This is a genomic window from Flavobacterium sp. IMCC34518, assembly GCF_027111095.2.
GTDB lineage: Bacteria > Bacteroidota > Bacteroidia > Flavobacteriales > Flavobacteriaceae > Flavobacterium > Flavobacterium praedii.
The window spans coordinates 3,073,789-3,131,459 of the sequence record NZ_CP114284.2 but is presented as its reverse complement, the minus strand read 5'-3'; the positions used below and the strand labels follow the sequence as shown (position 1 = coordinate 3,131,459).

Annotated in this window: 43 protein-coding genes (2 of these 43 only partly in view); 15 read left to right on the top strand and 28 right to left on the bottom strand. The window is 32.5% G+C overall.

All coding sequences use genetic code 11. The features are described 5' to 3' along the window. Nucleotides 1-624, top strand: partial view of a TonB-dependent receptor gene (locus OZP06_RS13395; protein WP_269222305.1) — the final stretch only. It extends 2,241 nt beyond the left edge of the window; only the last 624 of its 2,865 coding nucleotides appear in the window; the start codon falls outside the window, past its left edge; the stop codon is at nt 622-624. A 92-nt stretch (nt 625-716) separates the two neighbouring features. After that, the gene (locus OZP06_RS13390) at nt 717-1,463 is read left to right on the top strand and encodes a class I SAM-dependent methyltransferase (RefSeq protein WP_269222304.1); all 747 of its coding nucleotides are present in this window, start codon (nt 717-719) and stop codon (nt 1,461-1,463) included. A 55-nt stretch (nt 1,464-1,518) separates the two neighbouring features. On the opposite strand, the gene OZP06_RS13385 is transcribed toward OZP06_RS13390, so the two are convergent. After that, nucleotides 1,519-1,869 (bottom strand): 4Fe-4S dicluster domain-containing protein, encoded by a 351-nt coding sequence (locus tag OZP06_RS13385; protein ID WP_269222303.1) that lies wholly within the window; start codon nt 1,867-1,869, stop codon nt 1,519-1,521. A gap of 129 nt (nt 1,870-1,998) precedes the next feature. Here OZP06_RS13385 and OZP06_RS13380 point away from each other — a divergent pair, with 129 nt between their 5' ends. The 7 genes from OZP06_RS13380 to bcp all read left to right on the top strand — a co-directional run bounded on the left by OZP06_RS13380 (nt 1,999) and on the right by bcp (nt 7,917). Continuing rightward, nucleotides 1,999-3,057: an acyl-CoA reductase gene (locus OZP06_RS13380; protein ID WP_269222302.1), complete on the top strand. Its 1,059-nt coding sequence runs from the start codon at nt 1,999-2,001 to the stop codon at nt 3,055-3,057. A 193-nt stretch (nt 3,058-3,250) separates the two neighbouring features. Next, entirely contained in the window at nt 3,251-4,321 is a 1,071-nt protein-coding gene (gene serC / locus OZP06_RS13375) for a 3-phosphoserine/phosphohydroxythreonine transaminase (protein ID WP_269222301.1), read from the top strand. A gap of 107 nt (nt 4,322-4,428) precedes the next feature. Beyond that, the gene (locus OZP06_RS13370) at nt 4,429-5,394 is read left to right on the top strand and encodes a D-2-hydroxyacid dehydrogenase (protein WP_269222300.1); all 966 of its coding nucleotides are present in this window, start codon (nt 4,429-4,431) and stop codon (nt 5,392-5,394) included. Nucleotides 5,395-5,501: 107 nt separating this feature from the next. Further along, the gene (locus OZP06_RS13365) at nt 5,502-6,059 is read left to right on the top strand and encodes a DUF937 domain-containing protein (protein WP_269222299.1); all 558 of its coding nucleotides are present in this window, start codon (nt 5,502-5,504) and stop codon (nt 6,057-6,059) included. Nucleotides 6,060-6,218: 159 nt separating this feature from the next. Beyond that, complete coding sequence (locus OZP06_RS13360; RefSeq protein WP_269222298.1) at nt 6,219-6,650, top strand: DUF6146 family protein; 432 nt, start codon at nt 6,219-6,221, stop codon at nt 6,648-6,650. A gap of 394 nt (nt 6,651-7,044) precedes the next feature. Continuing rightward, nucleotides 7,045-7,350 carry a DUF6787 family protein gene (locus tag OZP06_RS13355; RefSeq protein ID WP_281240190.1) on the top strand — a complete coding sequence of 102 codons (306 nt, stop codon included), beginning with the start codon at nt 7,045-7,047 and terminating at the stop codon, nt 7,348-7,350. 114 nt (nt 7,351-7,464) lie between these two features. Beyond that, nucleotides 7,465-7,917 carry a thioredoxin-dependent thiol peroxidase gene (gene bcp / locus OZP06_RS13350; protein ID WP_269222297.1) on the top strand — a complete coding sequence of 151 codons (453 nt, stop codon included), beginning with the start codon at nt 7,465-7,467 and terminating at the stop codon, nt 7,915-7,917. 100 nt (nt 7,918-8,017) lie between these two features. On the opposite strand, the gene OZP06_RS13345 is transcribed toward bcp, so the two are convergent. Further along, nucleotides 8,018-9,478 (bottom strand): TonB-dependent receptor, encoded by a 1,461-nt coding sequence (locus tag OZP06_RS13345; RefSeq protein WP_281240192.1) that lies wholly within the window; start codon nt 9,476-9,478, stop codon nt 8,018-8,020. Nucleotides 9,479-9,577: 99 nt separating this feature from the next. On the opposite strand from OZP06_RS13345, the gene OZP06_RS13340 reads away from it, so the two are divergent. After that, a complete protein-coding gene (locus OZP06_RS13340; protein ID WP_269222296.1) occupies nt 9,578-10,342 on the top strand; it encodes an MBL fold metallo-hydrolase in 765 nt (254 codons plus the stop codon). 10 nt (nt 10,343-10,352) lie between these two features. Beyond that, the gene (locus tag OZP06_RS13335) at nt 10,353-10,856 is read left to right on the top strand and encodes a hypothetical protein (RefSeq protein ID WP_269222295.1); all 504 of its coding nucleotides are present in this window, start codon (nt 10,353-10,355) and stop codon (nt 10,854-10,856) included. A 38-nt stretch (nt 10,857-10,894) separates the two neighbouring features. On the opposite strand, the gene OZP06_RS13330 is transcribed toward OZP06_RS13335, so the two are convergent. The 4 genes from OZP06_RS13330 to OZP06_RS13315 all read right to left on the bottom strand — a co-directional run bounded on the left by OZP06_RS13330 (nt 10,895) and on the right by OZP06_RS13315 (nt 15,179). Beyond that, on the bottom strand, nt 10,895-11,569 hold the full coding sequence (locus OZP06_RS13330) for an alpha/beta hydrolase-fold protein (RefSeq protein ID WP_281323827.1): 675 nt from the start codon (nt 11,567-11,569) through the stop codon (nt 10,895-10,897). 64 nt (nt 11,570-11,633) lie between these two features. Further along, entirely contained in the window at nt 11,634-11,960 is a 327-nt protein-coding gene (locus OZP06_RS13325) for a hypothetical protein (RefSeq protein WP_269222293.1), read from the bottom strand. 6 nt (nt 11,961-11,966) lie between these two features. Beyond that, nucleotides 11,967-13,220, bottom strand: coding sequence for a dihydroorotase (locus tag OZP06_RS13320; RefSeq protein WP_269222292.1), 1,254 nt, complete (start codon nt 13,218-13,220; stop codon nt 11,967-11,969). Between the two features lie 30 nt (nt 13,221-13,250). After that, nucleotides 13,251-15,179, bottom strand: a complete 1,929-nt coding sequence (locus OZP06_RS13315) for a BatA domain-containing protein (RefSeq protein WP_281323826.1) — start codon at nt 15,177-15,179, stop codon at nt 13,251-13,253. A gap of 312 nt (nt 15,180-15,491) precedes the next feature. Here OZP06_RS13315 and OZP06_RS13310 point away from each other — a divergent pair, with 312 nt between their 5' ends. Next, the gene (locus tag OZP06_RS13310) at nt 15,492-16,616 is read left to right on the top strand and encodes a lactonase family protein (protein WP_269222291.1); all 1,125 of its coding nucleotides are present in this window, start codon (nt 15,492-15,494) and stop codon (nt 16,614-16,616) included. Between the two features lie 145 nt (nt 16,617-16,761). Here the strand turns inward: OZP06_RS13310 and OZP06_RS13305 are convergent, their stop codons facing one another. The 8 genes from OZP06_RS13305 to OZP06_RS13270 form a co-directional block, all read right to left on the bottom strand. Further along, a complete protein-coding gene (locus OZP06_RS13305) occupies nt 16,762-18,114 on the bottom strand; it encodes a DEAD/DEAH box helicase (protein WP_269222290.1) in 1,353 nt (450 codons plus the stop codon). 442 nt (nt 18,115-18,556) lie between these two features. Then, the gene (locus OZP06_RS13300; RefSeq protein WP_269222289.1) at nt 18,557-19,000 is read right to left on the bottom strand and encodes a response regulator; all 444 of its coding nucleotides are present in this window, start codon (nt 18,998-19,000) and stop codon (nt 18,557-18,559) included. A gap of 407 nt (nt 19,001-19,407) precedes the next feature. Next, a complete protein-coding gene (locus OZP06_RS13295) occupies nt 19,408-21,627 on the bottom strand; it encodes a DUF4838 domain-containing protein (RefSeq protein WP_269222288.1) in 2,220 nt (739 codons plus the stop codon). A 238-nt stretch (nt 21,628-21,865) separates the two neighbouring features. Continuing rightward, nucleotides 21,866-23,083: a YaiO family outer membrane beta-barrel protein gene (locus OZP06_RS13290; RefSeq protein WP_269222287.1), complete on the bottom strand. Its 1,218-nt coding sequence runs from the start codon at nt 23,081-23,083 to the stop codon at nt 21,866-21,868. A gap of 96 nt (nt 23,084-23,179) precedes the next feature. Continuing rightward, complete coding sequence (locus OZP06_RS13285) at nt 23,180-24,601, bottom strand: glycosyltransferase family 2 protein (protein ID WP_281323825.1); 1,422 nt, start codon at nt 24,599-24,601, stop codon at nt 23,180-23,182. Then, on the bottom strand, nt 24,601-25,662 hold the full coding sequence (locus OZP06_RS13280; protein ID WP_281240203.1) for a HEAT repeat domain-containing protein: 1,062 nt from the start codon (nt 25,660-25,662) through the stop codon (nt 24,601-24,603). Before OZP06_RS13280 ends, OZP06_RS13285 begins: the two co-directional genes overlap by 1 nt. Nucleotides 25,663-26,095: 433 nt before the next feature. After that, complete coding sequence (locus tag OZP06_RS13275; protein WP_281324518.1) at nt 26,096-26,860, bottom strand: TIGR02757 family protein; 765 nt, start codon at nt 26,858-26,860, stop codon at nt 26,096-26,098. Nucleotides 26,861-26,925: 65 nt separating this feature from the next. Beyond that, nucleotides 26,926-27,624, bottom strand: coding sequence for an ABC transporter ATP-binding protein (locus OZP06_RS13270; RefSeq protein ID WP_281323824.1), 699 nt, complete (start codon nt 27,622-27,624; stop codon nt 26,926-26,928). A gap of 150 nt (nt 27,625-27,774) precedes the next feature. On the opposite strand from OZP06_RS13270, the gene folE reads away from it, so the two are divergent. From folE to nth, 3 genes are all read left to right on the top strand, one after another. Continuing rightward, a complete protein-coding gene (gene folE / locus OZP06_RS13265) occupies nt 27,775-28,446 on the top strand; it encodes a GTP cyclohydrolase I FolE (protein ID WP_269222284.1) in 672 nt (223 codons plus the stop codon). A 40-nt stretch (nt 28,447-28,486) separates the two neighbouring features. Further along, on the top strand, nt 28,487-28,807 hold the full coding sequence (locus OZP06_RS13260; protein ID WP_269222283.1) for a hypothetical protein: 321 nt from the start codon (nt 28,487-28,489) through the stop codon (nt 28,805-28,807). 100 nt (nt 28,808-28,907) lie between these two features. Next, complete coding sequence (gene nth / locus OZP06_RS13255; protein ID WP_269222282.1) at nt 28,908-29,558, top strand: endonuclease III; 651 nt, start codon at nt 28,908-28,910, stop codon at nt 29,556-29,558. A gap of 84 nt (nt 29,559-29,642) precedes the next feature. On the opposite strand, the gene OZP06_RS13250 is transcribed toward nth, so the two are convergent. The 14 genes from OZP06_RS13250 to OZP06_RS13185 form a co-directional block, all read right to left on the bottom strand. Beyond that, on the bottom strand, nt 29,643-29,786 hold the full coding sequence (locus tag OZP06_RS13250) for a hypothetical protein (protein WP_269222281.1): 144 nt from the start codon (nt 29,784-29,786) through the stop codon (nt 29,643-29,645). A gap of 51 nt (nt 29,787-29,837) precedes the next feature. Next, nucleotides 29,838-30,422 carry a sigma-70 family RNA polymerase sigma factor gene (locus OZP06_RS13245; protein ID WP_269222280.1) on the bottom strand — a complete coding sequence of 195 codons (585 nt, stop codon included), beginning with the start codon at nt 30,420-30,422 and terminating at the stop codon, nt 29,838-29,840. A 570-nt stretch (nt 30,423-30,992) separates the two neighbouring features. After that, the gene (locus OZP06_RS13240; RefSeq protein WP_281323823.1) at nt 30,993-32,555 is read right to left on the bottom strand and encodes a sugar porter family MFS transporter; all 1,563 of its coding nucleotides are present in this window, start codon (nt 32,553-32,555) and stop codon (nt 30,993-30,995) included. Nucleotides 32,556-32,826: 271 nt separating this feature from the next. Then, nucleotides 32,827-34,254 (bottom strand): MFS transporter, encoded by a 1,428-nt coding sequence (locus OZP06_RS13235; protein ID WP_281323822.1) that lies wholly within the window; start codon nt 34,252-34,254, stop codon nt 32,827-32,829. Nucleotides 34,255-34,588: 334 nt separating this feature from the next. Further along, nucleotides 34,589-35,863, bottom strand: a complete 1,275-nt coding sequence (locus tag OZP06_RS13230) for a glycosyl hydrolase family 17 (RefSeq protein WP_269222278.1) — start codon at nt 35,861-35,863, stop codon at nt 34,589-34,591. A gap of 1 nt (nt 35,864) precedes the next feature. Then, on the bottom strand, nt 35,865-39,266 hold the full coding sequence (locus tag OZP06_RS13225; RefSeq protein WP_269222277.1) for a hypothetical protein: 3,402 nt from the start codon (nt 39,264-39,266) through the stop codon (nt 35,865-35,867). Between the two features lie 44 nt (nt 39,267-39,310). Then, nucleotides 39,311-40,579 carry a hypothetical protein gene (locus OZP06_RS13220; protein WP_269222276.1) on the bottom strand — a complete coding sequence of 423 codons (1,269 nt, stop codon included), beginning with the start codon at nt 40,577-40,579 and terminating at the stop codon, nt 39,311-39,313. 267 nt (nt 40,580-40,846) lie between these two features. After that, nucleotides 40,847-42,499 carry a family 16 glycosylhydrolase gene (locus OZP06_RS13215; protein ID WP_269222275.1) on the bottom strand — a complete coding sequence of 551 codons (1,653 nt, stop codon included), beginning with the start codon at nt 42,497-42,499 and terminating at the stop codon, nt 40,847-40,849. A gap of 12 nt (nt 42,500-42,511) precedes the next feature. Further along, on the bottom strand, nt 42,512-44,134 hold the full coding sequence (locus OZP06_RS13210; protein ID WP_269222274.1) for a hypothetical protein: 1,623 nt from the start codon (nt 44,132-44,134) through the stop codon (nt 42,512-42,514). 12 nt (nt 44,135-44,146) lie between these two features. After that, entirely contained in the window at nt 44,147-45,643 is a 1,497-nt protein-coding gene (locus tag OZP06_RS13205) for a RagB/SusD family nutrient uptake outer membrane protein (protein ID WP_281323821.1), read from the bottom strand. 11 nt (nt 45,644-45,654) lie between these two features. After that, nucleotides 45,655-48,699, bottom strand: coding sequence for a TonB-dependent receptor (locus OZP06_RS13200; protein WP_269222273.1), 3,045 nt, complete (start codon nt 48,697-48,699; stop codon nt 45,655-45,657). 243 nt (nt 48,700-48,942) lie between these two features. After that, the gene (locus OZP06_RS13195; protein ID WP_348651433.1) at nt 48,943-51,744 is read right to left on the bottom strand and encodes a triple tyrosine motif-containing protein; all 2,802 of its coding nucleotides are present in this window, start codon (nt 51,742-51,744) and stop codon (nt 48,943-48,945) included. Nucleotides 51,745-52,164: 420 nt separating this feature from the next. Next, a complete protein-coding gene (locus OZP06_RS13190) occupies nt 52,165-52,851 on the bottom strand; it encodes a hypothetical protein (RefSeq protein WP_269222268.1) in 687 nt (228 codons plus the stop codon). A gap of 2 nt (nt 52,852-52,853) precedes the next feature. Then, nucleotides 52,854-57,671: the 3' portion of a putative Ig domain-containing protein gene (locus OZP06_RS13185; protein WP_281323820.1), read on the bottom strand. The gene runs 1,395 nt beyond the window's last position; only the last 4,818 of its 6,213 coding nucleotides appear in the window; its start codon lies beyond the right edge, outside the window; the stop codon is at nt 52,854-52,856.

The following is a 57,671-nucleotide window of genomic DNA, read 5'->3' as shown; positions in this document are numbered from 1 at the left end:
AAACAAAATACAAAATTTGGAACTGTTGCATGGTTTTCAAACTCATTCGACTCAAGAACTTCAGGATTAGATGTCGTAATGAATTATAATAATTTAGGTATCGGATCAGGTAAATTAGGACTGGCATTATCTGGCAATGTAACATTTCAAAATGAAAGAATTTCCGGCATACGACCTGGAGATAGCTTCAGTCCAACTTTAGACGCTTTAATGTTTACCTCAAGACCAGAAACTAAATGGATTTTGGGAGCTAATTACGAAATAGGGAAATTTGGTTTTTCTCTTAACAATACTTATTTTGGAAAAACTACTTTCCATCAAGATGGTTTAAGTGATGGTTTGAATACTCAATTTATCCCTAAAATTGTTACTGATTTAGGAATTAACTTTTCAGCAACAGATAAGTTGACTATAGCATTTAATGTAAATAACATTTTTAATGTCTTACCAGAGTGGGAATTCATTACTGCCGATGGAAAAACTTTTTCAAAAAATGATCCTAGTTTAAAAACTGCTAACAACTTAATTACTTTCAACGGTCGTTATGATACAACCACTTATGATGGATCTCATTTCAGTCAATTGGGAACCATGCTTAATCTATCATTAAACTATAAATTCTAATTTGAATTCCTATTTTCAAAAGAGCTATCTTCGGGTAGCTCTTTTTTTATTGCATTTAATTATCTAAATTTATACTCATCAATTCTACAATTATGGCAAATTTATTTACTGGTAAAATGGCCGCAATATTTGATGCCATGTACCAAACGTTTATCGATTATGACGAAGAATATGAGTTCTACAATACCTTAATACAGGAAGAAAACTGTAAATCAATTCTTGAAATTGGCAGTGGAACCGGTAATTTGGCCAAACGTTTTCAAGAAAACAATCAAGATTATACAGGACTCGATTTTAGTCAAAGCATGATAGCTATTGCGCAAGAGAGAAACAAAAACAGCCTATTTATTCATGGAGATATGCGTAAATTTGACCTCAAAAACCCTGTAGATGCTATTATAATCACCGGAAGATCTACGAGTTACTTGATCAATAATGACGATATCAATAGAACTTTCGAATCGGTTTTTAAAAATTTAAACCCAAATGGTGTTTTGATTTTTGATTTTATTGATGCCAATCGTTTCATACCATTTTTAAAAAAGAATGAAATTATTCTTCATGAAGCTTCCTATGAAGGAATCAATTATATTCGAGAAAGTCACTGGGAAATAACACCAATGGAAAATTTTTTATTGGAATGGAGTGCACAATATTTTAAAATCACAGATAATGAAAGGGAAATTCTCTTAGATGATTTCTCAACTGTTCGCGTTTTTACGTTAAACGAAATAGAACTTTTTCTGTATCTTAATAATTTCGAAATCATAAAAACCATTGATAGAAAAACATACGCCTATGACACCTATGTTATTATGGCTCGAAAAATAATTTCATAAAAAAATCCCAAGTGTAGTACTCAGGATTTTGATATCAATTATTTTGTCAAAAAGACTATTCGTTGTGTAGAAATGCTTGTCTATTTAATAAAGTTTCTTCAGTCTCAACGTGATTATCATCTGGAATACAACAGTCTACTGGACAAACAGCAGCACATTGAGGTTCATCATGAAAGCCTTTACATTCTGTACATTTACCGGGTACAATGTAATACACTTCATCAGAGATTGGTGTTTGTGCAGCATCCGAATCTACTTCAGTGCCATCAGGCAAAATAACTTTACCCACAAGTTTTGTACCATCTTTATATCTCCAATCATCAGCTCCTTCGTATATTGCAGTATTTGGGCATTCTGGTTCGCATGCCCCACAATTGATACATTCATCAGTTATTATTATTGCCATCTTTTTAGATTAGAATTTTGAAGTTTGAAATCAGAAGTAAGTTGTTTTGCAAATTCACTTTTGACTTATAACTAATTAAAGCTTATTTTTGCGCAAAATTACAATCAAAACTTTTCATAAACAAACATTATGACATTAGAAACAAAAAAAAGTGTTTTTGTTGAATTAGGCAAATTTTTAAGTCAATTCAATGAAGGAAATTGTGCAAAACGCGAAAATGTATTCGGTAATGATTTATTTTTTGAAAAATTCATTGATTTAATTCAACTTTCTCAATCGCATAATGGCTGGTATACTCCTGAGCAAGTTTATTTCTCCATACAATCTTGGGCCGAAGCATTAACAGTTGATAATTTAGAAAAATGGCTTTCTAATTATGACTTACAAGACGTAAAAACCAAAAAAGTGGCACTTATTTTGGCAGGCAATATACCACTAGTTGGATTTCATGATTTTCTATCAGTTTTAATTACAGGGCATGAAGTTTTAGTAAAAACATCTTCAAATGATCAGCATCTTTTACCGTTTTTGGCAAATTATCTAATAGCAATTGAATCCGATTTTAAAAATAAAATAAAATTTGCAGATGGAAAACTAGAAGGATTTGATGCTGTAATTGCCACAGGAAGCAATAATACGGCACGTTATTTTGAATATTACTTTAAAGATAAACCTTCAATTATAAGAAAAAACAGAAATTCAATTGCTGTACTAAATGGTAAAGAAACCAAAGAGCAGATGACTGCATTGGGCGAAGATATATTCAGGTATTTCGGATTAGGATGCCGCAATGTTTCCAAACTTTTTGTCCCGAAAGACTACTCTTTTGAACCTTTTTTTGAAGCTATTTTTGAATACCAAGATGTGATACATTATGAAAAATACGCCAATAATTACGATTACAACAAAGCTGTTTTCTTGATGAGTAATTTTAAATTACTAGACAATGGATTCTTGACAATAAAAGAAGATCCGAGTTATAGCTCGCCAATTACTAGTGTGTTTTACGAATATTATGAGAATTTAAAAGATTTAGAAAACCGTTTAGAAAACGAAAAAAATCAAATTCAGTGTATCGTGAGTAGCAATCTTGTAAAAAACAGCATTGAATTTGGAACCACACAAAAACCAAATTTATGGGATTATGCAGATAATATTGACACTATCTCGTTTTTGTCAACAATATAGTGCAATGCATTTATATTATTACGAATAATTTAATACTTTTTCAGCACTTATTCCCGAAATTTGCACTTTGTGATTTTAAAGACAAATTACAATATGAAATCGTTATGGGTCCTAATTCCAAAATAACATGTAGACCAGCGATTTCGTCCAAAAATGAATTGGAACAAATAAAAAAACAAATAGTAACTACACCATGAAAAAACACAACTACAGCGCAGGACCTTGCATTTTACCACAAGAAGTTTTCGAAAAATCAGCTCAAGCCATTCTAAATTTTAACGATTCTGGCTTATCACTTTTAGAAATTTCCCATCGTAGTAAAGATTTTGTAGCCGTTATGGAAGAAGCTAGAGAACTTGTTTTAGAACTTTTGGATCTAAAAGGAAAAGGATATCAGACGATATTTCTTGGCGGAGGAGCAAGTTTAGAATTCTTAATGGTTCCGTATAACTTAATGAAAGAAAATGGAAAAGCTGCCTATTTAGACACTGGAACTTGGGCATCTGCTGCCATAAAAGAAGCCAAAATCTTTGGAGACACTACTATTGTTGCCTCTTCAAAAGAACAAAATTACAACCATATCCCAAAAGGATACACTATACCCGCTGACGCAGAATATTTCCACTGCACTAGTAACAATACCATTTTTGGAACTCAAATAAAAGAATTTCCTTCAACAAACATACCTGTTGTATGCGATATGAGTTCTGATATTTTTTCAAGAAAATTAGATTTTTCAAAATTTGATATTATTTATGCTGGAGCACAAAAAAATATGGGACCTGCAGGTACCACTTTGGTAGTTATCAAAGAAGAAATTCTAGGTAAAACAGGACGTACTATTCCGAGTATGTTGGATTATGCCAAACACATCAAAGCTGACAGCATGTACAATACTCCTCCGGTTTTTCCAGTTTACGCCTCTTTATTAACCTTACAATGGTTAAAAAAATTAGGCGGAATTGAGGCTATCGAAAAAATAAATGATGCAAAAGCCGCTTTACTTTATGCCGAAATTGATAGAAACCCACTTTTTAGAGGCACCGCAGCAATTGAAGATCGATCAAAAATGAATGCAACCTTTTTATTGAACGATGAATCACATGCAGCTAAATTTGACGAAATGTGGAAAGCTGCAGGAATTTCTGGTTTACCAGGACATCGATCTGTTGGAGGCTATAGAGCTTCGATGTACAATGCACTTCCATTAGAAAGTGTACAGGTACTTGTCGACGTAATGAAAGAACTAGAAAGTAAAATATAATCAATTAATCGTTATCGAAAATAATCAATATAACGAATTGATTTTAAAGTAATAATTTATGTTAACCATCATTTAAATAATTAAATGGTTGACCAAATAAACTCAAAATGAAAATATTAGCAAACGACGGCATTTCAAAAAGTGGTATTACTACTTTAGAAAAAGCCGGTTTTGAAGTTATTACAACAAAAGTAGCACAAGAGCAAGTAGCTAATTTTGTAAACAAAAATAACATAAGCGTTCTATTAGTTCGTAGTGCCACAAAAGTTCGCAAAGACATTATAGATGCCTGCCCCAATCTTAAAATAATTGGTCGTGGTGGTGTCGGAATGGACAATATTGATGTTGACTATGCCAAAAGCCAAGGAATTCATGTTATAAATACTCCAGCCTCATCATCAGAATCCGTTGCTGAATTAGTCATTGCCCATTTATTTACAGGAGTACGGTTCTTACACGATTCCAATAGAAATATGCCACTTGAAGGTGATACCAATTTCGACGGTTTGAAAAAAGCGTATGCAAATGGTATCGAATTAAGAGGGAAAACACTCGGAATTATCGGTATGGGGCGCATTGGTAAAGCAACTGCAAAAATAGCCATTGGTCTTGGAATGAAAGTAATTTATAGTGATACTCATATTCCTAAAAAAGATCTCAAAATTTCATTTTTTAACGGTCAATCTATAACACTATCTCTTGCTTCTGAACCTCTAGAAAATGTATTCGCAGACTCAGACTTCATATCCTTACATGTACCCGCACAAGATGGCTACGTCATAGGTGAAAAAGAGATAAAAATGATGAAAGATGGAGTTGGAATTGTCAACTGTGCAAGAGGTGGTGCAATTGATGAAGTGGCATTAGTAAAAGCCCTAGATGAAAACAAAGTTCTATTTGCAGGATTGGATGTTTATGAAAATGAACCTAATCCGGAAATTACCATTTTAATGAATCCTAAGATATCTTTAACTCCTCATATAGGTGCTGCTACAGAAGAAGCACAAGACAGAATAGGTAATGAACTGGCGCAACAAATCATTAGCTTTTTCAATAAGTCACTAGTACACTGATATAAATCATTGATTTTTAACAATATAACGGTATTTTATTAATTAAAATTAATAGAATACCGTTATTTTTTTATTAAATTTGAAATCTAATTTTAACTTTTAAACCTATGTTTGAACAATTGACACAATTAGTACAGCAGTATGGACAAGAAGTAGTTGTAAATAACAATGCAGTCCCAAATGAACATAACGAAGGAGTTATGAATGAAGCAGGAAATTCAATTTTTTCGAGCTTACAAAAAATGGCTTCCGAAGGAGGTATAGAACAACTAGCAGGATTATTACAAGGAAACAATGCCCAAAATCCAGAAAACCCAGCTGTTCAACAAATTACTCAACAACTTACAAGTAGCTTGGGAGAAAAATTTGGTTTAAGCAGTAATGTGTCCCAAGAAGTAGCAGGAAGTATGATTCCGCAAATTCTTGGTGGATTAGTAAACAAAGTAAATGATCCAAAAGACAGCTTTCAAATAACCGATTTAATTGGAGCAATTACTGGAAGTGGTACAGAAACCTCTGGAATTATGGATACTATTTCAAAATATGGAACACAATTTGGTTTAGACCAAAATGCCGATGGAAAACTAGACCTGAATGACGCTATTGCAGTAACAAAAAGCAGTGGTGGCATTAGTGGATTTCTAGGGAAACTTTTTGGAAAATAAAAAAATCTCAATTTTAAAATAAAAAAGGCATTTACAAATCAGTGAGTGTCTTTTTTTTTAATACAAAAAACATAAACACCACATTATCATCACAAAACATTTTTTTTTATATAACTTTATGATTATTATTTTTTTTAAATTATTCAAACATCCATTATTATGAAAAATATAATTTACATAGTAATCATTCTTTTGACAATTATTGGATGTAACACTTCCAAACCAAAATTTTCAAATGATGAAAAACAAAAAACAGGAAGCAATGACACCATAAAAATTGCCAATGAAGAATTGAATTATGAAATAATTATCATAGAACCTGGTTTTGATTTTTGGCTACATTCAACAGCATATCCACGAGGATATAATTCCCAAACTTATTTAGAAAACAAAAATAATATCTTTGTTATGGAATGGAATAATCGAGTTAGACAACCCCAACTCTACCCTCCTAATTTATATGAAATGATAATAGATTATTCCCCTAATGTTAATTATGGTTATGAAGTTAATTATCTGCTTTATAATTATATGATATATTTTCAAAACAAATACAATCAAAAATTAAATGGATATGTCCCACTACGATAATGTATATAAAACTGATTACCATAACATTATAGCCTCATGAAATAGAATTTTATTTATACTTAAATCCATCTTACGCACAATTAGTCAATTTACCTAAGCATAGCGTTTAATGAAATCAATAAATTAAAAGAGCATCGCATTATACAATATCAGTCTATAAAATAAGATTAGGGCGTGCCCCATTGCCTCGTCCAAAAAGACGAAACAATGGGTCGTGCTGTTCGCTCCCGCTTTTTTTTGATTCCGTAAAAAAACGAAATCAAAAAAAGAGCTCCACTTCCATCACTCACGCAAAAAAGAAGTAACAAATCAAATTTATCCAAATAAAAAAAAGAAATTAGAATAAATTCAACCATTAAAACCTGTTATATTTGCAAAAAGGAATTAATTAAAAATGAAGCGATTAAAACAACGTTGGGGATTAACATCCAATTGGCAATTAGCCATAATATTTGTTGTTTTTGCCATTACAGGATCAGCTTCTGCATATTTGTCTCGACCTTTTTGTATATGGTTGGGAATTGGAAAAGAGGAACTAGGCCATTGGTATACTCCCATTCGATTATTGTTGATTTTTCCTATTTATCAAGTTCTATTGGTTTCTATAGGTTTCCTTTTTGGTCAATTTAAATTCTTTTGGGGATTCGAAAAAAAAATGCTAAAAAGTATGGGATTTGGTTTTCTTTTCAATGATAAATAAGGACATTTGAATTATCGGTTATCAGACAATTTTGAATACTCCGATAAATAATTCAACTTACTATTTTAAAACTTTTTTCGTATTCAATTTTCTACATTCAAAAAAACATAAAATATGACCACATTAAAAAAAGGAGATAAAGCACCAAAATTTTCAGGTACAGATCAAGACGGAAAAACACATGAACTTGCTGATTATACAGGCAAAAAATTAGTTATTTTCTTTTACCCAAAAGCTTCAACACCCGGTTGTACAGCAGAAGCTTGTGATTTAAGAGATAATTTTGAGCGTTTTCAAGCCAATAATTACGAATTGCTCGGCGTAAGTGCAGACAGCGCCAAAGCGCAAGCTAAGTTCAAGGATAAATATGAATTTCCTTTTCCTTTATTGGCCGATGAAGATAAAACGGTTATCAATGCATTTGGGGTTTGGGGTCCCAAAAAATTTATGGGAAAAGAATACGATGGCATCCATAGAACTACATTTGTTATTGACGAAAACGGAATTATAACCGATGTGATTACAGATGTAAAAACCAAAGTGCACGCAAATCAGATATTGAAATAAGAACAAATGATTCTCAAAATAAAAAAAACTCCAATAAAAAACAATTTGTTCTTTTTGGAGTTTTTTTTTATATAAATAAATCTACTTTATATCTATTTGCTTATTTAGCTTCTATAATTGAATTAGGTTGATATCCAAAAAGGCGTTTTTCTTTAATAATTTCAGGTACTCCATCAGGTAACATCGATTCCCAACCTGGTTTACCAGCACTAATCATTTTTAGTACTTCACGTGAGAATACCTCTAGTATTTCAGGATTGTAATCCTCTATATCCACAACTTTTCCATTGAATTTAAAGAATTTGTAAAGTTCTTTCATTCTAGGATGCACTTTTAAATTTTCGGAAGTAATGATTTCTCCTTCTTCCCCCAACATTGGATATAAAAATACTTTCATATCACGATAAAATAATTTACCAAAAGCCTCCAAAATTCCTCCACTTAAATGGCGGTAATATTTTTCGTCGAATATATCCACTAAATTATTAACCCCCATGGCAAGACCCATTCTGGCTTTAGTATAATTCGAGAAATATTCAACAACTTTGTAATATTCTTGAAAATTAGAAATCATTACGGTTTGCCCAAGAGAACAGAGTAATTCGGCACGATCCATAAAATCTCTTTCATCGATTTCTCCGTCGGAACGAAGATTAGACAATGTAATTTCAAAAATGACCAAAGTATTTTCTTTTTCTACTTTATTCTCTTCCAAAAACATTTTAAGAGATTGTTTGTACATGTCCATATTCACTTTGGTAACAGGACGAAAACTACCTCTAAACGCAAGTATGTTTTTTTTATAAAGAATAGATGCCGGCAATATATTTTTGCCTTGTGGATTAAACATTACCGCATCAGTCATTCCGTTTTTCACCAATTGCAGACTCATTAATCTATTGTCTACATCTGCAAAACGAGGACCTGAAAAATTGATAGTATCTATTTCAAGTTGATCTTTATCTAAATGATCGTAGAGGTATCGAAGTAATTTCTTGGGATCATTGTATTTGTAGAATGCACCATATATCAGATTCACTCCCAAAATACCTAAAGTTTCTTGTTGCAATCGTGAATCCGTTTCTTTGAAACGAATATGGATGATGATTTCGTTATAAGCTTCACTTGGGTCTAGTTGGTATCGAATGCCAACCCATCCGTGACCTTTGAATTGTTTAGCAAAATCGATAGTTGCAACAGTATTGGCATAACTAAAAAATAATTTATTAGGATGTTTAGTTCTGCTAAGTCGTTCTTCTATTAATTCTCCTTCAAAGGTTAGCATTTTTTTAAGTCTGCTTTCTGTTACATAACGACCGTCTTCTTCTATACCATAAACAGCATCACTAAAATCTTTATCATAGGCAGACATTGCTTTTGCGATGGTTCCAGAAGAACCTCCTGATCTAAAAAAATGTCTGACTGTTTCTTGACCAGCTCCAATTTCAGCAAAAGTACCGTATATATTTTCATTCAAATTAATACGAAGTGCTTTATCCTTTAAAGAAGGAATTTGCTCAATAACTTTGTCCCCTTTTAGTTTTATCTTTTTGGCTTCCATTTTTTTTCGTTTAAATTCGGCGATTATGTTACAAAGTTAATTAATTAGGCTTCTAATGAAAGAGAATTAATTCTATTTTTGTAAAAAAAAGAAACACAATTGAAAGTATATTTTTTAGGTACTGGAACATCTCAAGGTATTCCAATTATAGGTAGTGATCATGAAGTATGCAAAAGTACTGATCCTAAGGACAAAAGGCTCCGCGTTTCGGTATGGATTTCATGGAATGACTACTCCTACGTAATCGATTGCGGTCCTGATTTCAGGCAACAAATGTTAGCTTCGAATTGTAAAAAAGTTGATGGAATTTTATTTACTCATGAACATGCTGATCATACGGCTGGATTAGATGATATTCGGCCATTTAATTTCAAACAAGGAGCTATTCCAATTTATGCTCACAAAAGAGTATTGACTAATATTGAAAAACGTTTTGACTATATTTTTGAAACCGTTAATAGATATCCTGGCGCTCCTTCTGTAGAAAAACATGAAATAAAAAACAATACACCTATTTCTATTGGAAATAAAACAGCTATTCCAATAAATGTTATGCACGGTGACCTTCAGGTTTTTGGTTTTAGAATAGATGATTTTGCGTATTTAACTGATGTAAAAACAGTAGAGGAAGTAGAAATCTCCAAACTAAAAAACCTCAAAGTACTAGTGGTAAACGCATTACGAATTGAGCCTCATAAAACACATTTTAATTTGCAAGAAGCACTCGATTTTATAGCTTTGCTGAAACCGGAGAAAGCATATTTAACCCATATTAGTCATATGCTAGGCTTTCACGAAGTGGTTCAAAAACAACTTCCTTCAAATGTTTTCTTGGCTTATGATAATTTAGAAATTACAATTTAATAGCATTTTTATGAAACAATCATTTTTCCTTTACGCCTTAATTTTGTCTTTGGTATTTAACATTTACACTTATATGTATTTGAGCAAAGAAGTGACCTTTGAACAAGAAAAATACAAAAAAACAACAACTAAATTAAAAGATAGTTTAGTATCTGTTACCAATAAATTATCTGATGTAGATTATTTTTCATTAGAAAAAAATGAAAATGCCCAAAACTACTTTGAAACGGCTAAATCTGAAAAAATACGAAATTACACAACATTAATTCCGTATGTTACGGCACAATTATTAGACTTGAATGCCAATCCAAAAGGGAATCCATATACAGGACAAGTACAATTGGGAGCTACTAAATTTTCGATAAACAAAATAAAGGTACTAAATAACCGCTGGATAATTGCTGATTACAGTGACGGAGAATATTGGGGAGAAGTATTGTTGAAATACTTTATCAACGAAGATGAAAGTGTTTCATTCGAAGTTAATCAAACATTTTTATACCAAGCCCCCTAATTCCAAAAGGGGGATTGTTGTACGAAAACACATTTAGGTTATTCGGTTTTTGTTTCCCCTTCGGGGGTTAGGGGGCTAAGCCAGTTTTTTAAATCATAAAAATTTTGAGGAGCTACTCCATGGCCCACTGGATATTCTTTGTATGTGATTGCAATTCCAAGTTTCTCTAAAATACCCGGTGTTTTCCTAGCCCATTCAATCGGGATAACCTGATCAACTGTTCCATGAGATGCAAATACTTTAAGTTTGCTAAGGTTGTTTTTTAAGTAATCATCGGTTATGATATCCAAATTGACATATCCGCTCATTGCTATCACCTTATTGATTTTTTCTGGATACGAAAGTGCCACAGCATAACTCAAAATTGAACCTTGACTGAAACCTAATAGATTGACATCATTGGCATCTATTGGATAATTAGCCACCAATTCATCAATGAAATTTGAAATTAAATCTCTTGAAATTCGAGCTTGATCATTATCTGAGAATTTGTTTTGGTCAGCGTCAAAATTGATAGCATACCAAGCATAACTTCCATATTGAAGGTCATAAGGAGCTCGTGCTGAAATAATATAATATTCGTCCGGTAATTCTGGTGCAAACGAAAACAAGTCAGCTTCATTACTACCGTATCCATGAAGCAATAGCAACAATGGATTTTTGTCAAGAATCACTTTAGGTTCTCGTATTTTATATTCTAAGGATAGTTTCATTTTGTGTATTTTAGTCCCTTAATTTATGGGGCAAAATTTAGAATTCAGATTTTGAAATGTATTTTTAAGAAATGCTTTTAAGCCATTTCTGAAAGTATTCTCCAAGTAATGGAACAGGTTTTGTTTCCCCCTTGATGGCGCTAAAGACTCCGTAGGACCATAATACCGAAATGAAAATCCACATTGGTGCAGAAATCATCAAACTATCAAAATTGCTTATTATTAATCCCAAAGAAATAAAAGTAAGCGTTAGTCCTAATCCTTGACGAATATGAAAGGAAGCAAATTCATTTTTGTCTTCACTATTCATGGACATTGCAATTAATACGCCAATTCCTAAAATATAACTGGTAATTGCTGCTGTTTTTCCAGCTTCGATTGTGTTGCTCATTATATTTTATCCTAAAATTAATTTCCCTTGATTCAAAATTCCGTATGCTTTTCCTTTTAGATTAGTACCTAGAAATGCAGAATTTTTTGATTTAGAAAGTATGTTTTCTTTAGTGAATACACTGTTCCCTTCGGGATTAAATAAAGTAATATTAGCTATTTCACCTTCGGCTAGGCTATTATTAGGAATACTGAAAATTGATTTTCCAAGAGTCAATTTCTCGATTATAGTTTCTAATGGGAGTACGGTCATCAATGCACCAAATGCACTCTCTAATCCGATAGTCCCGTTTTTAGCCAAATCAAATTCCATTTTTTTGTGTTCAATATCTATCGGATTATGGTCGGAAGTAATTAAATCAATCGTTCCGTCAAGAACTCCATTGATTAAGGCTTGTCTATCAATTTCGGTTCTTAATGGTGGTGTAACTTTATACCTTGAATCAAAACTTTCTAATTTATCATCTGTTAATACCAAATGATGTACCGTAGCGCTACAAGTTACATTTAAACCTTTTGCTTTCGCTTCTTTAATCAGTTGCACTGATTTTGCAGTAGAAATTGTTGGTATATGCATTTTACCACCAGTATATTCTAATAAAAATAAGTTTCTGACTATTTGTATTTCTTCGGCTAAATCTGGAATGCCTTTCAGCCCCAAACGAGTAGCAACAACACCTTCATTTGCAACTCCACTACCTTTTATCTTATCATCTTGTGCAAAAGCAATAACCAATCCATCAAAATCTTGCACATATTGCAAAGCTATTTTTAATAAATTGGCATTGTCCAAACTTTTAGCATAATCTCCAAAAGCAACAGCACCAGAATTTTTCATATCAAATAATTCAGCCATATCTTTTCCTTCACTTTCTTTCGTTAAGGCCCCTATCGGAAAAAGCTGTGTAGCAAAACCATTGGCTTTATTTTTTACAAAATTAACTTGCGATTGATTATCTATTACAGGCAAAGAGTTGGGCTGTAAAGCAATGGCAGCAAAACCACTTTTGGCAGCAACATCTAAGCCATTTGCAATAGTTTCTCTATCTTCAAAGCCAGGTTCCCCAAGTGAAACACTACTATCAAACCAACCTTGTGAAATATGTAGATTTTCTAATTTTAATTCTTCAGAATTATCTGTATTTAAAAGTGATGTTCCGATTTTTTTCACAAAACCATCTGCAACTAAAACATCAACAGTCTGATTGTGAAAAGAACTATTTGAATCGATTATTTTGGCGTTTCGGATGATTATTTTCATGTGTTTTGTTTTTTTTTTATAACTAAAAGGTTATTTCAAAAATTTGATAATTGCTATTTCTATTACCAAAAATAACAGTGCAAAGATAATAAACCATTTCCAAATTTGATTGTCACTTCGGCTGGTTTGTAGCGTATCAAAAATAGTTGAAATGGAATCACTTGTTTTATAATCGGATAGAATATTAAGATCGACTTGATCAAGATTACTTTCGGTTCTTGGATAGTTAAAACTGATGTTTTCGATTGCTTTTTTAGCATCATAAATGACATAATTCCCCGCTTTATCCGGAGAATCATCAAAGAACAACTGTACCTTATTGCTCAATAATTGTTGTACTGGAATAAAACTGTTTTCTTGGTTTTTTACTGTCAGGATTTCATCTTTAGATAATAAAACTGGAACAAAATATGAAGACTTATTTCCTATCGTAAAGGCATTAATTCCGTTATTTTGCTTGCTTAAAGCCATTTTATAAAATACAGGAACAATTAAAGGTGATTGCTGAAAATTTGAATTTGAAATATTTAACGGCGCTGAAAACACATAAACTGATGAAGTTTTAATTCGGTCAGCCATTAAAAAAGGAGATTGATCCTCATAGTTCAAAACAGCTGAACTGTTAGTTGTTATTGTAAAATCTTTTTTGGTTTTAGGATATTGAAAATTATTGGTCTTACTTTCAAAAACTCCTGAAAATAAAGGATGACTAAAATTGATTTTGGTAATCTGTTTTTCATTTTCCTCTAATGAATGCAATTGTGTAGCGCCAAATTGTTTCAAAAATGAGTTAAGATTTACAACTGAGCTCTTTTCAGATGGAATTACAATTAAATTTCCACCTTTATTAACAAAGGATTTCAAAGTGGTTTGCAAAGCTTGGGGAATTTCGTCCAACTCATTCAAAACAATAGCATCTTGCTTGTCAATACTGTTATAATCCAAAGTACTTAATGAACAAGAAGTGTAATTGAATTCATCTTGAGTATAAATTCGACTTAAGAAATTATTTTTTTCAGGTACACCAATAGTGATGATATTTGTTTTTTTTATGTTTGAAATACTAAAAAACAATCTATTATCATATGTCAAATCGTTGTCTTCTATTGATACAAAACCGTGAAAAGATTCTTTTGGTATGGTAAAATTGACTGTTTCTTTTTTGTTTTTAAAATTTAAAATAGTTTTAGCGATCAATTTGTTTTGATTGTATAAAGCTACTGGAACAGGTTTAAAATCACTACTAAAATTAGTGGTATTAATACTGACCTCATAAAAATCATCCAATGTTTGACGAATAAAGACACTATCTATTGAAACATTGTTTCTTTGTTCAGCCTTTGGAACAATAAAATACGGAATAATATCAGTCCCTATATTTTTTAATTGGTTTGATGTCAAACCAACAGCATCAGTAATAATTACAATGTCTTTTTTGAAAGCGGATTTATGTGCTTTTATTTTTGCAATACTATTATCGATTTGAAAAGGAGTTGCACTGTATTTAAGGTTTTGCAATTCACTGCGAATGGTTTTTATATCCGTATTCCAATAATTATCAGTATTGGTCAATAAAGAAAAATTAGTGCTTTCTGGGGTTTCTTCAAGTAATTCCTGAATGGCTCGTTTTAAAAGTTCACCTTTTTTTCCTTTGACTTGCATACTAAAGGAATTGTCAAGAATAATATACATTTCATTACTTGCATTTTTACTGTCTTTTGATTCAAAAAATGGTTGAGCAAAAGCTAGAATAATAGCAGTAAGCAATGCTATTCGAGTAGCCAGAAGCAACCATTTCTTGATTTCGGAGCTTTTTCTGGTTTGTATCGAAAGGGCCTTTAAGAATCGTACATTCGTAAAATATTCTTTTTTGAATCGTCTTAATTGGAATAAATGCACCAAAATTGGAACAATCAGCAGGAATAGAAAGTAAAGAATTTCGGGTTGTTTAAAATGCATTCTAAAGGTTTGTTTGCTTCAAAGATTTATTATGAAAGTATTCAAGGAATTCCTCCGTTCAAAAATACAAATTTGTAAACAGTTTTATAGGAAGTTGTAATTATTTTTCAAAACAAATAACAAAACATCACTTTATTAAATTAATTACGTAATTTTACTTTTGTAGCAATACCACTACAGTCAAATACATATTTTTTTTAATCTAAAATTGATTCAATATAGTAATATTCGATATCAACTTTTGAAATGGATATATACCAAAATTAATTTCAACATGAATAGCAGTACAAATATCAAATTCAATTAAAGCTTATGAAGCACACCTACCTTATTATTCTGTTGATTGTATCCTTTTTTACAATGCAGGCTCAGAAAAACAAACTTAATCTTGTCGTAGGAACCTATACTAAAACTTGTGAGAGTAGAGGCATATATGTGTATGAGTTTGATAGCAATAATGCCAATATTAGATTAAAAAAATCTTCAGACAGCATAATAAATCCTAGTTATTTATCGCTTTCCAAGGGAAGCAAGTTCATATATGCGGTTAAAGAAAATGGAAATGAAAGTGAAGTAAGTTCTTTTGGATTTGATCCACAAAGCGGTAGAATGAATTTGATTAATAGTGTAAATTCTAAAGGAGCTGATCCTTGTTACCTAATTAATGATGATACAAATGTAATTGTTGCCAATTATTCAGGAGGAAATATTGCTGTGCTTGGCAAAAATGCCGATGGTAGTTTAACCGAAGCCAAACAAGTAATTCAGCATTTTGGGAAAAGTGTCAATAGCGAGAGACAAGAGAAACCCCATGTACATATGGTTTATTTTTCGCCAGATAAAAAATATGTATTGAGTAATGATTTAGGAACAGACAAGGTATTTTTGTATGCTTATGAACCTAATGCAAGTACTGAAATTTTAACTTTAAAAGACAGTGTTTCTGTAAAAGCAGGAAGTGGACCAAGACACTTAATATTTAGTAAAAAAGGTAAATTTGTATATATATTGCAAGAATTAGATGGTTCTTTGACAACATTCAAATATAAAAATGGTACGCTAACGCAAATCCATGAAACAACAATTTTACCAAATGATTTCAATGGAACCACTAGTGCTGCGGATATCCACATTACACCAAATGGACGTTTTTTATACGCTACAAATAGAGGAGATGCCAATACAATTTCAATTTTTAAAGTTTTGAAAAATGGAAAATTAAAATCCAAAGGACAAACGAGTACTTTAGGAAAAGGTCCTAGAAATTTTGTAATAGATCCAACGGGTAAGTTTCTATTGATAGCACATCAATACTCAAATGATATTGTGATTTTTAAAATCAATAAAAGGAAAGGTACATTAAAAGACTCTGGGCAAAAAATAGAATTATGTTCGCCCGTTTGTTTGGTTTTTAGTGATGAGAAAAAGGAAAAATAAGAAGTAGCATTGCGTGCTCTTTTTCGATTTTCTACAAAAACACTAAGGAACACACTACTTTAAAAAAGTAGATTAACAACTCATTTACTACCAAAAAAAATAGCCTAGAGTAAACTTTAGGCTATTTTTTTTTACAAATTGAAAACTATTTATTTTTGTCTTTTCGTTTTTTATCTCTGGTTTTCAACATATTTCTATTTACAGAACCATGTGTTTTTTTCTTGGTAACTCCAGGCCCTCCAAGATTTACTTTTTTGTTCTTTTTACTTTTCTCTTGAAAAGCACCATCGCCTTCCAATTTTTGTTTTTTCATCAAAAACTTAATTGGCTGTCTGTCTTTTTCGGGTTCGATTAGTTTAGCTGATACTTCCACTTCTAGAGGAAAAGTTTCAATGGGCAATTCGGTATTCATTAATATTTCGATCGCTACTTTGGATTCCTCTTCCCTAGGCGTAATAAAACTTATAGCGGTTCCTGTGGCATCTGCACGTCCTGTTCGGCCAATACGGTGCATGTATAATTCGGGTAATTCAGGCATCTCGAAATTGATTACATGCGTAATATTCGAAATATCCAAACCTCTGGCCATAATATCCGTAGTGATCAAACCACGAAGATTTCCTTCTTGGAAAGATGCCATAGTACTCAAACGATAATTTTGCGATTTATTGGAGTGAATCACACCAAACTGATCCTCAAAATCTTCTTCGATACGTTCGTGAACCATATCCGAAATCTTTTTATTATTTACAAAAACCAATACACGACTCATGTCTTCATTGTTTTGCAATAAATGTTTTAAAAGATTGATTTTGGTATTAAAATTTGGAACAAGATAACTTGATTGTGAGATATTTTCTAAAGGTGTTCCTGATGCAGAAAGTGTAACTTCTTCGGGATAATCGAAATAATCATTCAAAATCGCATCGACCTCATCCGTCATTGTTGCTGAGAATAATATGTTTTGACGTTTTTTTGGCATCATAGCCAAAATTGCGGTTAATTGAGTACGGAAACCTAAATTCAGCATTTCATCAAACTCATCGATAACTAGTTTTTGCATTTCCTCAAAACGAATCACATTATCCAATGTTAAATCCATGATTCTACCTGGAGTTCCTACAAGAATATCGCAACCTTGATAAACAGTTGTCTTTTGGGTGTTGATATTTACTCCACCAAAAATTCCAATTGTTCGAACCGACATGTATTTGGTCAATTTTTCAACTTCTTCTACAACCTGAACTACCAATTCTCTTGTAGGTACAAGAACCACAATTTTTGGAGTATGTCCAGGAGTAAATTTATATAATTTTAATAAAGGTAATAAATAGGCAAATGTTTTACCTGTACCTGTTTGTGCAATTCCCATCATATCACGACCAGACATTATCACAGAAAAAGTTTTTTCCTGAATTGGAGTTGGAGTCGTAAAACCTAAATCATCTATTGCTTTTTGGACAGATTTAGGGAGATTGAATTGTTCGAAAGTGCTCATTGTATGTAAATTTTGTGCAAAGATAGGTTTTTTGAAACTAAGGATAGAAAGGTCTTGCTAACTTTGATCGTAATTGATTTTGAATTAACAAAGAACATCGTTATACTTTGTCTGAACTAAATTATATAAAAATGAAAAAAAGCAAAAATAAACAAACCCCTATTGACTACTTTTACAAAAAGCATATAGAGGTTTTATAGTATTGAAAAGGAACATTAAAAAGACTTATGAAATATTACAACTCAGATTCGCATTAAAAATTTGCTACATCTGGTTTCTTCAGTAAAACCAAATACTTACACCTATTTTTTAAAATCAAAAACACAAAAATATTAGATACTTGATTACTATTTATTTTTGGCATTCACAGAACTTCATTTCCTTCTTGAAAAATAGTCTGTTCACATTGTTATTATCGAATAATCGAGCTTCGTAACGAAGCTTAAGCACTAATACTTACGGGCATTTCTTTTTGTTTTAAAATGTGATTATTTAAGGTAAACAAACGTTTTACTCTAAGCAATAACTCATTAGGATTAAAGGGTTTTGAAACAAAATCATCAGCACCTAAACGAAAAGCTTCAACCACTGTCCCTTCTTCTTCTCCTAGTGAAGAAACTACGATAACAGGTATATTTTCAAAAGTCTCTTTGGAGTACCCTATTATTTCTAATCCAGATCGAAAAGGAAGCAATATATCAGTAATTATCAAGTCAGGAATAAGTTCAGGAATTTTTTCTATGGCGCTCAAACCATCCTTGCAAGAAGTAACTTGATAGCCTTCTTTTTTTAGAATGAATTCAAGGATTTTAACCATCAACTCATCATCCTCTGCAATTAGTATTTTTAAATCTGAATTCTTTATGTTGTTATTTTTATTCATCATCTTTTAGATAGACTCGTTTTATTGAAATTTTTTTTTCACTGAAAAATGAATGTGTGATAAATCATTTTACTCACCTTTACAACAATCGTGCCAAAACACCTAACTATATTTTTAAAAAGAACAAAACCTTCGATAAAGTCAACAAAAACGGCATAAAAAAATCGACCGTGGGTTAAAATTATTTTTTAACTTAGGAGAAACAAAGACTTTATAATGTGTAAAAAAGTAGCATAGACCTTTTACTTTTCAAACAGCTACGCTATGTGAACAATAGTGCCGTTTTCTATTCATTCTGTACTGAATTAGATTAAACCCAACGAAAAAATAGAATATGACAATTAAAAAAAGAAAATTGTTTTAAAGTAAATAGAATTACTTATTCAGTTAACAGGATTTAGCAGAAATGATTATTTGTTATAAAGCTCAATTTCATCAAGCATTACCATTGGTTTTTTGTTTTTTCGCTTTCTCCAATACGGCAATTCTTTTACGTTTTCGACTTCAATTTTCAGAGAACTGCATTGGTTAAACGTATCTGATTTGAATTCCCATTCTTTAATAGTTACTTCGCTAATTTCGGTGAGTTCATCACTTTTTAATCGAACAATAAGTTCCCACTTGTCTTTTTTGAATCCGTAGATGCTAATTTTTTGGGGAGTAAAAATCCAATGCCTTTGATCATTTAAAGTATTAATTCTAATGGTATTAAAATTCATTTTATGGGTGCTCAGTTGAACTTTGGGATTTGTACCATACCACCCAATCCAGTTTATAGCGTAGTTTTTGTATCCACGAACCCCGTCTACCAATCCATAAGTTCCTTTGCCTTTGTTTCCATCGGCTGGAGGAGTCAAAAATTGAATTTCCATATTTTCTCCTAAATGATTGCAAGCATTTTTTTCTATCGCCAGCCATTCTTCATAATATTGGTCGGGTGAAAGTCCTCCTTCACTGAGTTCGTATATACCAAATTCATTACACGTTTTTGTAAAATTCAAAACCCGTTCTCTTAATTTCTTACCTTGATCTTCCTTGTTTTTTCCAGCAAACATTCCGTGCTTGTCTTTGCCATAAAATTTGGATTGCTCAAAATAAACATACTCCAAAGCGAGCCTCAATTTTAAAACTTTTTTTGCCAATACAGCATCATCATGAACGGCATTTTCGGCTTGACTTATGATTTGATCGTATTGATCCATAGCTTCGGGCGTAAGAAAGGTGCTCCTACTTTGAATTGGATCTGAATAAATATCCAAATAACGATCCATATTCTCCTGATTTTGAGTAAGTAAATCAATATATTTTTTAACAAAAGGAGCTGCATTCCCATAAAAACCTTTTAGAAAATCATTGGTAACTGCTTCAACATCCATTTTTGTGTTCCAAATTATTTTAGCCAAAAGATACTGCCTTAACTCATATAAATCCCCTGGAACATCAGCATATCCTTGTACAAAAAGTCCTTTTACCTTATTTTGTTCATACAGTTTAAAATTTTTTGAAAAGGTATGCAAATTGGGAAACGGAGAAAGGTAATTGGTGAATTCTACCGTATAATCCCACAAATACAAATGTGGTGCCGTTGCACTCCAATTGTTTAGGATATTTAGAAAGTTTTTGTTGTTTGGGGATTCAACAATGGCTTTACCCCTATTCATTTCAATCGGGCAAAAAAGGGTATAAATATTGGACTCGATTTTTAGGTTTTCGGGAGCACGGTACGTATGCAGGTAAGCTAATGTAGTAATTTTGGTTTTAGGAAATTGCTTTGCTATTTTGTTCAGGAAATAATAAAAAGAACCTTGTGGACCTCCGTGTTTATCATTAAAAGCTTTGCAATTGCTACATTCGCAATAAACTACATCATCATTTTGGCTGATGGAGAAAAAGCTAGCATTGGGATTTTTGGCAATAATTTCGCCCATTTTTTTGGCAACAATAGCGACAACCGTATCATTTGTCATACATAGCGACTCGCTATTTCTTTGTCCTTCGTAAAGTGCAAAAAACGATGGATTGGATTTGAAATAAGTTTTGGCACTCAATAATTGATAGAACGAATGTCCCCAAATTCCGAAATCATTGATATGCCAATCCAGTTTGTGCCAATCTCTAAAAGCTTCATCATAACAATCTGGGTAAAACAATGCTCTATATTCAAAAGAAGGTTTGTAGGTTTGACTCGTATTTTTGGGAAATGTGATATATTTTAGTTTGGGTATAAAGCTATCTTTTGCAGTATATTTTCGAAATCCCCATGTTTCTAAAACAGTATAAATAGCATATCGTACCGTTTTTTCATTAGAACCAATTAAAGTGATATTTTTTTCATCGCTTTTGATTATAAAAGAATTTTCGTCAACTGTATTATCTGCAATTTCAAGAATTATTTTGGCGTTTTGATTCCTTATTTCTTTCCCAAATTCAATACGAAATGGATTTTCAAATGCTTGATCTAAAAAGGTTTTTAAAAGCGTTGCAGCATTATTGGTTCTATCACTTGTGGAAAGGATAATCACTTCCTGTCCTTTTGAATTTGCTAAAGTTAGAGCGTTTTGTGCCATCATATTGCCGTTAAAAAAGAATAAAAAAAGAATAATTGCTGGATAGATTAGTTTAGTTTGCAATTTATGTATGTATTAGTTCACTGAAATTATATTGGCCTTTAAAGTGTTTTAAAGCACTTATTTTCTTGTTTGCAGTCGCTCGCGTGAGGGATTGCAGTGGAGCTCTTTTTTATTTTTAATTGTTACAGGTCTAAACCTGTGGCAATTGAAAATAAAAAAAGCGGGAACGGAAAGCCCGACCCTCAGTCTCGACTTTTGGGACGAGACTGAGGGTCACGCCATCATTAAAGTGTTGTTTTTAAAATTGATATTGAAGCAGCAATGCAATTTCGGTTTCTATTTGTTTTACCCCAGGGGCATATTCTTGGTTGTTAAATGACACTTGTATTCCTGTTACATAATGGTCATTTATCAATCGATAATAACCACCTCCAAGCCGAAAGGAATCGAGCGAAAGTCTATTTTGTATTTGTCCGATGGTGGTTCTTTCGTCTGGCGAAGTTCCGTATCCTGCAATTAGGGTTAGGTAATCAAATCGGGTGTTGAAATAATACCTGCTTGTGAATGTAAATGCTGGATAAACCGAACTGTTATCAAATTGAAAATAAGACCTTAAATTGAGCCAATAGGAGCCTAAATATTTACCAATTCCGAAAACTGCAGTGGTAAAATTCGTCGCTTCGGTGTTAATATATCGAATTCCTAAATCGCCTTCCCACCCTTTTTTAAAATCATGAAAGAAAGAATAACCGAGTCTTACTTTTGGGAATATTGGGTCACTACTATAGCCTGCGCTGATGTAGGAGTAGCTACTTTTGCTTGTAAAAAGGTACGTTTCGGCTTCATATTGAATACCGTCGATTACACTTTTACCATTTGCATTGCGATTGGAATAATTGATTCTAGCAATGGCTGAGCCCCAATTTCGTTGTTTGATGTATTGCATACTAGCAAAATTCCAAGGACCATATCCTGACCTATCAAAAAAAGTATAGTTATAGTTTACTCCAATGCGATCCGACTTGAATCGGCTGTCTCCTATAAAATAATGCAATTTGAAATAGGAATCATTGGGATACTTTGCTTGCATTTCGTTTAAATATAATTCTCTCTTTTCTTTGTCGTCTTGCAATTCATAAATTGTAAGTTTTTTGTATCTAAAATCTTTATTTTCAGGATGAAAAACAATGGCTTTATCAACAATTATTTGGGCATCATCATAGTTCTTTTCTTCGATTTCCATATTGATTAAATATGTAAAAGCATCTTCATACACCGGTTTTTTGTCAATAATATAATTGTAATAATATCTAGCACTATCTTTGGCATTTGTTAATTGATATATTCGGCCGGTCAACAAATGAAAATCCAAATAATCAGGAGCTAATTTCATTCCCAAATGGGTGTTTTTCAATGCTGATTCGTAGTTTTTGTCCTTGTTTACTTCGTTTAGGGCAACATTCAAAAGACTGTCAACATCAATTTTTTGAGACCAAACCAAATTATTTTTTGCCATTCCTAAAACTAGGAAAAGAATAAAGAATATTTTTATGTGGTATCTATTTATCATAACAATTTAAAGTGTTTAAATTTTGGATTTGCCTTTCACTTTTTAATTTTTCTTAGTACTGAAACCTTGTCTTTGCATGTTTCCCCAGGATTGCTCCTTTTGTCTAAAAAAATGATAATACCCTTTTAGCGAAGCATACACATTTACAGGATGATAACAAAATGGTTCTATAATTGCCATTACTATGAGAATAATAATTTCCTTGGTATTGGCATAATTTTTATAAATAATATCATCTAACAATATCGAGATAAATGTTACGATAAGATAAAATAAATAAACGACTAACGACAAATAAAAAAAATTGATATAATTTACATCCAAAATAAAAAGCCCCAGAATCAAAACTATTACACCTGTTACCTCAAGAATTGGAATTAAAAACTCAAAGAAAAAGAAATAAGGAAATATCAAAAACCCTGTTTTTTCATATTTAGGATTAAAGAAAATATTTTTATGCATATACAACGTTTGAATCAATCCACGAGCCCAGCGTACACGTTGTCTGATCAAAACTTCTCTTGTAGCAGGAACTTCTGTCCAACATAAGGATTCTGGAATGTATTTTATAGCAAAAGGTAATTTATTGTCATACATGTATTTTCTCATACGCGTAATTAACTCCATATCCTCACCTAATGATTTGTGCCAATAGCCACCTGCAGCTACAGCAATTTCCTTGTCAAACATACCCAATCCTCCAGAAACCAATAACAAACCATTAATTTGACTCCATGCCATTCGGCCAAAAAGGAAAGCGCGAACATATTCGAGTTCTTGAAATCTAGGATACCATCCTTTTGGAAAATGGATTTTGACTAAAAAGCCTTCTTTTACTTCACAGGAATTTGATATTCGGATTCCTGCTCCAGTGGCTATGACTCTTTTTTTAGCTTCAATAAATGGTTTAGCCAATTTTATAATAGTATCATTTTTCAAAATACAATCCACATCAGTACATAAAAACAAAGGGTATTTTGTTGAATTTATTCCCGCATTTGAGGCATCTGCCTTGCTTTTTCCATTCTCTTTATCAACCACTAGCAATTTTGAATAGAGTGGGTTTTTGGATTTATAATGACCTCTAACCGGTTGGGTTTTAATTTTTTCCTGATAATAAAAATCAACTTTCACCAATTCAAATTCATCGATTAATTGTTGCAGCGTATCATCAGTACTCCCATCATTGACTAAAACAACTTGGTATTTTGGGTAAGACAGAGAGAGTAATGATTTTACATTATAAACCACATTGGGACCTTCATTATAAGCGGGAGCAACAACAGAAACACCTGGCAAGTAGTTGGATTTTAAAACAACATTATTTGGGATAAAATACTTGTTGTTTAAATACGTTTTTATGGCATAGTAGGACAATATTGCCAATATGCAATACCAAAGAATATAAACCATTGAAAAAATGCCTATACAATTAGTATATATATTTAGAATATCATTTATCATTATATGTTTGGAATTTTTACATGTTTAGCCATTTTTTGTATCTCTTTATTATCTAAAAAATGATTTTCAAAAAAATGGGGATTTATTTTATAGAGAGAATATACGGCGTCAAGTTTTATAGTTTCATCTGTTTTTTTTAGCAACAATTGGGCAATGAAACTCTCGGAATCGTTGCCTCCAATTTCAGAAAGTGTATTGAAAATTTCTAACTTATTTTTCGTGTCTTCTTTTTGAAATTGTTCTATCAAAACTTGTTCCGCTTCAAAAATAAACAAAAATCTAACGGCTGATATTGCAACATAACGCACTGATTTACTTGGATGTTCTACTAATTTTACAATCGTTTCATTCTCATTAGTATAATTATAAAACACCATTAATTTTATTCCTAATTTAACAATAGATACATTCTCTGAATTAATCCATCGGTGCAAATTTGCAGGTATTTTTGTTTTTTTATGATGTAGAATATCTAAAATATTGATTTCTTCGGCAATGGTAATTTGATGAGAAAAATCAATTAAATCTTCTAATTTATTCGGTTTTAAAGAAATTAAAGTTAAAAATGCTTTGGATTTTACACTTTTGTTTTTGTGATTTAACAACGGAGTTAAATAAGAGATTCCTTTTTTATAAACCAGTGCTTCGAGTTGGTACATTCCTAAACACTTTAAATAAAAGTAATTGCTTTTTAGAAGTCGTTTGGTATAATCAAACAATTCAAATTCTTCGTATAAGAAATGAAAGGTATTCGTTATTTCCCCCTTTAGATTCAAATTCAAAAAAATAATTTCATTAAGTAACAGTTTTTTGCACCATTTTTTCTGGAAAGGAATTCTTTTTTTGAATTGTTCAATTTCTAATTTAAAAAAAGTTTCCTCAAAGGGAGAAAAAATTAAATTGGTAAGAAAACTGTCAATTTCGATTTTTGTAGCTTCAAATTTTGGTCTAAATAAATCGAATCTATATCTATTACCGATTAAAATGATGATTAATAGAAAAAACCCGCAAATTAAAACAGGTAAAATGATGAGTATAAAATAATAAATTAATACATCCATTAATAAGTGTTCCGTTTTAAATACTTTTTAATAAATAAATGCAGGATAGTATTCTTTTTCATATAAAAGAATCTAGATAAAGATAATGATTTTTCTAAAATATCTGAATAAAATAAATCCAAACGGTTTATAACATACTTAAAAAGAGTTAATTTGCTTATAAAAACAAATTGAGTTACCTACTTAAATACCAATATTAAGTCTAATGAACTCCATCTTTCCTGTTGTTTATTTTTATTACTGTGAATACTTGAAATCAACATTTTGAAAATGAAATAATTCCAATTTAAAGAAAAAAACAGCCCTAACCACTCGCAAGAGGTGAATTCGCTTCTGCTACTATTAAACTTCTAGTTGTTTATAAAGTAAATAAGTCAAAAAAAAACGAACAATTCATACTGAAAGTTTAAAACTCGGAAATTGATTTTATTTACTAAAATCCCTCAAAAACCCCTAATCCAAATAAAGCAAAATCATATTTAACAGGATCAATTGGATCGAGTCTTCTTAAATTTAAATCCAATTCGGCTAAAGCTTTGCCATCATTTTGTTTCCGGGTTAGCAATCCCAATTTTCGGGCTACGTTTCCAGAATGGACATCTAATGGACAAGAGAGAAGAGCTGGCGAAATGGATTTCCAAATGCCTAAATCGACACCTTTATTATCTTGGCGAACCATCCATCGCAGGAACATGTTAATCCTCTTGGCAGCGGATCCCTTTAAAGGATCTGAAATATGCTTTTGGGTTCTATTAAGATGTTGAATTTCAAAAAAAAGCTGTTTGAATTTATGGATACTATTTTGTAAATCGTCACTTTTTATATTTTGACTAAAGACAGGTTCTAATCCGCCATGATTTTGATATATATGCTGCAAACCTTTTATGAACCCCATAAAATCTTGTCCATTAAAGGTTCTGTGTACAAAAGTATCCAATCGCTCTAAGTCGGTTTCTTGATGGGACATTACAAAATCATAAGGCGCGTTGCCCAACAAATCCATCATTTTGTGGGCATTTTTGATAATCATTTTTCGATTACCCCAAGAAATAGTGGCGCTTAGGAAACCAGCAATTTCGACATCTTCCTTTTGAGTAAATAAATGCGGAATTTGCACGGGATCACTCTCGATAAAATCGGTATTGTTGTACAAAACAACTTTCTCGTCAAGAAATGATTTGAGTTCAGAATCGGTCATGATTTGAAAATACTTAGAAATGATTAAACCCAACTTTTAATAGGCAAAAATAAATCGTACTTGGATTACTGACCGCTAATTTGCCCGTCAACCATAACTAATTTTCGATCCGCCATATTGGCCAATTCTTCGTTATGGGTAACAATCACAAAAGTCTGTCCAAATTCATCACGAAGCTGAAAAAATAATTGATGCAAATTTTCGGCAGAATGCGTATCTAAATTTCCGGAAGGTTCATCTGCAAAAATAACATCTGGTTTGTTGATTAAAGCTCTTGCAACAGCAACACGTTGTTGTTCTCCGCCAGATAGTTCATTTGGTTTGTGATGAATTCTATGGGATAAACCTAAATATTCCAGTAATTTTATGGCTTCTTTTTCGGTTTCAGCTTTGGATTTATTAGCAATAAAAGCTGGGATACAAACATTTTCTAAAGCAGTAAATTCCGGCAACAATTGATGAAATTGAAAAATAAAACCCAAATTTAAATTTCTGAATTTAGACAATAATTTATCGCTCATTTTTAGAATATCTTCCCCATTTATGCTCAATGAAGCTGAGCCTTTTTCGAATTCAGTTCCTCCTTTTGGAGAAATGGGAGCACTTGGTTTGTCTAAAGTCCCCAGAATTTGTAAAAGTGTAGTTTTACCGGCGCCTGATGCTCCAACAATAGAAACAATTTCCCCTTTTTTGATGTGAAGATCTACTCCTTTTAAAACTTCGAGTTGATCATAATATTTATGGATATTTTTTGCAAGTATCATTTCAAACTGTTTTTACAAAGAAACAAAGTATTTACTAATTATACTTCTCATAGAATTTTTTTATGGCCTTATAAATTATAAATTATTGTTAAGTTGTTATTTTTGTTTAATTAATATGTAGATTTGTTAAACAAAATAAAATATAGCATTATGTCAATACTATTAGAAAAAGAAATTTACGATTTGATTGGGGATAATCATCAAATGACTTCTGCTGAAACGCCATTGCGTCTAGACGCTTTTGTTAAAACAGACGAACAAAAGATGAATACTATTGAAAAGCATTTTCATATTATTATGGAAGAAATGGGATTGGATATGACTGATGACAGTTTGAAAGGAACTCCCCATCGTGTTGCAAAAATGTTCATTCAGGAAATTTTCTCGGGTTTAGATCCAAAAAACAAACCGAAAATTTCAGTTTTTGATAATAGTTACAATTATGACAAAATGTTAGTAGAAGCCAATATTAGTTTTAATTCTACTTGCGAACATCATTTTTTGCCAATTGTAGGGAAAGCACATATCGGTTATGTTTCCAGCGGAAAAGTTATTGGGTTATCAAAACTAAATAGGATCGTAGATTATTATTCTAGACGACCACAAGTTCAAGAGCGATTGATTATGCAAATTTTCAATGAACTCAAAACAGTTTTAGAAACAGAAAATGTGATTGTAGTGATGGAAGCCAAACATTTGTGTGTTTCAAGCAGAGGAATAAAAGATGAATCCAGCTATACCTCAACAATACAATATGGTGGTATTTTTGACGAAAAAGAAAACCGAAATGATTTTTTCAATATGATTAATTCTGAGAAATAATCGATTAGCTTTGTATTTTTATACAAAGCTAATCTAGAATATGGAAAATAAAATCGAAATTATTGAAAATAAAAATGCCAAAAACAAGAAATTAATTTTAGGTATTTTGTTCGATGCTATTGGAATGTTATCTTTCACGGTCCCACTTATTGGCGATTTTACGGACGTCGTATGGGCTCCACTCGCAGGATTTTTGATGACCAAAATGTATGAAGGCAGAGTTGGAAAAGTAGCTGGAGTTTTGACTTTTGTCGAAGAAATATTTCCTTTTACAGATATCGTTCCCTCATTTACCCTAACTTGGATGTATACCTATTGGATAAAAAGAAACAAAAATATAATAAGCGATAAAAAATATTAAACACTGGCGCTGTTATTACCCATTAGTATAAAATTGAAATTGAGTTTGCTTTTGTATTTGCCAATGAAAATGCTTTTCTTTACCAATCAAATCTTATGAAATGACGAAGCAGGAACGGGTATCTTTTGTAATAAAAACTTTAAAAGAATTATATCCCACTATAACAATACCACTGGATCATAAAGATCCTTATACATTATTGATTGCGGTTTTACTATCGGCACAATGTACCGATGTAAGAGTAAATCAAATCACACCTTTACTCTTTGCAAAAGCAGATAATCCATACGATATGATCAAAATGTCTGTAGAAGAGATTAAAGAAATCATTCGCCCTTGTGGATTATCCCCTATGAAATCAAAAGGAATACATGGATTATCTCAAATTTTGATTGACAAACACAATGGAAAAGTTCCGCAAAGTTTTGAATATCTCGAAGAATTACCAGCAGTTGGGCATAAAACTGCGAGTGTGGTAATGTCGCAAGCTTTTGGTGTACCTGCATTTCCAGTAGATACCCATATTCATCGATTAATGTACCGTTGGAATCTTACCAATGGAAAAAATGTAATCCAAACCGAAAAAGATGCCAAACGTATTTTTCCAGAAGAAATATGGAACGATTTACATTTACAAATTATTTGGTATGGCAGAGAGTATTCTCCAGCAAGAGGTTGGGATTTAGAAAAAGATATTATCACCAAAACTATTGGAAGAAAATCAGTTTTGAATGCAATTCTTACCAAATAGTGAAAAAAAAATTCACTAATCTTTAATAAAATTAGTGAATTTTTGATTTTTGATTTATATGCTAAGTTGTATCAGTTATACATCCTAATTAACGATTACTTCGAAAACTTTTTCCTCTATTTTTAAAACTTTCAAAGCTTTGGAATAGTTTAATAAAAAAGACACCACTTCCTTATCGGGTTTCATCCTTTTAGTAATTTTTAATGTTTTAGAGTAATTCTTTTCCATATTAATATAAATTTTAGTTTACATTATAACGGAAGATATATTGATTTATTGTCAATTTGTTAAAACTATTTGATGTTTTTCAATTATTTTTCTCAAATTCATTATCGCATAACGCATTCTGCCCAATGCTGTATTGATGCTAACGCCTGTAGTTTCTGAAATTTCTTTAAAACTCATATCTTGATACATACGCATGATTAATACTTCTTTTTGGTCCATTGGAAGTTCATCAATTAGCCTACGAATATCAACATCAACCTGATCCGCAATAATTTGATTTTCAATAGTTAAAGAATCATCAGACATAATAGAAAAAATAGAAAACTCTTCTGTTTCTCTGAAAAGAGGCATTTTTTTTGATTTTCTATAAAAGTCAATGATTAAATTATGAGCAATTCGCATGATCCAAGGTAAAAACTTACCTTCTTCGTTATAAGAATTGGTTTTTAAAGTTTTGATAACTTTAATGAAAGTATCTTGAAAGATATCATTAGATACATCTCTATCTGCAATTTTAGAATAGATAAAACCATAAATTTTAGATTCATGTCTTTTGATTAATATAGATAAAGCACTTTCGTCGCCTGCTATATAATCGTTTACTAATAAAGCATCAGATTTTTGTAAATTTGCCATAGTCGTTCCTTTTTAGATTTGGTTAGTTTGGGGATCTTCTAAAAAAGTAATTTTTTACTATAGGCTATGGTTGGTTAATTAAGATAATTTTTATTCAAATTTAACAAATAATTATTAATAGTAGCAAGAAAAAAGTTGACAAATATCATTTTAATTTTAATTTCCTTTAAACATTAAACATAAGAACGGTTAATTTTTTAAACAAAAACTTACTTTTTAATTATTTGAAATAAAATTCACTCAAAATAAAATAACGCTCTACAATCAATGTTTTAACTAGCTTAATAAAAACAACTTACAAAACCAATTAAAAAAGAATAATTTAATCTAAGTAACAACCAAATTTTGATCTCATTTTTTAATGAAACCAAAAAAACAAAACAGATTTCAAAGAGGAGCTCAAATTAATTAGTCATAAAACTTAAAAATTTTTTAAATATGAAATCTATAGCAACAACTCTTTTTAGTACCAATTGAAATAATTTGTATTGAGAAAATTTATCTTTCCAATCATTTAATTTGCTTATTTTTCAAACATAAAATGAGCAATTCAATCTGAAATAAAACGGCTTAACTCATTAAAACAACCTCTAATTCTTCTAATGATTTACCTTTAGTTTCAGGCAGTAATTTCAAAATAAAGAAAAGTCCAAAAAAAGCGAAAAGTCCAAAAAGTAGAAAAGTCCAAGTAGTACCTAATTTTGACAATTCCCATGGAAAAAGAAGTTGAACTAGAAAACTGACAGCTGAATTGACAAAACCTACTAGCGAAATAGCAATACCCCGAATTCTATTTGGAAAAAGCTCTGAAAATAATACCCACATTACTGGCCCCAGCGATATGGCAAAAGAAGCAACAAAGCCTAAAATGCAAAACAATATTAAGGTAGCATTCATTTCAATCGCTGCTGATATGATTTCTGATTCATACCTATTGGCAGCTTGAATTCCGATAGTTGATCGTACCGCTTTTTTAAATTCAGTATCCGTGTTAAAAGTTTTATCTTTTAAAATCAACAATTGATCTTTATTTATTTCAATGGGTAGCTTAGCCATAGCCGCAGTTGTAAGCGTATAATTTGCCGCATTAAAACTATAAGACAAAATAAACATACTTAAAGCTATACCACTAACACCTATAATTAGCAAAGGTTTCCTGCCTAGTTTATCTATTAATGACATGGCAACCAAAGTAAAAATAACATTTATAATTCCAACCAAGATAGCTTGTATAAACGAGGCATCTGTTCCTATCCCAGATTGTTCAAATATCATTGGAGCATAGAAAAACACACAATTGATCCCAACAATTTGTTGTAAAATTGCAATACCAATACCTATAGTCATAACCAATTTCATAGAAGGGTCAAATAACTCTTTAATCGATATTTTTTCTTTTGGGATTGCATCCAATAAAATACTTTCTTGTATTTCGGCTACTAATTTATCTGCTTCCTTTTCATCCCCAACACTTTTCATAATATCCAGTGCCTCATTTAATCGGCCTTTCAAGATAAGCCATCTTGGACTTTGAGGAACCAAAAACAATAAGAAAAAATACAATACTGCAGGAATAAATTCGATACCCAACATCCATCTCCAATTGTATTCTCTAATTTTAAACGTTTCAACCCATGAAGCATTTGAATTGCCTAAGTGAACTATAAGGTAATTTGTAAAAAAGGCTACAGAAAGTCCAATTACAATATTCAGTTGATTGAAAGAAACCAGCCTACCTCTCTTTTCTGCAGGAGCAATTTCGGCAATATACATCGGGGCAATAATTAAAGAAATTCCGACTCCGATCCCAGCTAACATTCTTGCTAGAACCAATATAAAAAAACTCGGAGCAATGGCTGATAACAGTGCAGAACAGACATAGAGTATGGCAGAATATTTTAAAACTACAATCCTACCAAATTTGTCGCTAATTGGTCCGGCAACCATCATAGCAGCTGTAGCCGATAATGATAAAGAGGCTACAGCCCATCCCAATTCAATTTTTGAAAGTTGAAATTCGGGTTCAATAAATTTTATTACTCCAGAAATAACAGAAGCATCAAATCCCATTAAAAAACCACCCATAGCAACAACAAGAGCGATTAGAGTTACAGAACTTTTTTTTGTTTGCATAGTAGTAATGATTTAATAAAACGGTCTTCTTTGCATTTATTTATTAGTGATACCCCGTTGGGTGCAATTATTTTAATCACATAGATTTTCTAAGCTCAAAAAAGAGGTGTTTCACTTATTTGAAACACACATAATGCTCTATGAGAAAGAAATATATTTCTTTTTGATATTCTTTTTTAAAATAAAGTCTATGTTTCAATGTGTTTTATAAAAATTTTTATGAATTACACCCAACGAGTTATTGACAATATATTACTGAATAGTTTAAATCCTAGATTTCTCCTTTTCTAGTTGCTAATTCATTTTTAATATCTCTTGCTTTTTCTTCAGTTAAGTCATAATTTCTCATTATCCACATAGCAATCAAAGTGCCTAAAATTGGAATACCTGAGTAAAAAAGTCTCAAACCAGTAATTGCTCCCTCAGTTTGGGTTGCCGCATCTGTATTGAATCCAACTAAAGACATAATAACTCCCGTTAATAATCCCGCAATAGCAAAACCAAACTTTACCATCCACCAGTAAATGGCGCCAAAGATTCCTTCTCTTCGTTTGCCAGAGGTCAACTCATCCATATCGCAAACATCTGCAGTCATAGACATCATCAGTGTAAACAAACTTCCAATACCAAAGGAAAAGAAAGGCAATGCGAATAAAAACATGTAGGGTTTACCAGGAATAAAAAGAAACCAAAGTAAAATGTAACCCAAAACAGAAATTCCTTGACAAATTAAGAAAGCATTCTTTTTTCCTGTTTTTCTAGACATCCATGCTACTATTGGTATTACTAAAAATGTTGTTGACAAAGCTCCAACACAGCCAAAAAGGGTAGGCCAAATACCTGCAGCCTCCGTACTTCCATTAAAAAGATAATACACTACAATAAAAAACGAAAAGGCAGCTACTGTATTAAAAGCGTTAAAAATCAAAAAAGTAGCAATACATAATTTTCTAAAGGGCTTACTTATAAAGGCTTCTTTGAAACTAATAAAAATTTCTTTAAGGCTACCACCAATAGTTTTGAACGTTAGTGGTGCAAAACTCTCTTCATTTTTGGTTGATTTACTTGTAATAAAAATAGCTGGAATCATCGCCAATATCATACACGAAACCCCTACCCAAACGGCTAAAGTTCTAGTGGCTGTATCTGCATTAGGGAACCATTTTGGATCATACATAACCACCCAAAACCAAGGTGCAATTACCCATGCCCACTGTCCAATCCATTGTGAAATGGCCATAATATTGGTACGCTCATGAAAATCATCACTCATTTCATAACCCATAGCAACATAAGGAACACTAAAAATCGACAGTCCCAAATAAAAAACAAACGACCACAACAGGAAGAAGATAAAATTATAATCCAATCCATTTTCTCTATACAATTGCCACATTACAACAAAAGAAACGCCCATAATAATAGCTCCAATAAAAACATAATGACGTCTTCTACCCCATTTAGAGCGAGTATTGTCTGATATAAAACCCATTATTGGATCTATAAAAGCATCGAATATTCTAGGCAAGAAAAACAAAATTCCCCACATCCAAGCTGGAAAACCTAAATCCTGCACTAATACAACCATGAAAATACCTAGAGCCGCAGGAAACATTTGATTCGCTAACATGCCTAAACCAAAGGCGATTTTTTGCCCCATAGGAACCATTTTTTGGGGATTTATATTAACACTTTCCATAGTAAGAGATTTTGGGTTATTTGATTTTGAGTATTTAAAATTTATTTATTTTTGAACTTGTAAATTTATTTTATAGCTATTTTTAATGTTTTCATTCTACAATTAATATAACTTGTAACCCGTTGGGTGCAATTATTTTAAACACTTAGAAACATAGATTTTCTAAGCTCAAAAAAGAGGCGTTTCACTTATTTTAAACACACATAGTGATCTATGTGAAAGAAATATATTTCTTTTTGATATTCTTTTTTAAAATAAAGTCTATGTTTCTATGTGTTTTATAAAAATTTTATGAATTACACCCAACGAGTTAACTTGTATGCTTTTTTATAAATTAAAATTTATCGGTATTGGTTATTTTTTTCAATACTGTAGAAGGCGTTTTAACATCCAACCACAAGGATTCTTCTTTACCATTGTATGTTTTAGTAATGGGTTTTCCATCACGGGTTAAGCCATTAAAAATGCCTTTGTCAACCATTTCCCAAAGCGCAAATTTTGCCTGACCTTGAAGATTGATTAATCCAAAATGATTTTCTGAACCCAATGTATTTTTATCTTTCCACTGCTCATCAAAAGCTTCGAAATAAAAAAGAGACATTTTCTCTTTATTCGTCCATTCTCTCATGAGTTTGTAATACACTGCCGATTTGTATTCGTCTGTTGCTCTAGAACCTGAATCTCCATAAAACTCATTAGATACCGTAGCCCAGCCTGTTTCACCAATGTGAATGGGCTTATTTACACCTAATGATTTCATGTAATTCAAAACCCCATTGTATTGAGCAATACTATAATCTCTTGCTCGAATCATAGCTGCATTAATTTTTTCACGTTCAGACAACTGTGCTTCGACATCTAAAACTCCCCAAAATTGAGGGTTGTAATGCGTGTCATGCATAGGATAGGAATGCATTGAAATATAATCAACTGCTTTTATGAGTTGATTCAAATCTTCAACATGGTATTCATTGCTTCCACCACCCCAAGAGGCAAAATTATCGGAACTTGTTATCCAAACATTTTTGTCTAATTTTTGCTGTTTCTTTAAATCTTGCAAATAATTTACCCATTTCAATATAATGCTTGGTTCGACATAATAAGCCCATGCCCATTTAACCATTGCTTCATTTCCAACAGAAATAATCTTAACAATATCTGGGTATTCATTTGCTAGTTTTACAGCTTCGGCAATTTCTATTGGGTTGCGTTCACTGTCTTCATTTCGGATAAGCGGATTTGATGTCCAAGAATTTTTGCAATCAATCCAAGCTCCTAACATTACATACATTTCAAATTTCGGATTCTCTTTCTTTACAATTCTAATCGCTTTCAACAAGTTAGAGATTTCAGTATGATGCACATTATAAGTTCGAAGCACTTTGATATTCATAGCCGAAAGGATTTTTAAATCATCGGTTATTTGCGAAACGGTAGGCTCAATATCCCTGGTATTGTCCCGATAGCCACCGTAGCACATGGCTTGATAATTAGGATTCCCCAGTATTTTCTCGGCCGTCATTTCAGTAGGAACAGCATTCATACTTTTGCAATTGCTAAACAAAATAGCCAATAAAAAAAGGACCAATATGGCTTTGATTTTTTTCATTTTACAAATTGTTAAGACAAACTGTTACTTGAATGATTTCGCCTGTACGATTGAATATTTTTTGACTATTTTCATGACTTAAAGTCAAAGTAGAAGCAGTTTCGGTTTTACCATCTTTGTATTTTACTTCAACTTGATTCGCATTTCCTTTTTTATAAACAATTGGCACTTGACAAACGGTAAACGCTAGACTTCCTTTATCTAAAGTTATTGAATAAGGTTTGTTACCAAAATCTATAAAACTCACAATTTCCTCTTGTTGCAAAAATTGATTTTCATTGAGGAAAGTAGGTTCAAATGAAAGTTGACCATTTTTTATTTTTACACCCAATTCACCTTTTCGAGTAAGAACATCTTCTTTAACTTGTCCTGTCATTCCGGGTTGTTGCGCACCTCTATGCGAAGGAGTATGTGAGTAAGGATCCGTTGGGAAAGCACCATATACTTCAGGAGATTTATGCACACCAATACCGTCTCCAATTGCAGCATAATGTTTGGACAATGCTAGAATTACGTTATCATCAGCATGATCAGTATGCGCTTTTTCAACTACTTCTTGTACTGCCAAATGAAGTTTGGAAACCATGTGCCAGTAAATAGAACCTAAGCCCTCATAACCAAAGAATGTCCCGGATCTACCCGTAAAAGCTTTGTGATTGAATACATCTTCAAATATTTGAAGAATTTCATCTGCTTCATTTTTGGCCATAACTTTAAATTCTTCGTTATTTTCAAGTTGAACCAAAGCCTCTTTTAAGTCATTTGCATTGTGGAAATTTCCATTAAAATGATAATCTCCTTTTACATCTCTATTGATAATTGCATTGTTTGAAGTTGCAATTAATGTTGTTAATAAAGTAGATTTTTCTACACTTTCTTTAGGAATGCAATTTTTTTCTAAGAATTTTGGTAATTCTTTGTTTGGATACAAAATATAACTGTTTTGATCTGGACGATACAAAGCACTGTTTCTTAAAGCATGTATTATTTCTAATGAGGCTTTTGCATCTAAATATCCTGAACTCAATACAGCAACCTGACCTTCCAGCATTTCACTCAGGTTCGAAACTACTACTCCATCATTTTCAATAGACATTAAGTTATAAGCGTGATACAATTTATCTGGCCTTTGATTGGCCTGAATCGAATGATCTATGTACGCTAAACTCACTTTAGAAAATTGTTTTAAACCTTCAATTGACAACGTTCTTTTTTTGTCTGAAAATCCATTTTTATAAATATTCAATCTATATTCTGAAGCGGCTAAGCCTAATTGATCTAGGATTTTCTTGCGTTTTTTATCGTCTATTTTACCCAAAAGAACACTCTCATTTGCTAACAAACACTCTCGAATACTTTGATAAAAACTAACCATTTCGGTTGAAATATTTACATATTCTAGTTCAGATTTTTCTAGAATATTTTCGAATGTTTTCAAGAACCTACGCAAGTAACAAAGTGTAACCATTGAAACTCCATTTCCTACCAAAGCATTATTAGCATCATTCCACTCTGGTCTTTGGGTGTTCATCCAAATTCCACCTTCTGGGATAAAGTTTGACATCTTAGCCAAAACAGTTGCTAAAATTTTTTCGATAAAATTTACATGATAAATTTCATTATTGGCATTTACGATCAGTGCACCATCTGCACCAATTTTTCCTCTTTGTTCATTTATTTTTTTCTCCCAAGCATAATTGTATTCTATAGTATCTTTTGGATTTTTCAAGATCTCTTGATACGCTTTTATGGTGTAAGGAACAGCAGCATATACAAAACAATCTTTATCAAAATAAGAATTTAATTTTCCTGGATAGAACTTTTCGATAAACTCTAAAAACTTCAATAAATAAATAATTTGGTGATCCCCCCAATAGCCAATATACGACCAAGGATTATCGGGTTCAATTGCTTCCCAATCAAAACCGCCTTTTGTTACTCGGTATGGGTTATATCCATCAAATGTCGAAGCATTCAAGAATTTAGAAATCATTCCTTCAATAAAATTGGGATATGCATAAGCTAAAGCTTCCCAGTTTTGAAAAATATCTCTCCAGTTTCCTTCGTAATCCAAAATTTTAGAATCGTCTACTTCACTACGAGTATTGATCGAAAATTTATTCCAAGGACGGCTTGGATCTCCGTGTCTGCGGCTAAATTTTAATGGTAAATATTCCGTACAAAGTCTTATCAAATCTTCATCTTCTTGATTTTGAATCAATTGAAGAAGTTCGATAGAAGAAAACTCATTATTTAAATTATTTAAAAACACCTTATTTTTATCAAACACCTCAGCATTTGCTTTGGCTAAATATTGTGCAAAATCTTTTTTACCAATTTGATAATTTTCGTCAAAAATACCACCACGCATTATATTGAAAAGCGTATTGGCGAAATGGCGCGTATCGATTAATTTATCAGCCGTAAATTGCAAACCATCTGCCCCTGCATTCAAAGCAATCAGGTTATGTTTACCTAATTCAACATCATCAATAAGTTGTTGTTCAAGCGTTTTATCATGTTTAATTGACTCACATAGCTGAATCACTTGAGATTGATTTTGATTGACATTGGCAATAATTTTCCAATCTTTAGAGCTGTTATGGGTCAAATACAACTCATTTGAAATAAAATAAGCTCCTTTTTCGCCTTTTACGTCCGTTTCTCCAGTGATTTTTTGCAACTTTCTAAAAGCAGGAAGTTGTTTTGAAGACAATAAATGTGTTGGATTGTTCATTCCCAATGACCAAACAATATTAGCCTTTAGTGCTTCACTTGGCTCAGCTCTATCAACGATAATGGCGCTCAGAGCAAAAATCCCTAAACCACTTTCGGCATTCAATTCGCTTCTTTTATAAGCATCAACTAGATTACTGGTACTATTTTGTAAATCACTGCCTACTCCATGTGGTAGTATATTTTGAATACCGTCTAATACTCGAATAGTATAATCAATAGAAGAGTTGTTTATGATCTCCGATTTTTTGACAAATCCAAAAAGGTTACTAGAACTCCATTGGTATCTAAAAGTCAGTTGCAAATCGTTATGAATCTCTTCGAAAATGACTTTGTTCCCATAGAAGTTTTTGTATAAATTTCGGGTAAGATTGTAGTTTTCATTAAAGCGTTCTGTAAAGGGTTCCCACATCCAAACTTTGCCTTCGTGAAGAACCTGAAAAATAGTTTTACTTCCAGTAATATCAGCAAATTCGGTTATTTTATCATCAGTATAATAGGGAAAAAGAGCAAAATCTGCGTTTTTTCTACCTGCTGTAAGTCCACCATTACTTGAAATAAACAACCAATGATTGGAATCACTCACGATGCTCATAAAAAAAGGTCTTATTGTATCGTGGTTTTCGATTTTATAATATTTCTCTCCTTCTAATTCGACTATCTTCATGTTTTTATGCTTTTATATATTTTTATTTCGTGTTTTATAATTACTTATTCTGCCTTTTTTGAAGTTTCAATTATTTTAATTTTCTTAAAACTATTTTGAAGCTTCTTTAATGAATTGCTGTTGCTATATGGATTAAGTTGATGTACTTTTTTTAATAAATAATAAGCTGATCTTGGTTTTAATTGATACATTCCGTTTTCAGTTGTTGGCCCTTTGGCACAAATACCGAACCATTCTTCATTCATATTATTTTTGCCTTTTTCAAAATCAAAAACATAACCACCATTACCCCAAGAAGCGCTTGAATCATGAATGTCTAGATTTGTGGTTTGTCCCATTTTCCACCAACCATCGCTAAATTGAAAAGTAAAACCACCAATACAATTTCCGCTTTTGCCAATACCCGCAGCATTTTCATAAATTTCTTGCCAGTTTCCTTTTAGAATAGTTGCCTGTGCCTTTTGATCTTCTTTATTGGTTATGGCATTAAAAGCATCCGAACCAAATTCAGTAAACAAAATAGGTTTTCCATATTCTTTTTTCACCCTTTCGAATACATCACCAAAAGAGATTCCGCGATACACATTGATTCCAAAAACATCTACATCTGGGCAATCTTTTGCTATTAAATCCAGAAAAAGAAGATCACCATTACAAATTGCAATTGGATGCGAATTATCAATAGTTTTCATGACAACGGCAGCCTCATTAAACAATTGGTACAACGCTTGAGCACGGGCAGTAGATTTTCGGTCTTGCACTGGAATATTCTCTGTTTCGGCACCTTCCCAAAACAAACCGTAATTATTTTCATTACCCAACAAGAACAATAGTAAGCCTTTGGTGTCTTTATAATCTGTAGCTAATTGTTTGACCTCATTCAAAAGTACTTCGTGAGTACTGGTGTTTGAATATTCGGTATTGGCAATCCAAGTTCCATTAATTGACAAACCATATCGGCCAAATGAATGATTGAGCATCGTATAAATGCCGTACTTCTTATTAATATATTCAATCCATTTTTTGGGAATACCAGTGTAAACTCGAATGGTATTTACCCCCATATTTTTTAATAATGGCATTTCATTGTCCAATGCCTTTCTGATTATTTCCTCTGGCTGTTCCCAAAGGATATAAGTATAATTTTTGCCAATGGGGAAATAATCCCAATTCATTCCATTGACAATAAAATCTTGTCCGTTAACCTTGAGTTTAAATCCTAATTTACTTTGATTTATCGTAACCTTATCTGCTTGAGAATAAATAGTGGTTGTACAATTCCAAAAGAGAAGTAAAAAAATAATTTTTCGCATAATTATAGTTTAATTTGAACGTTTTTTAAAAATGAAAATCAGAATCTAAAAAACATTAAAATTGGTTTAATTGAGTGTTTAGAAAAAAATACTAGTTTAGAAATTTATGGTTTTATACAATCTTAATTCTTTCTTGAAAATTTGAACTGAGGTTCGATAATTTCGTATAATGGATTATAAATTGAGATTAACTTTATAAATACAATCAATGTACAAGTAAGTTAGCCTGAGCCAACCTACTTGCAATTGATGCATTTCATTAATTATTTATTGATATACTTTTACGTAATCTACAATCATTGCTGATTGTGTAAAAGCAGGATCAATTGCTCCACCAAGATTTCCGCCCATTGCCACATTTAAGATCATAAAGAAGTTTTTGTGAAATGGTAATGAAGTATCTGAATTGTCAAATGTGAAGTACAATGCTCCGTCTAAATAAAAACGAATGGTTTTTGGAGACCAAATGGTTTTGTAAATATGATACTCGGTATCGGCATTTGCAATTACAGTCGTTTTTACCTTAGCATTACCCCCTGAATTATTAGGATAATGTAGAGCAGATTGTGTTTGAGTTGGTTTTGCTCCCACAAACTCCATAAAATCGATTTCTCCAATTTCTGGCCATGTTCCAGCCGAAGCACCAAGTGACCAGAAAGCAGGCCATGTTCCAGCGCCTTTAGGCATTTTGGCTTTCATTTCGATCGTACCATATTTAAAATCGTACAATCCTTGTGTTTTGATACGAGCCGAAGAATATTCTTTTCCACCAGAAGCTTCTTTTATTGCAGTAATGATAAGGTTTCCACCTTCAACTTTTACGTTTTTAGCTACATTCGTATAGTTTTGAGCTTCATTATTTCCCCATCCATTTGAGCCTGTTCCTAAGTCGTAAGTCCATTTTGCAGGATCTGGCGCACCATCTGTGCTGAACTCGTCTGACCAAACTAGGTTGGTATAAACGGTATCATCAGCAGCAACGGGAGGCGAAGTAGTAAATATTTGGTACCAAGCCAATCCAGTATTATTTGCTTGTACAAAACGAACTACCATTCTGTTTTCAGTAAGTGATAAAATCTCATATTGAGTTGCTCCTGCATAATACCCCATGAAACCACCATCAGAAAAATTCATCACCGTTCCAGTTGTTTGTTTGGCCGCTTCAGGATTTTTAGAAACAACAGAAGTCGAAGGACTTAGCGCTACAATTTTAGTTCCGGTTGCATTGTAAGGTAAACATTGGTCATCACCTCCATTAGTACCACCACCAACACTTTTGTACGAATTTTGGAAAAAAGTATTCCCTTTATTATCGTGTTTGTATTCAATTTTACCCCCTACTAAAGCAAAAGTATAATCACCATCATAGAAACAAGTAGCCGATTTCTCAAAAGGACCTGCTTGATAATAATTGGCATAATAATTTTTAGCCGCATCACCATCATTTTGACCCACACCAAGATGACCTTTTTCTCCAGCAGCCAAATACCATTTTTTCCCAGTAGCAGTTCCACCTGTTAATAAATTAGTAGATTTTTCATCGCTAAAATTACTCAATACTTTTACATCAACTGTTGTATTGCTAGTCACTCCACCTTTTCCAGATGCAATTATGGTTACCGTATAAGTGTTTACCCCAACCGTTGTAAAAGCGTGCTCTGCAACTCCACCAGGAGAAGTTTCGTTTACACCATCTCCATAAATATATTTATAAGATATCGCATTATCTGCTTTTGTAATAAACTTCACTTTACCTGAACCGTCTCCAAATGGAGCTTGATCTGTTACACCTACTATTTCTGCAGTTATTTTTAGATTAGAAGGTGCAACTAATGCCCCGAAAGAATAATTATCTTCCTGACAATTCACCATCAGTAGCAAACTAAAAATGGCTATTATATTTAAAACTATTTTTTTCATGTTCCTTTAATTTTAGAATTGTTTAATATCATCAAAATAATAAGTAGAACCAGCTCCCGCTACTCCAAAATCTGGAAATAAAATTACTCTGTCATACGAATTTGCAGAATTGAAAGATGCTGCACTAGTAAGATCGAAGGTTAATACTTCCCAAGCATTGGCAACAGTTGTAGTAGCTTCAACTTCTACATTAATAGTTGGGTTTCCATTTCCGTCTTTTGGCGAAGTTGAATCTTCCATTTTGTATAAAATCTTAGCGCCTACTTTTGGAGACCAAACGGTCACTTTAATTTTGGTTCCTTTTGCAAAATCTACTTTAGAATCCAAATTCAAACTTGCACCTGCCCATACTTGAGCACCAGAAGGCTTATCGATTTTGACAACTTTATTGGAAACATTAGCGCCTGATTTGTCAGGATTTGTGATCAGTGAAACTGGAATTGGCCCAAAATCAGCAGCTCCAAAACCGGTCCAAGCATATGTCAATGTACTAGATTCAAAATCAAGAGGCAATTGAATTAATTGAGATGGTGCTTTATAAAAATAAATATTATCAATAAAAACAGACCCTGTAGCCCAAGGGGTTCCAACAAATTTCAATTGAAAGATATCTGCAACTGTTAATCCTTGAGACGTAAATGCTGAAATTGGAATATCAATACTATTCCATTGACCTGCCACTAGATCTTTCACAACTGGTTTTTCTCCATTTGTTTTACTAATTAAAGAAGTTTCAAGTTTTTGCAAATCAGCTGTCCAAACATCCATGTGAAGAAATTCCATTCCAGAAACATCAATACTGGTATTATCGGCCAACGCAATTCCTTGGTAACTCAATTTGATATAATTCAGCATTTTATCACCATTCAAATCAAATTCAGTCCAACTACTACCTTGACCCCCTTGTCCCCAATCTGGGAAATAATTAGTTCCAGCAACATTCGTATATTTTGAACTGTAAATAGAAATCACGTCACTAGCTTGTCTGTTTGGCGGCGTTGCTGCAGAAGCAGAAGGTTTGTTTACAACCGTTACAGTAAAATCTTCTGTGTATTCCGTTGTTTTAATAGCCGCACTTTTAGAAACCACACGAATAGTGTAAACTCCTGCATTTTGATATGTATACGAAACGGCATCGCCATTGTTTGCAGAAATAGGATCTGGTTTTCCAGCTTCGCCAAAATACACATCATAAAATAATGCAAAATCAGCTTTAGCAGTTACCGTTACTTTTTTGGAAACGGCCAAATCATTTGTAATTGTCACTACTAAATTTTCTGGCGCTTTAAACGAGACTACTACTTCTTGAATTACTTCAGTACGTTTTCCGTTTAATGTAGTCCCAACAATTTTAGATTGGTACACCCCTTCTTTATACACATGAGAGACTGTTTCTCCTGGATTAACCATTGCTGGAGTTGTAGTACCATCTCCAAAGTAGATTTCATATTGAGAAACCCCTTCTCCTTTTGGTAAGAAAGTAACTTTACCCGTATTATCCTGCGTAACTGTTGTCAAAGCAGAAATATTGGTTGGTGCTGCTATAGCATCCAAATCAACTGTACTTGTATCTTCTGAACAACCCATAGCGATTGCCAGAACAAAAAGACTTATAATAAAATGTATTTTTTTCATAATAATAGTTTTTTAATATCCAGGGTTTTGACTCCAATTTCCACTTGAAAATTGTATTTCCTGCAAAGGAATAGGGAATAATTCATGTTTACCAGCTACAAATCCAGGGATTGTACCTGCAGCTTTACCTGTACGAACTAAATCGAAGAAACGAAATCCTTCACCAACAAATTCAGATCTTCTCTCTTTCCAAATTGCATCTGTTAATGCAGGTCCAGTTGAAGAAATTCTATGATCGGTATCGCCAAAAGCACGATCTCTTACTTGATTCAAATAGCCTTGCGCTTTGGTATCATTTATACCACCTCTATTCAAAGCTTCGGCCGCCATTAACAATACATCTGCATAACGAATCGCTCTATAATTGTTTGGATTAGTTAAATTTAAATCCCCTTGAGCATTTGAACTCCTCAATCTTGGTAAGTATTTTTGATTGAAATAACCCGTATGCTCATTCCCTTTACCATAAACAGTATTATTGGCAGCTGACCAAGCGACAATATCCAACAAGGAAGCATTTAATCTAGAATCACCTACTTCAAATGAATTGTACGTTTCTTTTGTCGGCACATTAAAACTAAAACCAGAAGTATATTTAGGCCCCGGTGTTCCATCAGCTGATTCATAACCTCTTACACCACTAAATCCAACAGCAACGTTACCATCAACACATTGTTTACAATCAAAACTTGCTCCTTTAACATCCGTATATTGTACTTCAAAAATAGATTCTGCTCCGTTTTCACCTGCCATTTCGAATATAGAAGCATAGTCTGAAACTAAAGAATATTTAGACGAAGTAATTACTTGTTCTAATGCAGCAGCTGCTTCTGGAAATTTATTTTGATACAAATAGGCTTTTCCTAATAAAGCAAGCGCAGCACCTTTTGTAGCTCTTCCTGTTTCTGAAGCAGTAGGTGATAAATTTTGAGAAGCATAAATCAAATCGGCTTCGATAGAAGCGTATACTTCTTGAACTGAAGAGCGAGGCACTTTAGTTTCATCTCCTGGTATAAATCTTTTATCTCCATTCATTGGTATTGCTCCAAACCATTTAACCAATTCGAAATGGTAGTAAGCTCTAAGAAAACGAGCTTCTCCTATAATTTGTGCTTTACCTTCAAAATCCGTTTTGTCTTTAAACTCTAGAATGTAATTGGCTCTTTGTACACCAGCAAACATCCAATCCCAAAGATTTTTAAGATTATCATTTACGGGAGTATGCGTCATATCATCAATTTGTTGAATACCTGGAGTATCAGTAGAATTTTCTCCTCCAGCCAAAGTGTTATCCGATGCTATTTCCCCCATCAAGACATTAATATAACTAGATTGAAGCAGGTCATAAGCAGCTATAAGTGCCTTGTCATAATCGCTTTTAGAATTAAAGAAATTCTCTGAATCTATGGAATATTCAATATCACGCTCGATGAAATTATCGCTACAAGAAACGAAAATTGCAGAGAAAAGCGCTAAACTTGTAACTGTAATAAATATATACTTTTTCATTTTTTTACTAATTAAAAATTAACGTTTAAACCTAATAAGTACGTTCTTGGAATTGGATAAAAACCGTAATCGATTCCTCCACCAATAGGCCTACCATTCGAAGCCCCTGGATCATACCCTTTGTATTTTGTAAAGGTGTATAGGTTATTTACTCCCGTGTAAACTCTAAATTTAGAAATTCCAGCTTTTGCAAAATAAGCAGGATCAACAGTATAACCCAACTGTACATTCTGAATACGAATAAAAGATGCATCTTCTACAAAATAATCAGAGAAAACATTATTGGAAGTCGCACTTGTTGTAACTCGTGGTACAGAATTACTTGTACCTTCACCAGTCCAACGATCTAATACATAATCTAGACGATTTACATCTGTAAGTGTTCTTTCATAATTACGAACCATATCATTTCCTACTGAAGCGAAAGTATAAGCAACAAAATCGAAGTTTTTATAATCCAATTGTACATTGAAACCCATTGTTGCAGCAGCTATTGGACTACCAATATCAGTTCTGTCAGACGTATTAATTACACCATCACCATTTACATCTACATAACGAATATCTCCTGCTTGTGCTTCGGCACCTAATGCTATTTGAGAAGGAGCTGCATCGACTTCGGCTTGGTTTTGAAAAATACCATTGGTTTTGTATCCAAAGAAATAGCCCATTGGTTTTCCAACTTGCATTCTAGCAGGAGCAGGTTGGCCAACTCCAAATGCACCATCCTCAATAAAACCAGTTCCATTTTTTACTTCTGTTACCTCATTTTGAATGAATGTTACATTATACCCTAAACTCAAGGAAAGCTTATTTGAAAACGTATTTTTATAATCTATAGCAAACTCAACTCCTGTATTTTTTACATTTCCAGCATTAATTGTAGGGGCACTTGCTCCAGGTGCAGCTGTTCCTAATATTGCAGATACCGGTATTCTTGGAATCAATAAATCAGCACGGGTATCTATAAAATAATCGGCTATGATATTGATTTTATTATCAAACATTTTTAAATCAAGACCCAAGTCAAATTTTTTGGCTTGTTCCCATTTTAAATTTGGATTCGGAATTTGACCAGTTGCTAACCCAGATGTCATAGTATTGTTAAAAACATAAGTAGCTTCACCATTTAATTGAGAAATGTATCCGTTGTTTGGAATTTGATCGTTACCAAGAATACCATAACTACCTCTTAATTTCAAGAAATTAACAATTCCATCAGTGCCTCCAAAGAAACTTTCATCTGAAACTATCCAACCAGCAGTCATAGAAGGAAAGAAAGCGACTCTATTATTTGGACCAAACTTGGTAGAAGAATCTCTTCTTAACATGGCAGAAAAAAGGTATTTCCCTTTAAAATCATATTGCAATCGTGCAAAATACGATAATCTTCTTTCGTCATACGTATAAGAAGTATTTGGTGCTACAGTAGGCAAACCATTTGCCAAACTGATATCTGCAAAATTCCATGAATTGTAAGGAACATCAAATCCAGTAGCCGAAAGTTGGTTTCCGTATTCTTTAAAAACAGTTGTACCCAAAGTACCAACTATATTATGATCACCAATTTTCTTAGTATAATTTCCATATATATCCAATGAATAATTATTATCGAATGTAGCTCTTTGAATCACAGAGCTTCTGTTTACATCAAAAACTTTTCCGCCATAAGATATTTGTTTTGCAAAAATTCTTTCTTGAGAGTTTTGATTATTGAATCCTAAAGTTCCTGTTAATACAAATGCATCCGTAAACTTATAATCTAAACCAACAACTCCGTTTAGTTTTGTCAGTTCATATTCATTAAAAGTATTCGCTATTTGAGCTAAAGGATTGATGATCTCGATTCCCAAACCAGCAGATTTTGGCACTAAAGTGTAATCTCCATTGCTATCATAAGGACTTTGGGTAGAAGGCACATTCAAAGCATTAAACAAAACAGATCCTAAACCATTATCATTTATAGTTTTTCTGGATTGCAAAGTATAAGTCGCGTTAGTTTTAAATTTTAACTTATCAGTTATATCTGCACCTAAGGAAATCCTTGCCGTATTTCTTTCAAATCCAGATTTATCGCCACCGATGATACCTTCTTGACCTAAGTGAGAGGCACTGAAAGCATAAGTAATTTTATCAGAACCACCAGATATTGACAGATCATAATTGATAATAGGTGCTGGATTAAAAATTTCTTTTTGCCAGTTTGTTCCTTCACCTAATCCTGAAACGTTTGGATAAGGCAAAGCTTTTCCACCATTAGCATAGCTTTCGTTTAATAACAATGCATATTCGGTAGCGCTTAATGTTGGTAAAATTCTACTGGATTCTTGAATACCTGTTGAAGAATTGAAAGAAATTTTAGCTTTAGAATTCTTTTTACCACTTTTAGTAGTAACAAGTATAATTCCATTTGCACCAAGTACACCATAAATAGCCGCTTGAGCATCTTTCAATACTGTTAATGATTCAATATCACCAGGGTTTAATGTACTTATATCCCCTTGATATCCATCAATAATCGCTACTGGTTTGTTTTCTCCATTTGTTGCTATACCACGTATACGCACACTAATGTCAGCTCCTGGTGCACCACCAACAGTGGTTACATTTACTCCAGCAACGGTTCCTTGTAGTGCTTGTTCAACTTTCACTGGTCTTAGTGCTTCAATAGTTTTGCTATTGACCACACTTACAGCTCCTGTTACTTGTTTCTTTTTTACGCTTCCGTAACCAATTACTACAACTTCATTTAAGGTCTTCGCTTCGTCTTCTAAAAAGATATCCACTTTAGAATCGTTTGCTGTAGTTTTATATTCTCTTGTTTTGTAACCTACGTATGAAAAAACTAGAGTAGATCCAGGAGTAACTCCTTTGAGCAAAAATTTACCGTCAAAATCGGTAGAAACCGTATTCCCAGAATTCTTGTCTGAAATATTTACCCCGTATAAAGGAATACCGGTATTTCGTTCTTTTACTGTTCCTGCAATATCCTTCTTTTGAGCAAAACCAAAAGCTGAAAAAAGCAAAAAGATAATTAATAAATGATTTGACTTCATAATTCAAATGTTTAAGTTAGTGAGTAACAAACTTATTAAGAAGTACTATGAAATCTATAAAAACAACCTCAACAAAAAACATACAATTTAAAAATATTTGCTTTTTTTTACGAATTCCTTATAAAATGCCTTTTATACAAGAGAATATAAAAATAATAATTTCACATAAATCCAAAAAAATACCACAACTATCACGTTAATGTTGTGGTAATGTATAGGTGTTTTTAATAAAGAAGTATATACCTATACCTCCATTATATACTCTACAAGTCCTTGATCATGCAACAAATTCATTTTTTTACGCAAACGATATCTTTTTATTTCAACACTACGTACAGATATGTTAAATAAAGGAGCTACTTCCTTAGAAGTTAGGTTCAATCTTAGATAAGCGCATAATCTCAAATCGTTCGGAGTTAGCGTAGGATGCAATAGTTTTATTCTTTTTAGAAAGTCTTTATCCGCATTATCAAAAGCTTCTTTGAATACACTCCAAGAATCTTCTTCGCTAATGTTTTTATTAATGGTACTAATCACCGATTTTAAATTATTGGTTCCATTTTCGGGCGACTTTTTCAAATCTTCTTTGATAAAGGCTAATAGTTCATTTTTACTATTCAAACTCATCGTTGAAACGGCTAATTCTCGATTTTTAGAATCTACATCTAATGAAAGCTGGTCATTTCTTAATTTCATCATTTTTTGCTCGTTTTCTAGCTCTTGTATTTCTAATAATAAATTATTTTCTTCAATTAGTTTTTCTCTTTGTTTTCTATAATAATTTAAATACGCTTTATTTATAAAATGAGCCATAAACAACAACAGAATAAAATAAATAAAAACAGCCAAATTAGTGCTGTACCATGGCTTTAAAACCGTAAAATGATAAACTCCTATTTCTTTTAAAATTGAATTGGCAAATTTCGCCCTTACTTTAAAAGTATAATCGCCTGGAGATAAATTTTTAAAACTAACAACTGTTTTAGTGCTCCATCCACTCCAATCCTCCTGGAACCCCTCTAATGAATATTGATATTCCGCATTGATAAACTTATTATATTCCGGAATAGAATAATTAAAAGTAATGTTATTAAAATCGTGATCGAAAGTCCCTTGGTCAATTAAGTTTCCGAATATAGGATTTTCATTTTGCTTATTAACCGATACAGAAGTTATTGAAACAGCATAATTTTTAAAACTAAAATCATCCAAATTCATCATATAATAACCATCTGTAGTTCCTATTAAATATACTGAATTTGAAATTCGAGAAATATTTTCAAAACCCAACATGGAGTTTGTTAAAGAAGCAGGAATTGGTATTACATTTTTTTTAAGCTGATTGCTCATTTTGCTCAAAGAAAAATAATGAATGTAATTTTTAGAGAAAAGCCAAATTTTATTAGAATTATCTACAATTAACTTACCGGATGTGTATTGATCATTTTTAAAAACAGAACTCAGCAAATCATCTTTTATAAAAAGTTTAGTTTTGGGATTTAATTTAAAAATACCTTCTTTATTTGCATAATAAATTAAATTATTAAACTGAATCAAACTGGCATTTTTTCCTTTTCTTGGAGATTCATAAGAAAAAATAGTACTTGCATTTTTCAGTTCTTTATCCAATTGAAATCGAAACACACCTTGATTTTCATGACTCACATAAACTTCTAATGCATTGGTAATTTCTAAAAATCGGGAAGAGTAATCAAATCCTTTGACTTTATTTCTAAAAACCCACTGATTATTAACTTTTTCTAATACCGATATTCCATAATAATTACCCTGCAGCAATAGATTATCATGATGAGGTACCGTCTCTAATTTCCATGTACCTGAATTTGAAAAAATACATTTAGCCGAAGCATTATCAATTAAAAAAGTACCAGAATCATGCCCACAAAAAAGAGTCCCTTTATATTCAAATAAAGACCAAACTTGACCTTTGGTTCCATTTATAAATGTAAACTCTTCTTTGCTATTGAAATTTTTATAAAACAATCCTTGATTGGTTCCAATGTAAAGTTTATCCTTATATAAAATCGAAGCATAAACAGCCCCCAAAACGCCAGTATCATCTGTTAAACTTTTTATTGGAGAATTCAAATTGATACAATTAATTCCATTGTCCAATCCTACCCATAGATTTTCATCTACGTCTTCAAACAACGATAATGCAGTATTATTGCTTAAACCTTTGTTTTGAGAAATATGGTATTGCAATTTTCCTTCTTTAGATAATATAAATACACCATTCGATACTGTTCCTATGGCAAATCTACCATCTGAAAGTATTAAACTACTATACACACTACTGGTTTCTATTTGAGAATCTGCTTCGGTATTAAATTTTGATACCGAGTTTCCTACAACTTTATAAAACCCATTCAATTGGGTTTGCACAAGTAACCCATCACTTATTTCAAAAACATTAATAATTCTGTTTTTTATTAAAATTGGGTTACTTGAAACCAAATGTGCTGTTCCGCGTTCTAATTCAAACAAACCTTCGCCAACGGTTTGAAAAAAAATGGAATTATTTGTACCGTATGATTTAGTTATAAAACTTTTCGCAGTAATAATTTTAAACGTTTCTGTTTTAGAATCATAAATATAAATACGATTCAGAGATTGAAAAATAACCCACTGATCGTAATTTAAGATATTCCAAAAATTCTCATCATTGAGCATTTGTTTTTTCATGCCCTTACTCAGCGAAGTATAGTTCAATCTACCATTGGTTTGTCGTGTCCAAAAACCAAATTCCATATAGCAGCCAGTATAAATTCGATTATTTATAACTTTCACAGATCTAATAATGGTTTCGTTTGGAGAAGGATACAATTGCCAATTTGCTCCATTAAACTCTAATAAACCAACATTATTTGCCGCATAAACAAATTGGTTTGGAGATTGTGAAATCATCCAGTTTTGATTTCCAGCCCCATAAAAACTAGGAGCAAATTTCAAAATTGGAGGCAATTCTTGCGAAAAAATCACAGAGAATATAAAAAACAACAGAAAGGAGTATTTTGTTTTCAAAGAAGATGTGGTATTTAGATTAAAGACTACTTATTGAAAATAATAACATTTTAATAAGTTAAATAATAATTTGGCACTAACTCAACTATTATTAAAAATACAAATCACTAAACAAAAATAGGATAAAAAACCAATAATCGAATAGAATATGTGCTATTTAATAGCATAAGCTTAGTTTAACCCATATTCTGAATTAGAAATCCACTACATATAGATCCTTCATCAAAACCAATTGCTCACTTCTATTTTTAAAACCGAAAGACAAAAGTGTTTCATCTTTAAAAAATAGTTCGTCAGCACTTGTTATATATTGAAAAATTAAGTATTGTAATGAAGTCTAACACAGAATCTGATTTAAAATAAAAAAAAGCGTCTCGGGAATCCGAGACGCTTTTAACAAAACAATTAAATGTAAAAAAATTAATTCGTTCTAAATCTCCAAGTTTGGCCAATTGTTTCTCCTCCTTTATCATCCTTAACAACAATTTTCCAAAAATATTCTTTTGAAGCCACTACATTTACATCAAGAATTGTAGCATCTTGATTTAAACCAACTTTTTCTGTTGGAGGATTCGTTGTTCCAAAATAAACATCATAAACAAGTTTGTCCTTAGTATCTACATCCTTTGCTGTCCATTGCAACTGAACCGTTTTTGAGCTCAAAACTGAATTTAATTCTGGCGAAACAAGATCTGGTGCGAAAGGTAAATAATTAACCACACCATCTCCCGATGTATAAAAACTAAAAATAGCGGAATAGGTACTTGATAAATTTTCATTATCTGTTGATTTCACTCTCCAATAATAAGCAGTAGCTTTTTCTAAAGTAAAGTTTTGATACGTTGCTGAACTCTCAGCTGTCATTACAATATGAGCAAAATCTTTATCTTTAGCTACTTGTATTTGGTAAATTACCGGATCATTATTTGAATCTACAGTTGCATTCCATTGAAAACTAACAGCATTGTTGGTGCACAATTTATTGTTTACCGGTGAAACCAATGTTGGTGTTGTAGGCGCTACATTCACAGTCTCTGAAGGAGCGTCTTCATTTCCACAAGAGATCAAAAATGCACTAATGACAGATAAATATATAAACTTTTTCATCTTTATTTTTTTATAATTTTTAAATAGGAAGGAGTATCTAAATATACTTTTACAATATAAATACCAGCTGTTTGCCCTTCAAGACTCAATCTTACAACTCCATTTTCTAAAGGATACGATTTGCTAGAAATAAACACAGAATTTAAAGTATATAAATCAATAACAACCTCTTTTCTAATAGTTGGAATCGCAATTTCAAAACTTCCAGAAGTTGGGTTTGGATATGCCGAAGATGAATCCAATATCCCTTCTATATTCTTAGCATAAGTCCCTTCACATACTTTAGCCGTTTTTACTTCTAACAAACTTTCCTTGTTTACATCTAAAGTAAAAGTAGAAAAAGGGGTTTCAAATTGTTCTTCGCCATCCAAATAAACTTTATATGGAGCAGTACCTTCAGTCATTACAACCTTAAGTTTGTTGTAAGAAGATTTACTGGTTTTTCCTGTAATAGTAGACCCTTGTGGGACAACCGCAGTAAAGCTTTGAACAGAAGATTCTCCTTTTACAGAAATTGAAATAGTATAAATTCCAGGAGCAAGATTAAAAACTCTTAAACTGTTTGTTGTAAACTCATAGCTTTTATCATTAATAATTGCTATATAAGTATGCGACTCTACAGCTTTAATATTAATTTCTCCATTTTTCTCTCCCAAACATGTTTCTCCAGTTGTTTCAATTGTGAAATTATTTGATTTAAAATCACGAACAACTTTCAAACTTATAGTAGTACTTCCACTTCCTAAACTATTTGTACCTGTTACGGTATATAGTGTTGACTGAGTCAATGTTGATGGAGTACCACTAATTGCAGCTGTTGTAGTATCAAAACTTAATCCTGCTGGTAAAGCTGGGCTTATACTATACCCATTTACAGGTACTAAACCGCCACTATTATTGATTGACAAAGGATAAATTGGTTTTCCTAATGGGTAGATTTGCGCTGTAACACCATAACTTAATACGGGTTCCTTAGCAATTTCTACCATCTTAACATCATCAAAATAATAGATTTTCTCCGTTCCATTTGAACCAAATCCGAAGAAAATAGTTGCTTTATCATAATTATAAGCAAGATTCATGGCAGCAGTTCCTGAAACAGGTTTTGCAAAATCAAATACTATTGTTTCCCAACCTTTTGCATTGGTAACAGTACTTTCTGTTTCTATAGTGTGGTTTTTATCAGCATGATCTTCAACTTTTAATCGAACGATAGTTCCTGCATCTGGAGACCAAATACGAACGCTCATTTTGGTTACACTAATTGAAAAAGGAATTTTATTTTTAAATCCTAAACCTGCAGCAGCAGAAATAGTTGTTCCTGCCCAAGTCTCTGATACAGCAGGTTTCACTACTTTGGCCACTTTGTTTGTTGCCAATGTTGGGTCAATTACAACGGTAGAACCTTCAGCACCACCAAATCCTAGTAATGAATAATCTACAGTAGCATTATCAAAAGTAACCGGTAAATCCATTTGTGCTAACACTGTTGCCGCGTCTTTCCAGAAATAAAAATTATCTAAAAACACATTTGAACCTTGTTTTTCAGAAGTTAACTTCATTTGAAACACTTTAGACAGATCAACGCCTGGCATAGTAGTGGAGTTCAAATCAACATCAAAACTGTTCCATCCTGTTTTAGTAGGTGTGAACTTGAGAGCAGCTTCTACACTTCCACCAGGCGTTTGTTGAACAAGAGCTAGGCTAATTGATTTTGCATCATTAAACCATAAATCAATATGAACTTTATTCATATCCAAGACATTGAAAACTTCTCCATCAGGAAGTGTAATCCCTTGGTAAGTGAAATTTTCTAATTTTCGCACTTTATCACCAGCTACAATTACCACATCCGATACTACAGTAGATTGTCCCCAACATTGACACCAGTTTCCTTCTTTGTATACTGCATAAGAATCACTAAAAATAGATTTAACTTCTGCTGCATTTCTTACAGGAGGTATTGGAGCAGCAACCGTTGGGTTGTCAACTGGAGGAGCTACATAGTTAGGATCAAAAAGTTTTTTGGCAGAAAATTTAATATCGTCAAAATACAAAACTACATCTGCATTTCTAACTGGATCAGTATCTGATTTGAAATCAGGAAAAACAACAAATTTGTTAATCTGAGTGGCATCACCGCTTTTAATAAATGGCGAAATATCAAAAGTCATTAACTCCCATTCATTAATTTTTGTATTATTCTTTTTAATTTCGAAAGTTGTACCGTTATAGCTTGTAGCCATTTTAATTCCAACTGGACTAATAACCGATTTGTACACCATCATGGTTACTGTTGTAGATGTAGCATCTAACTCCCAAGTCCCAATACTTCCTCCTGTCGTTTCACATCCAGCCCAACGTTGTCCTGTTGGAACAGCTGTAAATTTACCCACCTTGTCTGACGTATTTATTCCAGTTTTTGAAGGGTTGCTCGCAAATTCAAATCCAGTTTGACCCGGGTTTTCAAAAGAATCCCAAGTACCTACAACACTACCTGTTTCAAAAGAAACCAAATAGTTAGTAGATGGCGCAACTGGAATCGAAGCTTGTTTAACATCATCAAAATAATAAGTCGAATTGGCACTTCCGTCTCCAATAGTTCCAAAATCAAATATGAAAACCATAAAATCGGCTACATTATTGGTCCCTACTTTTGTAAAATCAAAAGTTAATTCTTCCCAAGTATTGGCAGTAGTTACCCCTGTGGATTCTTGTTCAAAATTTCCAGCCGTACCTTCAAATTTTAATAAAAGTTTTTTTCCAGCAACTGGAGACCAAACTTTTACTTTAAATATTTTATTGGTTGAGAAATCTACTGGTGTAGCCATTTTAATTTTGCTACCTGCCCACATTGCCCCAGCACCTTTCACCATTTTGGCAACATTGGCACTTGTATTGATACCGTTACTTTGCGGATTAGTTACTTTAGTTGTTACACCACCATCAAAATCAACAAAAGCATAAGTAGCTGCTTCAAAATCTAATGGAAGAGTAGCTCCTGAAACCGCAACCGAACCGGCTGATTGTGTGATTTCGTCAAATAGATATGTTGAATTGGCGCTTCCATCTCCTGCAGTTCCCAAATCAAATATAAAAACCATATCTGAAGCCGTATTGGTTGTACTCACATTCGAAAAATCAAACGTTAGTTCTTCCCAAGTATTTGCAGCTATTACTCCTGCTGATTCTTTTTCAAAATTACCATTAGGACTTTCAAATTTTAATAATAGTTTTTTACCAGCAACTGGTGACCATACTTTTACTTTAAATATTTTTTTAGTCGAAAAATCTACTGGAGTAGCCAAAGTAAGTTTACTTCCTCCCCATGGTTGACCAACCCCTTTTACCATTTTGGCAATAGTAGCTGTGGTGTTAATTCCTGTTTTGTTAGGGTTAGCTATTGTAGTAGTAGCACCACCATCAAAACCAACAAAAGCAAACGTTCCTGTTTCAAAATCTAATGGAAGCGTTGGCCCAGTTACCACTGGCGGTGTAGTAACGGGTTGAGTAATTTCGTCAAAATAATAAGTCGAATTAACACTTCCATCACCAACGGTGCCTAAATCAAATATGAAAACCATATTATCATTCAAGTTATTTACACCGGCAACTCCTGTATAATCAAACGTAAGTTCTTCCCAAGTATTAGCAGCTGTAGTCGCCGCTTCTTTTTCGAATGCTGCTCCAGCGCCTTCAAATTTTAATAATAGTTTTTTACCAGCAACTGGTGACCATACTTTTACTTTAATTATTTTCTTTGTAGAAAAATCTACTGGAGAAGCCATTTTAAGTTTACTTCCAGCCCATGGTTGACCAGCTCCTTTTACCATTTTAGCAACTGTAGTTGTAGTGTTGATTCCTGTTTTGTTTGGGTTTGCAACTGTAATAGCGGCACCTCCGTCAAAATCGACAAAAGCAAATGTTCCTGTTTCAAAATCTATTGGAAGCTTTGGTCCTGTTACAATTGGAGGTGTACCACTACAAGCAGTTCCAACTTCATATTTAATGTATTTGGTAACCGATTGACCTCCTGCATAAGCGAATTTACAAGCATAACTAATCAAAGAACCCGCCTTTTGACCCGTTAATTTTGCTTTGAATATTTTACTTCCAGCAGGATCGTTAACCATAGCTGTCTCTTCAAAAGGGCTTTCTTTCCATAAACCAACAACTAGGCCATCTTTTGCATCCAATAACTCAAAAGCAATATTAACATCTGTTCCAACAGTTTCAAAATTAGCCTTGTAACCAGTTGTAAATGAACCTTGACTTGCTTCAGTCAAAACAGCATCACAAACAAGTACTGGTGAAGGAACAGAAGTTTTCGAGAAAGTAATATTGTCAAAGTAAGAAACATTTTCAGTAGATCTAGCTTGATAATCCAATGAAATCATCATTGTTACTATATCTGTCGATTGAATTTTTCCAATTTGATTGTAAAATTCAAACGATAGCTCTTCCCATTCATTGATTTTCGTGTTTTTTACTTTAATCTCTCCTAGCGAACCTCCATCCGCTACAGCAAATTTTAATGCAACATCACTTATAACGGTTTTGTAAACCATAATTTTTACTAAAGAATTTTTAGTATCTAAAGTAAACTTTCCTATATCATTCGTTTTACATCCTGCCCATGGAGCACCTGCAACAGTCGCTGTGTATTTACCAACAGTTGCTGATGTATTAATTCCTGAAGCATTAGGATTAGTCACTTTTTCGTATCCTTCAGGTCCAGTGCCATTCTCAAAATTTGCAAATGTCCAAGATGCACCATGCTCTCCAGTTTCAAAAGTAACAGGGGCATTCATTGCCATTGA

What these genes read in the sequence shown, in the direction of transcription:
- OZP06_RS13390 (WP_269222304.1), top strand. Translation starts at nt 717, where the DNA reads ATGGCAAATTTATTTACTGGTAAAATGGCCGCAATATTTGATGCCATG.
- OZP06_RS13385 (WP_269222303.1), bottom strand. Translation starts at nt 1,869, where the DNA reads ATGGCAATAATAATAACTGATGAATGTATCAATTGTGGGGCATGCGAA.
- OZP06_RS13380 (WP_269222302.1), top strand. Translation starts at nt 1,999, where the DNA reads ATGACATTAGAAACAAAAAAAAGTGTTTTTGTTGAATTAGGCAAATTT.
- serC (WP_269222301.1), top strand. Translation starts at nt 3,251, where the DNA reads ATGAAAAAACACAACTACAGCGCAGGACCTTGCATTTTACCACAAGAA.
- OZP06_RS13370 (WP_269222300.1), top strand. Translation starts at nt 4,429, where the DNA reads ATGAAAATATTAGCAAACGACGGCATTTCAAAAAGTGGTATTACTACT.
- OZP06_RS13365 (WP_269222299.1), top strand. Translation starts at nt 5,502, where the DNA reads ATGTTTGAACAATTGACACAATTAGTACAGCAGTATGGACAAGAAGTA.
- OZP06_RS13360 (WP_269222298.1), top strand. Translation starts at nt 6,219, where the DNA reads ATGAAAAATATAATTTACATAGTAATCATTCTTTTGACAATTATTGGA.
- OZP06_RS13355 (WP_281240190.1), top strand. Translation starts at nt 7,045, where the DNA reads ATGAAGCGATTAAAACAACGTTGGGGATTAACATCCAATTGGCAATTA.
- bcp (WP_269222297.1), top strand. Translation starts at nt 7,465, where the DNA reads ATGACCACATTAAAAAAAGGAGATAAAGCACCAAAATTTTCAGGTACA.
- OZP06_RS13345 (WP_281240192.1), bottom strand. Translation starts at nt 9,478, where the DNA reads ATGGAAGCCAAAAAGATAAAACTAAAAGGGGACAAAGTTATTGAGCAA.
- OZP06_RS13335 (WP_269222295.1), top strand. Translation starts at nt 10,353, where the DNA reads ATGAAACAATCATTTTTCCTTTACGCCTTAATTTTGTCTTTGGTATTT.
- OZP06_RS13330 (WP_281323827.1), bottom strand. Translation starts at nt 11,569, where the DNA reads ATGAAACTATCCTTAGAATATAAAATACGAGAACCTAAAGTGATTCTT.
- OZP06_RS13325 (WP_269222293.1), bottom strand. Translation starts at nt 11,960, where the DNA reads ATGAGCAACACAATCGAAGCTGGAAAAACAGCAGCAATTACCAGTTAT.
- OZP06_RS13320 (WP_269222292.1), bottom strand. Translation starts at nt 13,220, where the DNA reads ATGAAAATAATCATCCGAAACGCCAAAATAATCGATTCAAATAGTTCT.
- OZP06_RS13315 (WP_281323826.1), bottom strand. Translation starts at nt 15,179, where the DNA reads ATGCATTTTAAACAACCCGAAATTCTTTACTTTCTATTCCTGCTGATT.
- OZP06_RS13310 (WP_269222291.1), top strand. Translation starts at nt 15,492, where the DNA reads ATGAAGCACACCTACCTTATTATTCTGTTGATTGTATCCTTTTTTACA.
- OZP06_RS13305 (WP_269222290.1), bottom strand. Translation starts at nt 18,114, where the DNA reads ATGAGCACTTTCGAACAATTCAATCTCCCTAAATCTGTCCAAAAAGCA.
- OZP06_RS13300 (WP_269222289.1), bottom strand. Translation starts at nt 19,000, where the DNA reads ATGATGAATAAAAATAACAACATAAAGAATTCAGATTTAAAAATACTA.
- OZP06_RS13290 (WP_269222287.1), bottom strand. Translation starts at nt 23,083, where the DNA reads ATGGCAAAAAATAATTTGGTTTGGTCTCAAAAAATTGATGTTGACAGT.
- OZP06_RS13285 (WP_281323825.1), bottom strand. Translation starts at nt 24,601, where the DNA reads ATGATAAATGATATTCTAAATATATATACTAATTGTATAGGCATTTTT.
- OZP06_RS13280 (WP_281240203.1), bottom strand. Translation starts at nt 25,662, where the DNA reads ATGGATGTATTAATTTATTATTTTATACTCATCATTTTACCTGTTTTA.
- OZP06_RS13275 (WP_281324518.1), bottom strand. Translation starts at nt 26,860, where the DNA reads ATGACCGATTCTGAACTCAAATCATTTCTTGACGAGAAAGTTGTTTTG.
- OZP06_RS13270 (WP_281323824.1), bottom strand. Translation starts at nt 27,624, where the DNA reads ATGATACTTGCAAAAAATATCCATAAATATTATGATCAACTCGAAGTT.
- folE (WP_269222284.1), top strand. Translation starts at nt 27,775, where the DNA reads ATGTCAATACTATTAGAAAAAGAAATTTACGATTTGATTGGGGATAAT.
- OZP06_RS13260 (WP_269222283.1), top strand. Translation starts at nt 28,487, where the DNA reads ATGGAAAATAAAATCGAAATTATTGAAAATAAAAATGCCAAAAACAAG.
- nth (WP_269222282.1), top strand. Translation starts at nt 28,908, where the DNA reads ATGACGAAGCAGGAACGGGTATCTTTTGTAATAAAAACTTTAAAAGAA.
- OZP06_RS13250 (WP_269222281.1), bottom strand. Translation starts at nt 29,786, where the DNA reads ATGGAAAAGAATTACTCTAAAACATTAAAAATTACTAAAAGGATGAAA.
- OZP06_RS13245 (WP_269222280.1), bottom strand. Translation starts at nt 30,422, where the DNA reads ATGGCAAATTTACAAAAATCTGATGCTTTATTAGTAAACGATTATATA.
- OZP06_RS13240 (WP_281323823.1), bottom strand. Translation starts at nt 32,555, where the DNA reads ATGCAAACAAAAAAAAGTTCTGTAACTCTAATCGCTCTTGTTGTTGCT.
- OZP06_RS13235 (WP_281323822.1), bottom strand. Translation starts at nt 34,254, where the DNA reads ATGGAAAGTGTTAATATAAATCCCCAAAAAATGGTTCCTATGGGGCAA.
- OZP06_RS13230 (WP_269222278.1), bottom strand. Translation starts at nt 35,863, where the DNA reads ATGAAAAAAATCAAAGCCATATTGGTCCTTTTTTTATTGGCTATTTTG.
- OZP06_RS13225 (WP_269222277.1), bottom strand. Translation starts at nt 39,266, where the DNA reads ATGAAGATAGTCGAATTAGAAGGAGAGAAATATTATAAAATCGAAAAC.
- OZP06_RS13220 (WP_269222276.1), bottom strand. Translation starts at nt 40,579, where the DNA reads ATGCGAAAAATTATTTTTTTACTTCTCTTTTGGAATTGTACAACCACT.
- OZP06_RS13215 (WP_269222275.1), bottom strand. Translation starts at nt 42,499, where the DNA reads ATGAAAAAAATAGTTTTAAATATAATAGCCATTTTTAGTTTGCTACTG.
- OZP06_RS13210 (WP_269222274.1), bottom strand. Translation starts at nt 44,134, where the DNA reads ATGAAAAAAATACATTTTATTATAAGTCTTTTTGTTCTGGCAATCGCT.
- OZP06_RS13205 (WP_281323821.1), bottom strand. Translation starts at nt 45,643, where the DNA reads ATGAAAAAGTATATATTTATTACAGTTACAAGTTTAGCGCTTTTCTCT.
- OZP06_RS13200 (WP_269222273.1), bottom strand. Translation starts at nt 48,699, where the DNA reads ATGAAGTCAAATCATTTATTAATTATCTTTTTGCTTTTTTCAGCTTTT.
- OZP06_RS13190 (WP_269222268.1), bottom strand. Translation starts at nt 52,851, where the DNA reads ATGAAAAAGTTTATATATTTATCTGTCATTAGTGCATTTTTGATCTCT.